The organism is Streptomyces sp. Tu6071 (assembly GCF_000213055.1).
Classification (GTDB): Bacteria; Actinomycetota; Actinomycetes; order Streptomycetales; family Streptomycetaceae; genus Streptomyces; species Streptomyces evansiae.
This window is the reverse complement of sequence record NZ_CM001165.1, coordinates 3,672,288-3,727,673: the sequence shown is the minus strand read 5'-3', so window position 1 is coordinate 3,727,673 and position 55,386 is coordinate 3,672,288. Positions and strand designations below refer to the sequence as shown.

Genomic DNA, 55,386 nt, shown 5'->3' with positions numbered 1-55,386 from the left:
CAGCGGCACGGCGCAGATCCCGCAGCAGCCGATGCTGCGTCCGCTCGGGGAGGACGACGGCGGGTACGAGGGCGGGGGCCCCGCCCGGCGTGGCGGGAGCCGGGCCCGGCTCTACGTCATCGCCGCACTCGCGGTTGTCGCGATCATCGCCGGCGCCGCCTTCGCCGTGCAGAACCTGGGCGGCGACAGCTCCGGCGACACGGACAAGAAGCCGCAGCCCACCGTCTCGCAATCGGAGAAGAAGGAGAAGAAGTCCACCGAGCCGACCAAGTCCACCGAGGAGGACCAGGGCGGCGGGACGGAGACCGGCAGCGGTACGGGCAGCGGCAACGGCTGGGGCCAGGACCGGCCGAGCCAGGGCGGCAACCAGCAGTCCCCGCCGACGCCGAGCACCACCGACGAGGCTCCCCCGGGCGGCGGCGACCCGCAGCCCAGCAACAGCCAGGGCGAGGGCGGCACCGACCCCGGCAACGGCCAGAACACGAAGGACCCGGGCGACGGGCAGCAGTCCCAGCCCACCGACCCCGGCGACGACGGCGGTCAGGGCGGCGAGGACCCGGGCGACGGCACGTCCACGGGCGGCGGTGAGCCCGGCGGGGGAGAGTCGGCGGGCGGCGGCGTCTGAGCCGCACCCCCGAGATCCGCGAGGGCCGGGCCGATCGAGACGATCGGCCCGGCCCTCCCGCATGTTTCACGTGAAACATCGCCCCGGCCCCCTGCCGTGGGCGTGGTCCCCCTGCACGCAGCCCGGTCCCCCGCCACCGGTCCCCCTGCGGCTCCGGGCTCTCCGGCTACGGGCCCCCGGCCACCGGTCCACCCCCCTGCCATCGCCCTAGCCCCCCGGTCACCGGCCCCACCCCCTCGCCCCTCGCCGAGCAGGCGCCACACCCCGCCACGCCCCCGGCCCCCCGCGGAGCGGCCCCCCGTCGCCCGTATCCCCCGCCCCAACCGCACCCCCTCAAGATCACCCCCCACAAAAGCACCCGTTCGCCGCATCCCCCGCCCACGGGCACCTCCCCGCACCCCCTCCCCCCGCGCCCCCCGGCGTACCGGCTCCCCCGGCCCCCGCCCCACCGCTCCCCCGCCCCTCACCGCACCGCCTCCCCCGCCCGCGATGCGTCGGTCACATTGGCTCTTCCCGCGCCCGGGGTGCGCGGGTTAACGTGCCGGTGTTCCGGCCCCCTGCGAGGCTGTGACCAGGAGTTGCGGACGAAGCCCTCCCCGGCCATCTCGATTTACTTGGAAATCCAAGCAAAATTGCAGGTCAACGGGGCTTCGCGGAGTATTGCCGCACTGGGTAACGTGCATGTTGCAGGGGCTCACCGGGGCACTTGTCACGCCTGTTCCCGGCCGAGCCGCACCCACCCCGTGCGCGGGAGGGGAGCAGGCGCCTTCCCTCTCCGTCCCAGGAGACGGAGGGATACCCAGCTTCCGGCAGATCCCGGGAGCCGGACCGACGGAGGAACACACGTGACTGCCAAGAAGGCGCCGGCGCGAGCCGCGGCGCCCGCCACGGCGAAGAGCGCCGCCAAGGCCCCCGCCCGCCGCGGTTCAGCGGCCAAGACGCCCGCCACCGCCCGCAAGGCCAAGGCGGCGCCGGCGAAGAAGGCCCCCGCCGCGCCCGTCCCCGCCGCCCCTGCCGACGAGCCCGAGCTCGTCCAGCTCCTCACCCCGGAGGGCGTCCGCGTCCCCCATCCGGAGTACGACCGCTGGGTCGAGGACATCACGGCCGACGAGCTGCGCGGTTTCTACCGCGACATGGTCCTCACGCGCCGCTTCGACGCGGAGGCCACGAGCCTCCAGCGCCAGGGCGAGCTGGGCCTGTGGCCCTCGCTGCTCGGCCAGGAGGCCGCGCAGATCGGCTCCGGCCGCGCGCTGCGGCCCGACGACTACGTCTTCCCGACCTACCGCGAGCACGGCGTCGCGTGGTGCAGGGGCGTGGACCCGACCCTCCTCCTCGGCATGTTCCGCGGCGTGAACAACGGCGGCTGGGACCCCACGAGCAACAACTTCCACCTGTACACGATCGTGATCGGCTCCCAGGCCCTGCACGCGACCGGCTACGCGATGGGCATCGGCCTCGACGGCGCCGACTCGGCCGTCGTCGCCTACTTCGGCGACGGCGCCTCCAGCCAGGGCGACGTGGCCGAGGCGTTCACCTTCTCGGCCGTCTACAACGCGCCGACGCTGTTCTTCTGCCAGAACAACCAGTGGGCCATCTCCGAGCCCACCGAGCGCCAGACCCGCGTCCCGCTCTACCAGCGCGCCCGCGGCTACGGCTTCCCCGGTGTCCGCGTCGACGGCAACGACGTGCTGGCCGTCCTCGCCGTGACCCGCGCCGCGCTCGCGCACATCCGCTCGGGCCAGGGCCCGATGCTCGTCGAGGCGTTCACGTACCGCATGGGCGCCCACACGACCTCCGACGACCCCACCCGCTACCGCGCGGACGACGAGCGGCAGGCGTGGGAGGCGAAGGACCCCATCGAGCGGCTGCGCGCCCACCTGCTCGCCGAGGGCCTTGCCGACGAGGCGTTCTTCGCCTCGCTGGAGGAGGAGAGCGAGGCGATGGGGCGGAGCGTGCGCGAGGCGATCCGCGCCATGCCGGACCCCGACCGCCTGGCGATCTTCGAGAACGCCTACGCGGACGGGAGCTCCCTCGTGGACGAGGAGCGCGCGCAGTTCGAGGAGTACCAGGCGTCCTTCGCGGACGTCTCGGCCGGAGAGGGCGAGTGACCATGGCTGCGGAGAAACTGGCGCTGGCGAAGGCGATCACCGAATCGCTGCGCACCGCCATGGAGAACGACCCCAAGGTCATCGTGATGGGGGAGGACGTCGGCAAGCTCGGCGGCGTCTTCCGCGTCACGGACGGGCTCCAGAAGGACTTCGGCGAGCGCCGCGTCATCGACACCCCGCTCGCCGAGTCCGGCATCGTCGGCACCGCGATCGGCCTCGCGCTGCGCGGCTACCGGCCCGTCGTGGAGATCCAGTTCGACGGCTTCGTCTTCCCCGCGTACGACCAGATCGTCACGCAGCTCGCGAAGATGCACGCCCGCGCGCTCGGCAAGATCAAGCTGCCCGTCGTCGTGCGCATCCCCTACGGCGGCGGCATCGGCGCCGTCGAGCACCACAGCGAGTCGCCCGAGGCGCTGTTCGCGCACGTCGCGGGCCTCAAGGTCGTCTCGCCGTCGAACGCGTCGGACGCGTACTGGATGATGCAGCAGGCCATCCAGAGCGACGACCCGGTGATCTTCTTCGAGCCCAAGCGCCGCTACTGGGACCGCGCCGAGGTCGAGCGCGAGTCGATCCCGGGCCCGCTCCACAAGGCGCGCGTCGTCCGCGAGGGCACCGATGTCTCGCTCGTCGCGTACGGGCCGATGGTGAAGACGTGCCTGGAGGCCGCCGAGGCCGCCGCCGCCGAGGGCAAGTCCGTCGAGGTCGTCGACCTGCGCTCGATGTCCCCGATCGACTTCGACACCGTGCAGGCCACGACGGAGAAGACCGGGCGGCTCGTCGTCGTGCACGAGGCCCCCGTCTTCCTCGGTACGGGCGCGGAGATCGCCGCGCGCATCACCGAGCGCTCCTTCTACCACCTGGAGGCCCCCGTCCTGCGGGTCGGCGGCTACCACGTCCCGTACCCGCCCGCGCGCCTGGAGGACGAGTACCTCCCGGGCCTGGACCGGGTGCTCGACGCCGTCGACCGCTCGCTCGCGTACTGAGACGGGGGGAAGGAGCCATGACGACGATGACACGACAGACCACTGGGCTGCGCGAGTTCAAGATGCCCGACGTGGGCGAGGGGCTCACCGAGGCCGAGATCCTCGGCTGGTACGTCCAGCCCGGCGACACCGTGACCGACGGCCAGGTCGTGTGCGAGGTCGAGACGGCGAAGGCGGCCGTCGAACTGCCCATCCCGTTCGACGGCGTGGTCCGCGAACTGCGCTTCCCCGAGGGCACCACGGTCGACGTCGGCCAGGTGATCATCGTGGTGGACACGGGTGGCGGCGAGGGCGACGAGGGTACGGCGTCGGGCGAGGCCGGTGCGGTACAGGCCGCGCCCGCGCCCGTCGCCCCCGAGGAGAAGGCCGCGGCCCGCCAGCCCGTCCTGGTCGGCTACGGCGTCGCCGAGTCCTCCACGAAGCGGCGCCCGCGCAAGGCGGCACAGCCCGCGGAGGCGGTACGGGTCAACGGCAGCGCCCGCGCCGAGGAGCCGCCCGCCGCGCCCGAGCCGGCCCCGGCCCCCGCTCCGGCGGCCCCCGAGCCCGCGAGCCCCGTGCTCGCGAGCGCCGCCGTGCCCGGGTCGCGCCCGCTCGCCAAGCCCCCCGTCCGCAAGCTCGCGAAGGACCTCGGCGTCGACCTCGCCGCGGTCGTCCCGAGCGGCCCGGACGGCGTCATCACGCGCGAGGACGTGCACGCGGCGGCCACGTCCGTGCAGGAGCCCGCGCGACAGGCGCCCGGACAGCAGCCGCGGGAGTCCGCTTCCCCGGCTCCCGCCGAGGCAGCGGGACCCGAGGCCGCCCAGGCCGACCCGTCCGCCCGTGAGACCCGCATCCCCATCAAGGGTGTCCGCAAGGCGACCGCGCAGGCCATGGTCGGCTCGGCCTTCACCGCGCCGCACGTCACCGAGTTCGTCACCGTCGACGTGACGCGCACGATGAAGCTCGTCGAGAAGCTCAAGGCCGACCCGGACATGGCCGGTCTGCGGGTCAACCCGCTGCTCCTCGTCGCGCGCGCCCTGCTCCTCGCGATCCGCCGCAACCCGGAGATCAACGCGGCGTGGGACGAGGAGAACCAGGAGATCGTGGTCAAGCACTACGTGAACCTCGGCATCGCGGCGGCGACTCCGCGCGGCCTGATCGTCCCGAACATCAAGGACGCGGACAGCCTCTCGCTCGCGGGGCTCTCGACCGCGCTCTCGGACCTCGTGGGGACCGCCCGTGAGGGCCGGACGAGCCCGGCGGCGATGCGCGGCGGCACGGTGACGATCACCAACGTCGGCGTCTTCGGCGTCGACACCGGCACGCCGATCCTCAACCCCGGCGAGTCCGCGATCCTCGCCGTCGGCGCGATCAAGCCGCAGCCGTGGGTCCACAAGGGCAAGGTGAAGCCCCGCCAGGTCACCACGCTCGCGCTCTCCTTCGACCACCGGCACGTCGACGGCGAACTCGGCTCGAAGGTCCTCGCGGACATCGCGGCGGTCCTGGAGCAGCCCAAGCGGCTGCTGACCTGGGGCTGAGCACCCCCGCCGCAAAGGAAGCAGGGGCCCGGTCCGCACAAGGAGTGCGGGCCGGGCCCCTGCGCCGTTCCCGATGTTCCACGTGAAACATCAACAGGCCATCTGAGAGCGGATGTTTCACGTGGAACATGAACAGGCCCGCCGGGAGCGGATGTTTCACGTGAAACATCCGCTCCCTGACGCGCCCGGACGTCAGTCCTTCTGCGCGCCCTTCGGCAGCGTCTGCAGCTTCATCGTCTTCGCGCTGTTCGACTTGAACGCGTAGTCCATGATCTTCGCGGCATCCTCAAAACGCTTGCTGTCGTTGAGGATCACGCCCGCGACGGTCTTCCCGTTGCGCGTCGCGGCGAAGACGAGGCAGGGCCCCGAGCCGCTCGCCGTGCCGGTCTTGATGCCGATCGCTCCCTTGTAGGAGCCGAGCAGCTTGTTCGTGTTGTACCAGGTGTACGTACGCGACTTGCCGTTGCTCGCGGTCGCCTTCTGCTTCGTGCTCTTCGACTTGACCACCGTGCGGAAGGTCGAGCTCTTGAGCGCGTGCCGGGCGAGGAGCGAGGCGTCGCGCGGCGTCGTGTAGTTCTTGCTCTTCGTCGGGATGCCGTCGAAGGAGTCGTAGGAAGTGTTCTTCATCTTCAGCGACTTGGCCTTGGCGTTCATCTTCGAGATGAAGTTGGCGGTACGCGCCGAGGCGGTCTTGCCGGTGCCGAAGGTGTCGGCGAGGGCGTACGCGGCATCGCAGCCGGAGGGCAGCAGCGTCGCGTAGAGGAGCTGACGCACCGTGACCTTGTCACCGGTGCGCAGGTCGGACGTGCTCGCGCCCTTCTTGACGACGTAATCGCGGTACGCCTGCTTGATCGTGACCTTCTTGTCGAGATTGAGGCCCTTGGTGTCGAGCACGACGGTGGCCGTCATGACCTTCGTGGTGCTCGCCATCTGCCGCTTGGTGTCGGCGGCCTTGCTGTAGAGCGTCTTGCCCGAGGAAGTGTCGAGCAGGAAGGCGCCCTTGGCGCTCACCGAGGGTGCCGAGGCGGCCTGCGCCGTGCCGACGAGCGGCGCGACGAGGACGGCACCGGCGGTGAGGGCGACGGTGACGGTGCGGCGTGGACTGAGACCGAGGTTCACACGATGCTCCCTAAGTTGCGGGTCCGTACGAGACGGGAGAGAAGTATTCGAGGGTGGCGCACAGCACACGCCTACCCCCTTCAGACAACGAGGCGACGTGTGGAGTTGCACGTGCGGAGAGGGGAGTTGCGCGAGTCGCCCGTGCGACGGAGCGGTACCCGCCCCCCTGTTCGGCATCACGCCCCACCGCGCCGCGCCGCCCCACGCCCCACGGCGCCGCCCGCGTATCCCCCGCCCCGCCCCCTCGCGGTGCCGTCGCGCCCGCCCTCTACTGTCGTGGGCATGATGTGGTGGGAGGGACTGCTGATCGGGATCGCCGGGGTCTGGGCCGGGGCGATCAACACCGTGGTGGGCTCGGGGACGCTCGTGACGTTCCCGGTCCTCGTCGCGCTCGGCTATCCGCCGGTGACGGCGACGACGTCGAACGCGGTCGGCCTCATCACGGGGACGATCACGGGCGCGTACGGCTACCGTCGCGAACTCGCGGGCCAGGGCCGCCGCGTGGCCCGCCTCGCCGTCGCCTCCTTCTTCGGCGCGATCGGCGGTACGGCGCTGCTGCTCTCGCTCCCGAAGGACGCCTTCGAGGTCATCGTCCCGGTCCTCGTCGGCATGTCGGTCCTCCTCGTCGCCCTCCAGCCGCTCGCGACGAAGAGGTTGAGGGCCCGCAAGGCGGCGAAGGCACAGGCGGCCGGTACGGGCGCGGAGCCGACGACCGCGGACACCGCCACCACCCCGGCCGGGCCCGGAGCTGCCCCCTTCACTCCGCTCCTCTACGTCCTGATCTTCCTCATCGGCGTCTACGGCGGCTACTTCACGGCGGCCCAGGGCATCATGCTCGTCGGCGTGATGGGTCTGCTCCTCGCGGACCCGCTCCAGCGGATCAACGCCTTCAAGAACGTCCTGTCGGCGGTGGTGAACCTCGTCGCCGGGATCATCTACGCGGTCGTGGCCCCCGTCGACTGGGCGGTCATCGCGATCCTCGCCGTCAGCTCGATCCTCGGCGGCTTCCTCGGCGCCCGCATCGGCCGCCGTCTCTCCCCGACCGTGCTGCGTGCCACGGTCATCGTGATCGGCGTGGCGGCGGTCGTCCGGCTCGTCGTGTGACCGGGGGCGCGGGAGCGCGTCCGTATCCGGGTACGGGGAAGGCCGGGCGCCCACGGGGGAGAGAGACACCCGGCCTTCCGTACCGGAGGGGTGCGGCGGGGGCTAGGGGGATCGGTGGCCTTTCGGCCGTACCGCCCCTGCCCGGCGCTTGTGCACCCGTTTGTCCACCTTAACGCGTCGGCTCACATGCCGTGCACGGCGGGGACGGTCCCGAGCCGCCCGGCCTGGAAGTCCTCGAACGCCTGCTGGAGCTCTCGGCGGGTGTTCATGACGAACGGCCCGTACTGCACCATCGGTTCGCGGATCGGCTGCCCGCCGAGGAGCAGCACCTCCAGGTCCGGCGTGTGGCTGTCCTGCGACTCGTCGGCCCGTACAGTCAGGGAGCCGCCCTCGCCGAAGACGGCCGCCTGCCCGGTGTGCACGGGGCGGCGGTCCGTACCCACGGTGCCGCGTCCGGCGAGCACGTACGCGAGGCCGTTGAAGTCCTCGCGCCACGGCAGCGTCGCCTCGGCGCCGGGCCGTACGGTCGCGTGCACGAGGCTGATCGGCGTGTGCGTGATGCCGGGGCCCTCGTGGCCGTCCAGCTCACCGGCGATGACGCGGAGCAGCGCGCCGCCGTCCGGGGTGGTGAGGAGCTTGACCTGGCCGCCGCGGATGTCCTGGTAGCCGGGGTCCTTCATCTTGTCCTTCGCGGGCAGGTTCACCCACAGCTGGATGCCGTGGAAGACGCCGCCGCTCATGACGAGCTGCTCCGGCGGGGCCTCGATGTGCAGAAGGCCCGAACCGGCGGTCATCCACTGCGTGTCGCCGTTGGTGATCGTCCCGCCGCCACCGTTGGAGTCCTGGTGGATGAAGGTCCCGTCGATGATGTACGTGACGGTCTCGAAGCCCCGGTGCGGGTGCCAGGGGGTTCCCTTGGCCTCGCCGACTCCGTACTCCACCTCGCCCATCTGGTCCATCATGATGAACGGGTCGAGGTGGCGGTAGTCGATCCCGGCGAAGGCCCGGCGCACCGGGAAGCCCTCCCCCTCGAAGCCGCTCGGCGCGGTCGACACCCCGAGCACGGGCCGGGCCTGCGCCCCGGCGGGCACGGCCACCCTCGGCAGGGTCAGCGGATTCTCCACGGTCACGGCGGGCATGGCGCGCTCCTTCTCGTCCTCGTCTGCACGGCTCGACTGGTCCGAGCCGTTGAAACTCGAACTTTCTGAGCCCGAGATTAGTTGAATCTCGAACTTCTCGCCAGAGGGAACGGTCCGGTGCGACGTGACATTCCCCGCACGCGCCCAGCCGCCTTCCGGCACGCGCCCCAGCCGCCTTCCGGCACGTGCCCCGGCCGCCTCCCCGCACGCGCGCGCCGGGAGCCGCGCCCGCCGCCCGCTCACACCTGGGCGAACCCCCCGTCGGCGAACAGCTCCGCGCCGTTGACGTAGCCCGACGCGTCCGAGGCGAGGAACGTCGTCACGGCGGCGATCTCCTCGGGCTCGCCGAGCCGGCCGAGGGGGATCTCGCCCTCCGACTGCTCCAGCACCTCGGGCGGGACCAGTTCGAGCAGGCCGGGGGTGCGCGTGGCGCCCGGTGACACGACGTTGACCCGGAAGCCGTGCGTGCGGGAGCTGAGTGCCCAGCCGCGGGCGAGGTTGCGGACCGCCGCCTTCGTCGCGGCGTAGATCTCAAGTCCCGGGCTGGGGCGCGTCGTCGCCGTCGATCCCGTGAGGATCACCGAGGCGTTCGCGCTGAGCAGCGGCAGTGCTTTCTGCACGGTGAAGACCACCCCCTTGACGTTGGTGGCGAACAGCGTGTCGATCAGCTCCTCCGTCACCTCTCCGAACGGGGCCGCGCTGCCGATGCCGGCGTTGGCGACGAGCACGTCGATGCGTCCGGCCTGCTCGCGCACCACCTCGTAGAACGCGTCGAGCTGTGCGGGCACGGCCGCATCGCAGACCACACCCGTCACCTCGGGGCCGAGTTCCGCGACGGCGGCGTCGAGCGCCTCCGCGCGGCGGCCGGTGATGAAGACCCTGGCGCCCTCGTCGCGGAACGCGCGTGCGGTCGCGAAACCGATGCCCGTGCTGCCCCCGGTGACGACGGCGACCTTGTCGGTCAAGACGGCCATGCCGCCCTCCTTCGATTTCTGGACTGGTACGTCCATAACCCTGACCCATCTGGACCGCTCAGTCAAGAATGTGGGGAGGCGAGGGCCGGCGGCGCGACCTCACGGTCGTACCGGACACCGCGGAACGCTGGATCGAGGGCGCCGCTCAGGACGCGGGGCCTTCGGTGGGCCGTGGTGGCGACGCGGAGCGGCCGGAGGTGCGGTCGCTACCGCCGCGGGGCGGGCAGGAGCCGCGCCAGCGCGGAATCGCCCATCGCGGCGAGCATGGCGACGTCCGTACCGGTGCGCCCGAGGGCTATGAGGCCGAGTTGCGCCACGAGGACCGCGCGGGCGGTCTCGGCGGGATCGGCGTCGGGGGCGAGGTCCCCCTCCCGTCGGGCGCGCTCCAGCGCCTCCGTCAGGGTGGCGGCGATCAGGCCGTAGCTGCGGCGGGCCTCGGCGGCGACTTCCGGGGTGCTGGTGGCCAGTTCGGCGTTGCTGTTGGCCAGCAGGCAGCCGCGCCGCGCGACCGCGCCGCTCGGGTCCCCGGCCGGGCCGAGAGCGAACTCGCGCACGAAATCGATCGCGCGCGCCGAGGCCGCCAGCCGCTCGCGCAGCGCCCGCAGGTTCGCGTCGTCGTACTCGCGCAGCACGCGCAGGAACAGGCTGCGCTTGTCCCCGAACGCCCCGTAGAGGCTGCCCTTGCCCAGCCCGCTCGCCCGCAGCAGGTCGTCCATCGACGTCCCCGCGTAGCCCTTGTCCCAGAACGCGTCGCGGACAGCGAGCATCACGCGGTGCTCGTCGAACTCACGGGGCCGGGCCATGCCCACCACCGTACTGGTTCTGGACCGATCGGGCCACAACGGGGCGTCCTCGGTACGGCCTCCGCCGGAGGCGCGCCGTCGCCTTCCGGCGCGCCCCGGCGCACGGCTACGCGGTCTCGCTCGTCCGCGCGGGCACGCACGCCCCGGGGTGGTCGTCGTAGAGCCCGCACGGTGCGGCGCCCGCCCAGTGCGGGCAGGGCGGCGCGACGCGCACGCGCCAGACGGGCACGGCCGCCCCGAACGTCCCCCACACGTGCCCGCCGCCCCCGCTCAGCTCACGGACGATCCCCTGGTGCTCGTACGTGAGGTGCGGGGCGAGCGCGCAGCGGATACGGGAGCGGGGCGGAGCCCCCGCCGACCGTGTCACGTCCATGGCCAACTCCGCCACGATCTGCGTCACTTGCCCGGTCGCCTCACAGCGCGGCACGTCCGGGGAGGGCTGGTTCATGGGATCACCTGCGTTCTCTGCGGGGGCGGCGGTCAGTTCGTACCAGGAGCCGCCCGGGTCCTGGAAGCGGCGCGTGTACGGGTGTCCCTGAGCCAGCAACGCCCGTACGTCCCGCACCTGTTCGGGGCACTCGGCCCACGCCCTCATCGCCGTCGGCGCGTCGGGCCCCGGCCCGCGCACGGGGTGTACGAGGCCGGGCGCCGCCCACCGCGTACGGGGCCCCGGGTCGAGCCGCACCGCGAGCCGCAACGCCTCCCCGCGCAGCCATGCGGCGGCGTCCTCCGGCGTCCCGACCCGCGCCCGCCCGAGCAGTACGGCGCGGTGGGCGTCGCCACCGAGCGACACGACGATCACCGGGAACCGTCCCCGTGCGGGTGACGCGCCCTCAGCACGCGGCAGTCAACGGCGCGGGAAAGATCCCCCCGCGCCTCGGCCTCTCGCTCCTCACGGGCGAGTTGAGTGCAGACGACGCAGTGAGTGACCGTCGGGTCAGGCGTTTCCTGAGGCATGGCAATAGCTTGCGCCCGAGGTAGGACTGCAAGTAGATATCTACCGATTCCACCTTCGCGATTGCGATTCCAGATGGCAGGGAACTGATTCAACTCACAGGTCAGAAAGGGGTGTTAGAACGCGTGACCGACATCGGGGAACGCCCCGCCGAACCCACGCAAGGCATCTGGGCGTTCAGGTTCGACGTTCAGAAGCTGCGCAAACGCCTGGGGCTTACGCAGCGGGCATTTGCCAAACTGCTCCACTACTCGCAGGCCCAGGTGGCGAAGGTGGAAGCGGGCAAAGCGCCCCCGACGCTGGCCTTCGCCGCGGCGATGGACGAGGTGGCCAATACGGGCGAGGTCTACCAGGACATCTTGAAGAGGATGCTGAGGGATGCGGCGCTGCCGGAGTGGTTCGGGCCGTACTTCGAACTGGAGCAGCGGGCAAAGGTGATAACCGACTACTCCGCGATTTTCTGTAAGGGGATTCTTCAGACACCGGAGTATGCCGAAGCAGTTGTTCGAGCGGCCCAGCCACGTGAGACGAACGAGCAAATCCGAGAGCTTGTGGCCATGCGGATGAGGCGCGCTGAAGTGCTCTACCGCGCCAATCCGCCGGAACTGTGGTCGGTGATTCATGAGGGCGTGCTGCGGACCCAGGTTGGTGGCGAAGCGGTGATGCGCGGGCAAATCGAGAACCTGCTGGCCCTCGGCAGGCTCCCGCACGTGACCTTGCAGGTGCTGCCTTTCTCAGCAGGTGCATCCCCCAGCCATGTGTCTTTTACGATGCTTGCGGTAGAGGGGGCGTCCCCGAACGCGGTCTACTCCGAAACTGCCTTGGGCGGACAGGTGGACTACAGCCCCGCAGCCGTAGCGTTCGGGTCCACGACCTGTGACCGTCTGCGCATGGCCGCTGCCAACGAGCAGGAATCGGCGGAAATCCTCCGCTCGATCGCAAAGGGAGCATGACTCATGACACCGGTACGGCGTCGCCAGTGGACCAAATCCAGTTACAGCGGCGGCAATGGCGGGGACTGCGTGGAGGTTGCTATGGGCGAGCGAGCCGTGCCGGTCCGCGACAGCAAGCGCTCCAGCGACGGCCCGGTGATCGAGTTCGGCCGCTCCGCCTTCACGGCGTTCCTCACAGGGGTTCGCGAGGGCTGAGCCTTCCCGGACCGCACGCGGGCCCGTCACTCCGAGGATCGGGGCGGCGGGCTTCGTCGTGGCAGGCGGTGGGAAGCCTCCTGGCGAACTCACCCAGGAGGACGACGGGTATGGGCCGGACGTGGATCAAGTCGAGCCGCGGCGGCGGCAACAGCGGGAACTGCGTGGAGGTGGCCATGGGGGAGGCCGTCGTGCCTGTCCGCGACAGCAAGCGCGCCGACAACGGCCCGGTCATCGAGTTCACCCGCGCCGCCTTCGCCGGTTTCCTGGCCGGCGTTCGCGCGGGGCGGGGCGTCCGGGTTCTGCCCGGGTGACCGCAGAACGTGCTTCGAAACCCCCGAGACGGCTCGGTCGAACGCCCCTCCGTGTCCTGATCTCATGCTGAACACCCCCGTTCTCGTCTCGGTCTGATCGGCCGTCGGCTCGTCGGTCACGGCTGGGTGGCCCGCTCGGCGGCGTCGAAGGCGGGCGCGAGCGGAGCCAGTGCCGCGCGGAGCCGGTCGGGCAGCGAGCCGGAGGGCACGACGAGCCCAGCGGCGCCGCTTTCGGCGGCCTCCCCGTCCCCGGACGGTGCGAGCCAGTCCTCCAGCGCGATGCGCACCGCCGCCGCCACGCTCGCCGAGAGAACGCGGGCCGTGGGCGCGCCGGAGTCCCCCAGGCGTGCGGCGAGCACCGTCGTGAGCGGGGGTTCGATGCCGGTGGTGCTGTCGAGGAACGCCTCGCGCAAGGGGGTGCGGGTGGTGATCAGGAGCAGCGCCCGCTCTCCCCGCTCGCCGGTGTGCGCGTACTGCTCGGCCACCGCCTCGGTGACGGCGTCGGCCAGGCGCACGCCCGCGGGCCGGGCCGCGAGCGCCGCCGCGATCCGCGCCTCCCGGTCGGCGGTGACGGCGGAGACGATCGCCTGCTCGCGACTGGTGAAGTAGTTGTTGTAGGTGCGTGGCGAGACCCCGGCGGCCTCGGCGATGTCCTCGACCCGCACCCCGTCCGGTCCGCGCTCCATGGCCAGCCGCAGGGCCGCGTCCCGCAGCGCCTCGCGTGTGGCCTGCTTCTTCCGTTCCCGGAGCCCTGGCGGTGGTGTCGTCACGGTGCGCAGCATCCCACGAGAGTCTGCGTGCGCGCAAATTTGCGTGCACGCACTTTTCCTGTGAGTCTCGTGCCGACCGGGACAGGCAGAGGGGACATCGCCATGCGGGCAAGAGGAATGACCTACGACACCGGACTCGTCGTGCACGGCCGGACATCTCGCGAGCACTTCGACCCGGCGGTGGTCCGGCGCGAACTCGCCGTCATCCGCGACGATTTGCACTGCGACGCGGTCCAGATCATCGGAGGTGACCCGGAGCGGCTGGAGCTGGCCGCCGGTGCCGCCGCCGCGCTCGGCCTGGAGGTCTGGTTCTCGCCCTATCCGCTGGAGCTGGACCCGGAGCGGATCCTCGCGCTCTTCCGCGACTGCGCCGAGCGGGCGGAACGGCTCCGGCGGCAGGGGGCGGAGGTCGTGTTCGTCGCGGGGGTCGAACTGAGCGTGATGAACCGCGGATTCCTGCCCGGAGAGGACTCCGGGGAGCGGGTCGAACGACTGATGGACCCCCCGGAGCGGCGGGGCGAGGCGATGCGCGCACTGGGCGCGCGCGTCAACGCGTTCCTGCGCGAGGCCGCCACCGCGGTCCGCGCGCGCTTCCGGGGGAGGCTCACGTACGCGGCCATCCAGTTCGAGCAGGTCGACTGGGAGCCCTTCGACCTCGTGACGTACGAGCTGATCCGCTCCGCCGAGGTCGCCGACCGGTTCCGGGAGGCGGTCCGCGAACTGGCCCGGGGGCCGAAGCCGCTCGCCGTCACCGGCTTCGGCACCGCGGCCTACCGGGGCGCGGGAGACCGGGGCGGGCGGGTGCTCGGCGTGGTCGAGCACGATCCGCACACGCGGGCGCCGCTGCGGCTGAACGGCGTGTACGAGCGGGACGAGGCGGGCCAGGCCGCGTATCTGGGCGAACTCCTGGAGATCTTCGACAGCGAGGGCGTGGACAGCGCGTTCGTCTTCCTCTTCGCTCTGGCCGGCTACCCGCACCGTCCGGACGGCGATCCCCGGGACGACCTCGACCGGGCCGGGCTGGGGATCGTGAAACTCCTCGAAGAGGGCCGGGGGCGGGCTTATCCCGACATGGAGTGGGAGCCCAAGGCCGCCTTCGGGGAGGTGGCGCGGCGCTATCGGAGGTGAGGTGTGCCCACCGGGGCGGGCGTCGGCGGGCGGAGGCCGGGCCGGGGGATCAGAGAACGCCCCGCAGATCGACCAGTGTGCCGTTCTCCGTCAGGTGGTCGCGGTGGCGGCCTTCGGCGAACAGTTCGCGGAGGTACATGCCGGGGTAGTCCAGGACCTCGTCCCGGGCGGCCAGGGCGAGGCGGGCCCGGTACGGGGTGTCGCCGTCGCGGACCAGGACGTCGCACCCGTCCGGTTCGGGGGACTCGACGCCCGCCAGTACGACGTGGTCCTCCGCCATCTGCCCGACCCAGGCCGCGAGGTCGTCCAGGAGCCAGGCCACGTTCATCCAGGACGGCGCCGCCGCGGCCGGCTGCCAGTCGTACGTACGCCGCGCCTCGCGGCCGGTGCCGGGAGGCGGGCCCTCGCGGTGGACGGGCGGCAGCGCGGGGCCGTCGACCTCCGTGAACTCGACGCGGCGGGGCCGAATCCGCAGCGTGGTGAGCCGGAAGCGGTCCTCGCCGAGGTCGAAGGCGACCTCCGAGGCATGGGTGAGGAACGCGCTGTCCGCGTCACCGGTCATGCGCGGCACTCACGGTGCGGACCGGGCCGGGGCGTTCAGTCGCTGCGCCAAGGAGGCGTACGAGCTGACGTACGCGTCCTCGGCCGGGGCCGCCGATCGCTTGTTCTCCTTGGCCAGGTCGTGCTGACCCAGTTGGGGCAGCGGACGACGCCCTCGCAGTACATGGTGATCACGCCCTTGTCCCGCGCGCGGTCGTCGTACCCGGCGCGCAGCGAAGCCTTTCCCGGTCCCGAGTAGTCGAGGTGCTTGAGGATCTTGTACGCGGGATCGGCGCCGTGCGGACGTCCGCGGCGCCGGCCGACGCCGTCGCCGGGGTGGCGGTCAGCGCGCCGCACACGGCGGTGGCGGCGCACGCGCACGCCACTTGGGGGGCGCGGTGGTGCGAAGGGGTGGCGGGCGAGGGCGGGCGCGGGCAGGCTGGGCGCATGACCTCTTCCTCGCAGGCGGCGCCCGCCCGGTTCAAGGATCTCTGTCTGGACGCGCGGGACCATCAGGCGCTCGCCGATTGGTGGTGTGCCGCGATGGGGTATGAGCGGCGGGAGGGTGAGGGGCCTGTCGGGGAGCCGGTGGCCATCGTCGACGCGGCGGGGGGCGGGCCCTTGATCTGGGTGTGCCCCGTGCCCGAGGGCAAGGCGGTCAAGAACCGGATGCACCACGACGTGTACGGGGACGTCGAGCGGCTGCGGGGGCTCGGGGCCCGGGTCGTCGCGGAGCCCGACGCCGCGAAGGGCATCGCGTGGCACGTCATGCGGGACCCCGAGGGGAACGAGTTCTGCGTGTTCGCTCCGGCGGGATGACACGAGCGCGCTCCGGTCCCGCGCGGGCCCGCCGCGCGGCCGGGGGCGCGGGCGTCAGCCGTACATCCTTCGCATCGCGTACTCGACCATCTCCTCGACCGCCTTCGCGTCGAAGACGATGCGGTGCTCGCCCTCCATGTCGAGGACGAAGCCGTAGCCCGTGGGGAGGAGGTCCAGGACCTCGGCGCCCGTGATCACGAAGTACTTCGAGTCCTTGCCGGCGTAGCGGCGCAGCTCCTTCAGCGAGGTGAACATCGGGATCACCGGCTGCTGCGTGTTGTGCAGGGCCAGGAAGCCGGGGGTGTCGCCGCGCGGGCAGTAGACCTTCGACGCGGCGAAGATCTGCTGGAAGTCGTCCGAGGTGAACTGGCCCGTCGTGAACGCGCGGACCGCCTCCGCGAGCGACGGGGGGGACGGCTCGGGGTAGAGCGGGGGCTGCTGCTGGCCGTACGCGTCCGGCTGCTGCTGGCCGTACCCGCCGGGCTGGGGCTGCTGCGGGGCCTGCGGGGGCGGGGCGTACTGCTGCTGGGCGCCCGCGTTCGGGTCGTAGCCGTACATGGGGGAAAGAGTACCGAGGTGGTACGGGGGCCGGGAGGGCCGCGAGGGGAGCGGTGCGCGGGCCCCGGAGTGACGACTTCCTCATTCGCTCGGCCCGTCAGGGCTTGCGTCTTATTACTCGCGGGTAGCATCATCGTGGCTACCAGCCGGTACAGGTACGCGTGCGCGTGGGCATCCCGTACTGATATCGGCTTGTATGTCTGATACGTCCGGGTGGAGGGCAGCCTCCCCGTACCGCGTAAGGGAGCCGTCGCCGTGGGGCACTACAAGTCGAATCTCCGAGACATCGAGTTCAACCTCTTCGAGGTCCTGGGCCGCGACAAGGTCTACGGTTCCGGTCCCTTCGCCGAGATGGACGCCGACACCGCCAAGTCGATCCTCGCCGAGCTGGCACGGCTCTCCGAGAACGAGCTGGCCGAGTCCTTCGCCGACGCGGACCGCAACCCGCCCGTCTTCGACCCGGAGACGAACACCGCGCCCGTCCCCGAGACGTTCAAGAAGTCCTACCAGGCGTTCATGGACTCCGAGTACTGGCGCCTCGGCCTCCCCGAGGAGATCGGCGGCACCACCGCGCCGCGCTCCCTCATCTGGGCGTACGCGGAGCTGATCCTCGGTGCCAACCCGGCCGTCTGGATGTACTCCTCCGGGCCCGCCTTCGCCGGCATCCTCTTCGACGAGGGCAACGAGGCGCAGAAGAAGGTCGCCGGGATCGCCGTCGAGCGGCAGTGGGGCTCGACCATGGTCCTCACCGAGCCGGACGCCGGTTCGGACGTCGGCGCCGGTCGCACCAAGGCGATCGAGCAGGCCGACGGCACCTGGCACATCGAGGGCGTGAAGCGCTTCATCACGTCCGGCGAGCACGACATGTCGGAGAACATCCTCCACTACGTCCTCGCGCGCCCCGAGGGCGGCAAGCCCGGCACCAAGGGCCTCTCGCTCTTCCTCGTGCCGAAGTACGAGTTCGACTGGGAGACCGGCGAGCTGGGCGAGCGCAACGGCGTCTACGCGACGAACGTCGAGCACAAGATGGGCCTCAAGGCGTCCAACACGTGCGAGATGACCTTCGGCGACCGCCACCCCGCCAAGGGCTGGCTCATCGGCGACAAGCACGACGGCATCCGCCAGATGTTCCGCATCATCGAGTTCGCCCGCATGATGGTCGGCACGAAGGCCATCGCGACCCTCTCCACCGGCTACCTCAACGCCCTGGAGTACGCCAAGGAGCGCGTGCAGGGTCCCGACCTCGCGAACTTCACCGACAAGACCGCGCCCAAGGTCACCATCACGCACCACCCCGACGTGCGCCGCTCGCTCATGACGCAGAAGGCGTACGCGGAGGGCATGCGCGCGCTCGTCATGCACACCGCCGCCGTCCAGGACTCGATCGCGGTCAAGGAGGCCGCGGGCGAGGACGCCGCCGAGCTGCACGCCCTCAACGACCTGCTCCTCCCGATCGTCAAGGGCTACGGCTCCGAGAAGTCCTACGAGCAGCTCGCGCAGTCGCTCCAGACCTTCGGCGGCTCCGGCTACCTCCAGGAGTACCCGGTCGAGCAGTACATCCGGGACGCCAAGATCGACACCCTCTACGAGGGCACGACGGCGATCCAGGGCCAGGACTTCTTCTTCCGCAAGATCGTCCGCAACCAGGGCGCCGCGCTGAACTCCGTCGCCGAGGACATCAAGAAGTTCCTCGCGGTCGGGCCGGGCGGCGAGACGCTGGCCGCCGCGCGCGGGGAGCTGGCGAAGGCCGCCGGTGAGCTGGAAGCCCTCGTCGGCGCGATGCTCACGCAGCTCGCCGCCACCCAGGAGAACGCCCGCGAGATCTACAAGGTCGGCCTCAACACCTCGCGCCTGCTGCTCGCGGCCGGTGACGTCGTCGTCGGCTACCTGCTCCTGCGCGGCGCGGCCGTCGCCGAGGAGAAGCTCGCCTCGGCCTCCTCGAAGGACAAGCACTTCTACGAGGGCAAGATCGCCGCGGCCAAGTTCTTCGCGGCCAACATCCTGCCGCGCGTCGCGGTCGAGCGCGCGCTCGCCGAGTCGACGGACCTGGAGCTGATGGACCTGGCGGAGGAGGCGTTCTGAGCCCTCTGCGCGCAGAGCGCTGAGCCCCGGCCGACGGCCCGTCCCGCAGCAGCGGGGCGGGCCGTCGGCGTGCGGGGCTTTCCGTAGAGGGGCGGAGGCGTCCGTACGGGGCGGAGGTGCCCGTGCGGCCCCTCGTTAGGCTCTCCCCATGACGACCAGCACCGCCGCCCCTGCCTCCGCGTCCTTCGATCGCGCCCACACCGACGACCTCCTGACCTTCCTCGCGGCGTCCCCGACGCCGTACCACGCCGTCGCCGAGGCGGCGCGGCGCCTGGACGGGGCCGGGTTCCGGCAGCTCGCGGAGGAGGCGGCGTGGGAGGGCACGCCGGGCGGGAAGTACGTGCTGCGCGGCGGCGCGCTCGTGGCCTGGTACGTCCCCGAGGGCGTCGAGGCGCACACGCCGTTCCGCATCGTCGGCGCGCACACCGACTCCCCCGGCCTGCGCGTCAAGCCGCAGCCCGACTTCTCCGCGCACGGCTTCCGGCAGGTCGCCGTCGAGCTGTACGGCGGCCCGCTGCTCAACTCCTGGCTCGACCGCGACCTCGGCCTCGCCGGCCGGCTCAGCCTGCGCGACGGCTCGACGAAGCTCCTCACCGTCGACCGCCCCCTCCTGCGCGTGCCCCAGCTCGCCGTCCACCTCGACCGGGGCGTCAACGACGGCCTCAAGCTCGACCGGCAGCGCCACCTCCAGCCCGTGTGGGGCCTCGGCGAGGCGCACGAGGGCGAACTGATCGCCTTCGCCGAGCGCGAGGCAGGGCTCGAAGAGGGCAGCGTCACGGGCTGGGACCTGCTCGCGTATCCCGTCGAGGCGCCCGCGTACCTCGGGCGCGAGAACGAGTTCGTCGCGGGCCCCCGCATGGACAACCTCTTCTCCGTGCACTCCGGCGTCGCCGCGCTCATCGCCGCCTCGCGCTCCGGCGAGCTGTCCTCCATCCCCGTGCTCGCCGCCTTCGACCACGAGGAGACCGGCTCCCAGTCCGACACGGGCGCCGACGGGCCGCTCCTCGGCAACGTCGTCAAGCGCTCCGTCGCCTCGCGCGGCGGCTCCTACGAGGACCGCGCCCGCGCGCTCGCCTCCTCGGTCAGCCTCTCCTCGGACACCGGCCACGCCGTGCACCCCAACTACGCCGAGAAGCACGACCCGACGCACCACCCGCGGATCAACGGCGGCCCGATCCTCAAGGTCAACGTCAACAACCGCTACGCCACGGACGGCGCCGGGCGCTCCGTCTTCGTCGCCGCGGCCGAGCGCGCCGGGACCCCGTACCAGAGCTTCGTCTCGAACAACTCGATGCCGTGCGGCACGACGATCGGCCCCATCACGGCCGCGCGCCACGGCATCAAGACGGTCGACATCGGCGTCGCGATCCTCTCCATGCACAGCGTGCGCGAGCTGTGCGGCGACAAGGACCCGTACTACCTGGCCAACACCCTGGTCGCCTTCCTGGAGGGCTGAGTCCCCGGCCGTCCCGTGCCGGGACGGGACATCGTCGGGGGCGCACCGCTGTGTGCGGTGCGCCCCCGGGGGTACCCGTGCGGAACGGACGGCAACAAGGAGGCTCGTCATGGGACTTGGTGGCTGCATCATCCTGATCGCGGTCGGCGCGATTCTCGCGTTCGCGACCGACTGGCACGTCAGCGGGCTCGATCTGAGCCTGGTGGGCGTGATTCTGATGGTCGTCGGCATCATCGGCGTCGTGACCTTCACGAGCATCGCGCGCAAGCGTCGCATGATCACCACCACCGGTGGCGCGCCGATCATGACCTCGCAGCCGATGACCGAGGAGGAGCGCATCCGTCGTGAGCACGGCGGCTACTGACGGGGCCTTCGCCACGCAGCTTCCGCCGCTCCCCGACCGGCCGTCCCCGGCACCCGGTGGCGGCCGGTGACGTGCGGACACGACGAACCCGCCGCGTTCGGTGGCGTGTTCGCGCGGGATGAACGGGGGGCCCGCTGACGTCTCCGCGCGGGACGAACGGGTCGCGGGCGGTGGCGGCTTCGCGCGGGGATTAACCGGTGGCGGCCGGTGGCCTGTTCGCGCACGATCCGGGGCATGACCCTCGCTCTCACCGACACCGCGACCCCCGGTGCGCCCGCCGTCGTCCTGCTCCACTCCAGCATCTGCGACCGCCGCATGTGGGCGCCGCAGCTCGCGGCGCTGCCGCCCCTGTACCGGGGCCTCGCCCCCGACCTGCGCGGATTCGGCGACACCCCGCTCGGCGGCACCCCGCACGACGACGCCCGCGACGTCCTCGCGCTCCTCGACGGCCTCGGCATCGACCGCTTCGCCGTCGTCGGCTCCTCGTACGGGGGCCGGGTCGCGCTCCGCCTCGCGGGGCTCGTGCCCGAGCGCGTCCAGGCCCTCGCGCTGCTGTGCCCGGCGGCTCCCGGCCTCGCCGGGACGGAGGCGCTGGAGGCTCTGGACGCGCGCGAGGAGGAGCTGGTCGCGGCGGGCGACCTCGACGGCGCCTGCGCGCTGATGGTGGAGACGTGGCTCGGGCCCGGGGCCGACGCCTCCGTACGGGACGGCGTCGTACGGATGCAGCGCCGCGCCTACGAGGTCCAGCTCGCCGCCCCCGAGGGCGCGGGCCGCACCGAGGAGGGCGGCCCTGTCCCGCTCTCCGCCGTCACGGCGCCCACCCTCGTCGCCACGGCCGCCCACGACCTCCCCGAGTTCCGCGCGCTGGCGGCGGGCCTCCCGGCCCGCCTGACGGGCGCACGCGACACGGAGTACGTGGACATCCCGGCCTCGGGACACCTGCCGAGCATGGAACGGCCGGAGGAGACGACACGGCTCGTACGGGACTTCTTGGGACGGCACGTGAAGTAGGGGGCTTGGGCCGGGCGGAGCCGAGGCAGGGGTGCGCCGGGCGGGGGCGTGCGCGGGCGGGTGGCGCGGCCGGTCGCGTCCGGTGGGTCCGGGCCATGCGGGGCGACTTCCGCGCGGGCCCCGGGGCAGAGACCGCGGCCCCGGGGCCGGAAGCGGTGGGCGGGCCCCGCACGTGTCCGCCCCGGTCTCCGTCGCCCGCCCGGACGCCCCGGGCTCCGGCCCGTCCGGCATCACGGATTCCCGTACGCCCCTGCCCCCGCCACCACCCTCGGCCGCCTCGGCCGCCTCAGCCGCCTCAGCCGCCTCAGCCGCCTCAGCCGCCTCAGCCGTCCAGCCCCGCCAGCACCAGTGCCAGCCGGGTCTCGCCGTCCTCGGTGACGAGCTTCACCGGGACGCCCCAGTCCTGCTGGTGCACGTGGCACGCGGGGTACTCGTTCTCCGGGTCGTCGTCGCACGAGGCCGCCATCGCGGAGACGTGCAGGACGCCTTCCGGGATCTCCGGGTTCAGCTCCAGGCCGCGCGCCAGGTCCGTACCCGCGCCCTCGCCCGCGAGCAGCAGTTCGGGGGGCGTCGCGGAGACCAGGAGGCGCGTCGAGGGGCCGTAGCGGGTGTCGAGCTTCTGGCCCGTCGGGGCCTGGAAGACGACGTCCAGGGCGAGCTTCCCGGCGGCCACCTCGGTCGCCGCGCGCTGCGTGCGGTGGGCGACCGCCTCGACCCGTACTGCCTCCTCGGGCAGCCGCAGCCGGGTCAGGCGGTGGCGCGCCGACTCGACCACGACGATCTCCTCGCCGTTCACGACGGCCGCGCTCGGCTCGCGCAGGTCGGTCGCGAGCGTCGTCACCTCCTCGCTCGCCGGGTCGTAGCGGCGCAGCGCGTGGTTGTACGTGTCCGCGACGGCCACCGAGCCGTCCGGGAGCGCCGTGACGCCCAGCGGGTGCTGGAGGAGCGCCTGCCCGGCGGCGCCGTCGCGGTGCCCGAAGTCGAAGAGGCCCGTGCCGACCGCCGTGCGGACCGTGCCCTCGCGGTCGATCCAGCGCACCGCGCTCGTCTCCGCGTCCGCGATCCACAGCCGCTCGCCGTCGAGGCTCACCGCGAGCCCCGAGGGCTGCGCGAACCACGCCTGCTCCGCCGGGCCGTCGACGAGGCCCTCGTTCGTCGTGCCCGCCGCCGCGCGCACCGTCCCGGCCTCCGGCGCGTACGTCCAGAGCTGGTGCACGCCCGCCATCGCGATCCACACCTTGCCGTCGAACCACGCCACGTCCCACGGCGACGACAGCGAGACCTCGCGCGCCGGGCCCGCGACCGGCTCGCCCTGCCACCACTGCCGCCCCGTCCCCGCGAGCGTCGAGACCTCGCCGCTCGCGAGATCGACGCGGCGCAGCGCGTGGTTCACCGTGTCCGCGACGACGACCGCGCCGTCCGGGAGCAGCGCGAGGCCCTGCGGCTCGTTGAAGCGCGCTCCTGTCGCGTCCCCGTCGAGGAGCCCGCGCTCCCCGCTGCCGATCCGCCGCCGCACCGTCTCGCCGTCCGCCTCCAGCTCGACGAGCGCGTGCCGCGTCGTGTCGCTGACCAGGAACGTCCCGCCCGGCAGCCGCAGCGCCTTCGCGGGGAAGCGGAGGTCGGTCGCGACCGGCTCGGGCGCCACGTACGGGCCCTCGCCGCGCCGCAGCGTGCCCTTCGCCCCGTGCTCCGCCTCCAGCTCGTCCACGAGCGTCGCGAGGGCGTGCGCGTGGCCCTCGCCCGCGTGCTGAGCGACGACGTAGCCCTCGGGGTCGATCACGACGAGCGTCGGCCAGGCCCGTACCGCGTACTGCTTCCAGGTGGCCAGCTCCGGATCGTCGAGCACCGGGTGCTCGACCCCGTACCGCTCCACGGCGTCCACGACGGCCGCGTGCTCCGCCTCGTGCACGAACTTCGGCGAGTGCACGCCGATGATCACGACCGTGTCCCGGTGCTTCTCCTCCAGCTCACGCAGCTCGTCGAGCACGTGGAGGCAGTTGATGCAGCAGAACGTCCAGAAGTCGAGGATCACGATCCGCCCGCGCAGATCGGCGAGCGAGTACGAGGTGCCGCCGGTGTTGAGCCAGCCGCCCTTGCCGACCAGTTCGGGGGCGCGGACACGGGCACGGCGGGGGGCGGGAGCTGCGTCGTTCATGCTCTCCAGGGTGCCACTTCACCTGCGGCGATCCCCCGTCCGGATGTTTCACGTGGAACAACTCTCGGCGGGCCGCGGGCCGGGGCACCGCGAGGGGATGTTTCCCGTGGAACATCGCCCCTTCCCGTCGCGGATGTTTCACGTGAAACATGGCCCGGCGCCTCCGCTTTCCGGCGGGAAAACGGGTAGCCGTAGGCGCATGAGATATCTCGTGCGTGAGCGGCTGTTCTCCATCGGTGACGACTACTGGATCGAGGACGAGTCCGGTCGCAAGGTCTTCCTGGTCGACGGGAAGGCGATGCGGGTCCGGCAGACCTTCGAGCTGAAGGACGAGCAGGGGCGGGTGCTCGTCGACATCCACCAGAAGCTCCTGAGCCTCATGGGGGAGATGATCATCGAGCGCGAGGGTGAGCACCTCGCCAAGGTGAAGCGCAAGCGGCTCTCGCTCCTCCGCAACCACTTCCGGGTGGAGATGGCGGACGGGACCGAGCTGGACGTGAGCGGCAAGATCCTCGACCGCGAGTTCGCGATCGAGTACGACGGCGAACTGCTCGCGCAGATCTCGCGGCGCTGGTTCACCGTGCGCGACACGTACGGGGTCCAGGTCGTACGGGAGGACGTGGACCCCGCGCTCCTCATCGCCGTGACCGTGTGCGTGATCGCGCTCGCCGAGGGCAACGACGGCTGAGGACGGTCACGGGCGCCAGCGCAGAGGGTGCCTCTCCGGCACCTCGATGACCGCGATCCGGACCCCGTCCGGATCGCGGACCCACATCTCGATGAGTCCCCACGGCTCCTCGCGGGGCTCGCGCGCGATCTCCACCCCGGCGCGGCGCAACTCCTCGTGCGCCGCCGCCGCGTCGGGGACCTGGAGCCAGATGCCGAGCGCGGACGACGGGGGTTCGGCGGAACGGCCCGAGACCTCCAGGAAGCCGTTGCCCAGGAAGTAGACGACGCCGCGCTCCTCGCCCGTGCCGAACTCCCTGTGCACGGCGAGGCCGAGCTTGCGGCCGTAGAAATCGCGGGAGCGGTCGGGGTCCGTGGGGCGCAGCAGAATCCTGCTGCTCAGTACCTGCACCATGTCCACCGAGGGTAGGGGACCGGGGCGTTGCCGGGCCGCGCGTACGGGCCCCGCGTGACGGTGCGTCCGGGGGCACGCGTGCCGGGCATATGCGTGCTCGCGAGGTGTCCCCGCGGGCGCCCGTACCGGGCATACGCGGCGCGGGGCCGTCGTGCGGCGGCGAACCGTACCACCGCGGTGTGGGGCGAGACGTCAACTCCGGCCTACCATCGTCACTCGAAAGCACTGCCAGGGCGACACCCGGCGGCGTACTGTGCTCTTCCGGGGACTCTCTCCCCCCGGCCCCCGAGCACCCGCGCACCGACCGGCGCCGCACTGCCGCCGCCGCCCTGACCGCCCGCCAGCCGTCCCTGACGACCTGATGTCCTGCCGCGGCCACCGCCGCGCCGTACCGACCGCACGAGGGGTCCCGTGAGCCTCCATCCCAGCCTTCAGACCTATGCCGACGCCTGGTCCCACTCCGTGGAAGCGATATCCGCGCTGGTGCAGCCACTCGCGGACGCGGACTGGAACCGGGCGACCCCGTGCCCCGGCTGGTCGGTGCGGGACCTGATCTCCCACGTCATCGGCATGGACTGCGAGATCCTCGGCGACCCGCGCCCGATCCACACCCTGCCGCGCGACCTCTACCACGTCCGTACCGAGCACCAGCGGTACATGGAGATGCAGGTCGACGTCCGCCGCCACCACACGGCGCCCGAGATGCTCGGCGAGCTGGAGTACACGATCATCCGCCGCAACCGCCAGCTCCGGAACGAGAACCGGGGCCCGGAGGCGACGCTGCGCGGACCGCTCGGCACCGAGCAGACCCTCGAAGTCGCCATGCGGCGGCGCGCCTTCGACGTGTGGGTGCACGAGCAGGACCTGCGCGTCGCGCTCGGGCAGCCGGGAAACCTCGACTCGCCCGGCGCCTACGTCGCGCGGGACGAGCTGCTCCAGGGGCTGCCGAAGGTCGTCGCGAAGCGGGCGGGGGCCCCGGCGAACAGCGCCGTCGTCTTCGACGTGAGCGGGCCCGTCGAGTTCCTGCGGACGGTGCGGGTCGACGCGGAGGGGCGCGGGAGCGTGGACGGGGCGCCCTCGCTCGGCCCCCTCGCCACGCTGGGTATGGAGTGGGAGACGTACTTCCGGCTGGCGTGCGGGCGGATCTCCGCGGAGCGGGCGGCGGGTGACGTCAAGTCCGAGGGGGACGAGGAACTGGTCGCGGCGATCCTGGCCCACTTCGCCGTCACCCCCTGAGCGGGGCGGGCCCTTTGGCGGGGCCCCGCCCGCACCCGGACCCGCACCCCGCCCCGCCGGGGCCGGAGGGGCCGCGTCGGGCGGGGCGGTGCCGGAAGGGCTACGCCGGTACGTGGACCGTTTCGACCCTGCTCGCCACCAGTCGCTCGCGCTCCCTGCGCAGCGCGCGGGCCCGCAGGCGGAGGATCTGGGAGATGCCCAGGGCTTCCACCGCGAAGATCGCGCAGAACGCGACGCGGTAGTTGTCGCCGGTCGCGTCGAGCAGGACGCCGATGGCCAGGAGCAGGATCATGCAGGCGCTGAAGCCGCCGATGTTGACGATCCCCGAGGCCGTGCCCTGGCGTTCGGGCGGATTGGCCGGGCGGGCGAAGTCGAAGCCGATCATCGAGGCCGGGCCGCAGGCGCCGAGCACCAGGGTCAGGACGACGAGGAGCCACATCGGGGCGTGGGGGCCCCAGCCCAGGACCAGCGCCCACATCAGGCCCGTCGCGCCCACGGTGCCGAGCACGAGCGGGATGCGGGCGCCGTGGTGGCGGGCGATGAGCTGCCCGTAGACGAGCCCCACGACGATGTTCGACAGGATGACGACCGTGAGCAGGTTTCCCGCCGTGCCGCGCGAGAGGCCCTGCTGCTCCACGAGGAACGGCATGCCCCACAGGAGCAGGAAGACCATCGCGGGGAACTGCGTCGTGAAGTGCGTCCACATCCCGAGCCTGCTGCCCGGCTCGCGCCACGTCGCGGCGATCTGCGCGCGGACGTAGGCGGCGCCGCGGTGCGCGGCGGGCAGGGGCGGCGGCTCGTGGCCCTCGGGGTGGTCCTTGAGGAAGAGCAGCGTGACGACGAGGACGACGACGCCGAGTCCCGCGCTGCCCGCGAAGGCCGCCGTCCAGCCGATGCCGTGCAGGAGCCGGGCGATGACGAGCGTCGAGACGAGGTTGCCCGCCATGCCGACGAGGCCGGCGAGCTGGCCGACGAAGGGGCCGCGCCGGGCCGGGAACCAGCGGTTGCCGAGGCGCAGCACGCTGATGAACGTCATCGCGTCGCCGCAGCCGAGCAGCGCGCGCGAGAGCAGGCCCGTCGTGTAGTCCGGCGAGAAGGCGAAGCCGAGCTGGCCGAGGGTGAAGAGGACCGCGCCGAGGCACAGCACCTTCTTCGTGCCCATGCGGTCGACCATGAGGCCGACGGGTATCTGCATCCCCGCGTAGACGAGGAGCTGGAGTATGGAGAAGGTCGAGAGCGCCGAGGCGCCGACGTGGAAGCGGTCGACCGCGTCGAGCCCGGCGACGCCGAGCGACGTGCGGAAGATGATCGCGACGAAGTAGACGGAGACGCCGACGCTCCACATCGTGACGGCCGCCCGGCCGCCGGGCGGATCGCCGGGGAGCGTGGCGCGCGCGGGCACGGACTGCGCGGTCATCGCACCTCCCCGCGGGCGAGCGTGTGGAACCAGCCGACGTGCCGGTCGACGACGGCGACGGCGGCCCCGGCGTCGCCCGCGCGCAGCGCCGCGAGGATCTCGCGGTGCTCGTGCAGGGTCTTCTGGATGCGGTCCGGGTGCGAGTACATGACCGCGACGCCCATGCGGAGCTGACGGTCGCGGAGCTGGTCGTACAGGCGCGAGAGGATGTCGTTGCCGCCGCTGCGCACGATCTCGGCGTGGAAGCAGCGGTCGCTCGCCGCGGCGCCCTCGTAGTCCCCCGCGTCGGCGAGCCGCTGGTGCTCGTCGATCAGCTCCTCCAGGCGTGTGAGGAGTACGGGCGAGGCGGGCACGGCCTTGCGCGCCGCGTGCTGCTCGACGAGGAGCCGCGTCTCGACGACGTCCTCGATCTCCTGCGCCGAGACGGGCAGGACGAGGACGCCCTTCTTCGGGTAGAGCTTGAGCAGCCCCTCGACCTCCAGGCGCAGCATCGCCTCCCGTACGGGGGTGCGCGAGACGCCGACCTCGTCGGCGACCTCGCCCTCGGTGAGGAGGGTGCCGCCGGCGTAGCTGCGGTCGAGGATGCGGTGCTTGACGTGCGTGTAGACGCGGTCCGCGGCGGGGGGCTGCTTGGGGGGCCTGGGCTCGGCGGAGGGTGCGGCCGTGGGGACGGAGGACATGCGCACAGCATAGATACAAGATGCGTACGTCCCGGGACGTGTCCGCGAAATGGACACCGGGCGGGAGGTGTGAGGCGCGAGGGGCGGGGCACGCGGTCGGTGTCAGCGATACGGCTCGCAGCCCGAAGCGAAGGAGCACGATCATGGCCGCCAAGCACGGCAAGCACGCACACCGTACGGACCAGAAGGCGACCGCCCGCGCGGAGCGCGTGAAGGGTGCCGTGAAGGAGAAGGCGGGCAAGCTCGTCGGCAACGAGCGGCTCCAGGCCGAAGGCGGCGTCGAACGCTCCCGGGGCGACATGCGGCAGGCGAAGGAGAAGGTCAAGGACGCCTTCCGCCACTGACCCCTCAGAACCTGGACCGGGGCAATCCCTGACCCGAGCGGCCCCGCGTCCACCCCAAGGACCGGGTGCCACCGGAGCCACGCCCCCCACGGGCTCCGGTGCGCACCCGCCTCCGCGACGAGACCCCTGCCCCTTCCGGGGGGCGGGGGTCTCGGTGCGTGGGGGGCGAGGAGAAGGCCGTACGGGTACGGGCCGCCGAGCCCCCGGCCCCCAGCGCCGGACTTCCCTCAGCCCCTACGCCCCCCAGCCCCCGTCCACGGCGATCTCCGCACCCGTCACGTAGGTCGCGTCCGGGCCGCAGAGGAAGGCGACCGTCGCCGCGATCTCGTGCGGGGCGGCGTAGCGGTCGAGGGCGGTGAGGGCGGCGACCGTGGGGGCCTGGGCCGAGGAGGCCGGGTTGGCGTCGGTGTCGGTGGGGCCCGGGTGGACGAGGGTCGCGGTGATGCCGCGCGGGCCCAGCTCGCGGGCGAGCCCCTTCGTCAGCCCGACGAGGGCCGTCTTGCTCATCGCGTAGAGGGCGAAGCCGGGGAAGGGGAGGCGGACGGCCGTGTTGCTGCCGATCGTGATGATCCGGCCGCCCTCCGGGAGGTGCGGGGCCGCCGCACGGGCCGCCTCGTAGGGGGCGCGGACGTTGACCGCGAGGGTCTGCTCGATCTCCGCGTCCCCGAGGTCCGCGAGCGCCCCCACGTGGAAGGCGCCCGCGTTGTTGACCAGGACGTCGAGGCCGCCGAAGGCCCGTACCGTCTCGGCCACCGCGCCCCGCACCGCCGCCGGGTCCGCGCTGTCGGCCCGCAGCGCGAGCGCGGGACCGTCGAGATCCTTCACGAGCGCGGCGGCGCGCGCCTCGTCCCGTACGTACGTGAACGCCACGCGCGCGCCCTCGGCGGACAGGCGCCGCACGACCGCCTCCCCGATGCCCCGCGAGCCGCCGGTCACCAGGGCTGCCTTTCCCTCAAGTCCGTTCATGGGAGCAATGGTTGAGGAAGCGCGCCGACCGCGCTGGCGGGAATCCGCCCTCGCGTTCGGAGCACCGCGCCGGGCCCGCTCGGACCGCTCCGGCCGACGTCCCGCACCTCTACCGGGCGACGGCCGCCGACGCGGAAGCGATCCTCCTCGTCCGTTACCCGGCCTGACCGCCCCCCTTCCGGGGCCCCGCCCGGCATGGCACCACCCGGCGCGGCCCCGCTCCGTGGTCCGCTGGGCCCATGCCCGTACCGTCGTCGTCCGCCAAGTCCCTCGCAGAGCTGCTGCCCGAGCCCATGCGCAGGCTCGGGGCCTGGTGCGTACTGCTGCTGCTCGTCACCGGCGTCGCCGCGGTCGGGATCTGGCTGTGCGTCGAGCTGAAGACCGCGGTCACGCCGATCCTGCTCGCCGTGCTCGGGACCGCGCTGCTGCGCCCGCTCTACTCGCTGCTCGTGCACCGCGCGCACGTGCAGCGCTCGCTCGCGGCCGGGATCACGTGCGCGGCCGTCGTCGCGGCGGTCGGCGGGGCCGGGTACATCGTCACGAGCGCGATCGTCGACAACGGGCAGCAGATCCTCGACTCGATCCGCAGCGGCATCGAGGACGCGGCCTCGTGGGTCGGCGCGGAGGACACCTCGCTCGACGACATCACGCACAACGCCCGGCAGTTGCTGAACAAGTTCGGCGGGACGGCGGCGACCGGCGTCATCAACGGGCTGAGCGTCGTGGGCAGTTTCGTGGCGACGGCCGTGCTCGCGCTGCTGCTGATGTTCTTCTTCCTGCGCGACGCGGGCCGCGCGCTGCGCGGGCTGCGCGAGCTCTCGCCCGGCGACAGCTCCGACCTCGTGGAGGCGATGGCGCGGCGCGCGTACCAGGCCGTCGCGGGCTTCATGCACGGCACGACGATCATCGCGCTCATCGACGCCACGTTCATCACGATCGGGCTGCTCGTGCTGGGGGTGCCGGGGGCGCTCGGGCTCGGCGCGCTCGTCTTCCTCGGCGCGTACATCCCCTACCTCGGCGCCTTCCTCTCCGGCGCCGTCGCGATCCTCGTGGCGCTCGCGGACCGGGGCTTCGTCATCGCGCTGTGGGTGCTCGGCGTCGTGCTCGCGGTGCAGGTCCTGGAGGGGCACCTGCTCCAGCCGGTCGTGCAGAGCCGCACGGTGCAGATGCACCCGGCCGTCGTCATGGTGACGATCACGGCGGGCGCCTCGCTCGCGGGCATCCTCGGGATGCTCCTCGCGGTCCCGCTCACGGCCGCCGCGTTCGGGATCTTCAGGGAGCTGCGGGAGCGGTACGGGGACGGGGGCGGGGCGAGCGCGGAGGCGTCGGGCGACACTCCGTGAACGGTTCACCGTTAAATCACATAAAACCGTCCGTAACGCTCTACGGTAGGGCCAGGGGGTCCGGGACCGCACGGGGGTCCCGGACCCCCGCCCTCAAGGCGCCCCGCCGCCCGCAACGCGCCCCCCCGCCTTCACCGCGCCCCGCCGCCCTCGTCCCCGCCCGCCCCGTCGTCCTCGTTCTCCTCCTCGCCCTCGTCCTCTTCCTCCTCTTCCTCCTCTTCCTCCCGCAGCTCGAACCAGATCGACTTCCCCTCGCCCCGGGGCGACACCCCCCAGTCGTCCGCGAGGAGTTCCATCAGCACCAGGCCCCGCCCCGAGGAGGCCAGTTCGCCCGGGTCGCGGCGGTGCGGCAGCGTGTCGTCCTCGTCCATGACCTCGACGCGCATCCGCCGGGCCCCCGGCGGGCCCGTCACGGAGGCGATGAGGAGGGCGTCGCCCTCGGTGTGCACGAGGACGTTCGTCAGCATCTCGGAGCACATCAGCACCGCCGAGTCGACCTGCTCCCGCTCCGGCCAGTCGTGCAGCAGGTCGCGCAGTTGCCGTCGCGCCCCCGCGACCCGCTCCGGCTCCGCCTGCGCGACGGAGAGGATCGCGCGGCGCCCGCGCGGGTGGCGCAGCCGGCTCGACGAGCCGATGAGCGCGCGGCGCAGGAGGACGACGGCGATGTCGTCCTCGTGGAGCGGTCGCAGCGGGCCCGTGTCCTCCTCGGCGCCCGGCCCGTGGACGGCCCCGAGCAGCGCGTCCGCGAGGCCCTCGACGTCGTCGCCTTCGTACGACTCGACCGCGCGCCGCAGCCGCTTCCAGCCGGTGTCGAGGTCGTGGCCGCCGGTCTCGATGAGGCCGTCCGTGCACATCATGATCGTCTCGCCGGGTTCGAGGACGAGCCGCGTCGTCGGGTAGTCCGCGTCCGGGTCGATGCCGAGCGGGAGGCCGCCCGCGACGGAGCGGCGCAGCATCGTGCCGTCCGCCATCCGGACCGCCGGCTCGGGGTGGCCCGCGCGGGCGATCTCCAGCGTCCCGTTCGCCGGGTCGACCTCGACGTAGAGGCACGTGGCGAAGCGCGGGTCGTCGTCCAGCTCGTCCAGGGCGTCCGCGCCCTCCACCGCCGTCGAGTCCATGCCCCGCGTCTCGCTGATGCCGTGCAGGAAGCGGGCGGCGCGGGTGAGGACCGCGTCGGCGCGGTGCCCCTCGGCCGCGTAGGCCCGTACCGCGATCCGCAGCTGTCCCATGAGCCCGGCCGCGCGCACGTCGTGGCCCTGCACGTCGCCGATGACGAGCGCGGTGCGGCCCGAGGGCAGCGGGATCATGTCGTACCAGTCGCCGCCGACCCGCAGGCCCCCGCCGGTCGGCACGTAGCGGGCCGCGAGGCTCATGCCGGGCATCGCGGGGCCGAGGCGCGGCAGCATCGAGCGCTGGAGGTCCTCGGACAGCTCGCGCTGCGAGTCGGCGATCCCGGCGCGGCTCAGCGCCTGCGCGAGCATCCGCGCGACGGTCGCGAGCACGGAGCGCTCGTCGACGGTGAAGGCGACGGGGTACGTGAACGCGGCGAGCCAGGCGCCCATCGTGCGCCCGGCGGCGACGAGCGGCAGGAAGGCCCAGGACTTGCGGTTGAACGCGGCGACGAGCGGCCACGTCGCGGGGTAGCGCTCGCGGTACTCCTTCGGCGAGGAGAGGTAGACGGCGCGTCCGGTGCGGATGACCTCGGCGGCCGGGTAGTCGGCGTCGAGGGGGATCTCGGCGAAGGGCGCGGCGGCGTCCCTGCGGTGGCCGTGGTGGCCTATGACGGTGAGGTGGTCGTTCTCCACGCCGAAGACGGCGAGGCCGTCGGGCGAGAAGCCCGGCATGGAGAGCCCGGCGGCGACGCGCAGGACCTCCGTCGTGGAGCGGGCCTCGGCGAGCGCCCGGCCCGCGTCGAGCAGGAACGCCTCGCGCGAGCGCCGCCAGTCGCCCGTGACGGGCGCCCGCGTGACGGTGCCCGGCGAGGGCTCGGTGATCTCCTGCAGGGTCCCGACGAGGATGAACCCGGGGCTGGTACGGGGCGAGCGGCCCGCGGCCGGGGCGGTCACGTCGCTGCCGAGCCACGTCGCCGAGGTGTCGGCCACGTCGTGCTCGGCCGCCGACCCGTCCTCCTCCTCCGGCGGGGCGACGGGGCGGGTGGGCCGCGAGCGGGTGCGGACGACCCGGACGACGTTGCCCTGCTCGTCCATGACCCGCAGCCGGGCCTCGCCGAGGGTCTCCTCGGCGGCGGCGAGGGTGATGACGCTCTGGATCTCGTTCCAGTCGGAGGGGTGGAACCGCGCGCGTACCGCCGCCTCCGAGAGCGTCACCGGGCGCGCGGGCAGCCCGAGCAGCCGGGCCGCCTCGGCGTCCACGGCGATGGTCCCGGCCGCGTCGTCCCACCGCCACAGGCCCGTGCGCAGCACGGAGAGAGCTTCGGAGGCGCTGGGGGCGACGTTTTCGCTACCCATTGTCTTATTTTACGAGGATTGCGGGGTGGCGGGCCACTCGGAAGCGGGCGCCGGGGGCGGCCCCGGGGCCTTGGGGCGGCGCCCCTCGGGCAGGCGGGTCGGCGGTAACCTTGACCCGAATGACGTGCCCCACCCACACCCCGAGCGACTGGATAGAGATGCACCGGTACCGGTCCCACACCTGCGGCGAGCTCCGCGCCTCCGACGTCGGCACCGACGTCCGGCTGAGCGGCTGGCTGCACAATCGGCGCGACCTCGGCGGCATCCTCTTTATCGATCTGCGCGACCACTACGGCATCACCCAGCTCGTCGCCCGCCCCGGCACCGCCGCCTTCGAGACGCTCGACAAGCTCTCCAAGGAGACCGTCCTGCGCGTCGACGGCAAGGTCGTCTCGCGCGGTGCGGAGAACGTCAACCCCGACCTGCCCACGGGCGCGGTCGAGGTCGAGGCGGGCGAGGTCGAGGTGCTCGGCGAGGCCGGGCCGCTGCCCTTCACGATCAACGCCGAGGACGGCGTCAACGAGGAGCGGCGGCTGGAGTACCGCTTCCTCGACCTGCGCCGCGAGCGCATGCACCGCAACATCATGCTGCGCACCGCCGTCATCGCGGCCGTGCGGCAGAAGATGGTCGCGCTCGGCTTCAACGAGATGGCGACGCCGATCCTCACCGCGACCTCGCCCGAGGGCGCCCGCGACTTCGTCGTCCCCTCGCGCCTGAACCCCGGCCGCTTCTACGCGCTGCCCCAGGCCCCGCAGCAGTTCAAGCAGCTCCTCATGGTCTCCGGCTTCGACCGCTACTTCCAGATCGCGCCGTGCTTCCGCGACGAGGACGCGCGCGCCGACCGCTCGCCCGGCGAGTTCTACCAGCTCGACGTGGAGATGAGCTTCGTCGAGCAGGAGGACGTCTTCCAGCCGGTCGAGAAGCTCATGACGGAGCTGTTCACCGAGTTCGGCGGGGGCCGCGAGGTCACCTCTCCGTTCCCGCGCATCCCGTTCCGCGAGTCGATGCTCAAGTACGGCAACGACAAGCCGGACCTGCGCGCCCAGCTCGAACTGCACGACATCTCGGACGTCTTCGCCTCGTCGGAGTTCAAGGCGTTCGCGGGCAAGCACGTGCGCGCGCTGCCCGTGCCCGACACCGCGAAGCAGTCCCGCAAGTTCTTCGACCAGCTCGGCGAGTACGCGGTCGAGCAGGGCGCGAAGGGCCTCGCGTGGGTCCGTGTGGGCGAGGACGGGCAGCTCGCGGGCCCGATCGCGAAGTTCCTCACGGCCGACGACGTCAAGGCGCTCACCGAGCGCCTTTCGCTGGCCCCCGGGCACGCCGTCTTCTTCGGCGCCGGTGAGTTCGACGAGGTCTCGAAGATCATGTCGGCGGTGCGCGTCGAGGCCGCGAAGCGGGCCGGGCACTTCGAGGAGGGCGTCTTCCGGTTCTGCTGGGTCGTCGACTTCCCGATGTTCGAGAAGGACGAGGAGACCGGGAAGATCGACTTCTCGCACAACCCGTTCTCGATGCCGCAGGGCGGCATGGACGCGCTGGAGCACAAGGACCCGCTGGACATCCTGGCCTGGCAGTACGACATCGTGTGCAACGGCATCGAGCTGTCCTCCGGCGCGATCCGCAACCACGAGCCCGCGATCATGCTGAAGGCGTTCGAGATCGCCGGCTACGACCGCGAGACCGTCGAGCACGAGTTCGCGGGCATGCTCCGCGCCTTCCGCCTCGGCGCCCCGCCCCACGGCGGCATCGCCCCCGGCATCGACCGCATCGTGATGCTCCTCGCCGACGAGCCGAACATCCGCGAGACGATCGCCTTCCCGCTCAACGGCAACGCCCAGGACCTGATGATGGGCGCGCCGACGGAGCTGGACGAGACGAGGCTGCGGGAGCTGAACATCCAGCTCAGGAAGCCGGTCCAGAAGTAGCGGGGGCCGGGCCCGGGGCTCCGCCCCGGGCTCCCGGCCGGGGGCTCCGCCCCCGCACCCCCCGATTCGGGGGCTCCGCCCCCGCACCCGCGCTCCTCAAACGCCGGAGGGGCTGGGTTCGGGACCTCGAGGCCGGATGTCCGAATGGACGTCCGGCCGCTTTGCGGCTGCTCCGGCGCTGATTCAGCGCTACTCTGCATGCATGGCGACTGTACAGATCCGCAACCTCGACGACGAGGCGTACGCGATACTGCGCCGGCGCGCTGCCGAGTCCGGGCGCTCGTTGCAGGAGTACCTGCGTATCGAGGTGGAAGAGCTGGCCCGGCGGCCCAGCATGGACGAGGTCCTGGACGACCTGAGCGACCACGCGGTCAGCGATGTGACCATGGACGAGATCGTCGCGATCCAGCGCGAGGGCCGGGACCGGTGATCGTTCTGGACAACTCGGTCCTGGTCTCCCTCTACTACGAGGAAGGCCCGCAGGGGAAGGCCGCCAGAGAACGTTTGCGCGGCGTGACCGAGGTCTACGCTCCCGCGCTGATCGACCTGGAGTTCGCCAATGTGACGCGCGGTCTTCTGCGCGCCGGGAAGATCACGGAGCACATGGCCGACAGGGCCGTCCGAAAGCTGCCGTCCTTTCCGATGCGCCGCGTGAAACACGAAGGGCTGCTCTTCCGCGTCTGGGAGCTGCGCCACAACTACTCGCCCTACGACGCCTCCTACGTTGCCCTCGCGGAGCAGCTCGGCGCGACGCTGCTCACCGGAGACGCGCGTCTGCAACGCGGAACGGGCAAGCGCTGTCCGGTCGAGCTGATCGGCTGACCCCGGACGCGACGCCCTCCACCCGAGCCGGTCCGCTACGCGGCCGGGGCCGCCACCCGTGACCGGGGTGGCGGCCCCGGCCGCGTCGGGGAGTCCTCGGCGTCGTCAGTCCTCCGCGCCGCCGAAGCGCTCCTTGAAGACCTCCAGGTCGTCGTCCGTCAGCTTCGCGAAGAGGACGGGCGGGACGATGAACGGCGTGCCGGCCGGGACCGCGTCCAGGGAGCGGGCCTCGGCCGCCGAGGTCCACGTGGCCTTGTCCGCGTCGAGCCGGAAGGCGGTCCGCATCGCCTTCGCCGTCGTCGGGACGAACGGCTCGGAGACGACCGCGTAGAGGTGGATCAGGTTCATCGCGGTCCGCAGGGTCAGCGCCGCCGCCTCCTGGTCCGTCTTGATCTCCAGCCAGGGGGCCTTCTCCTCCAGGTACGAGTTCCCCGCCGACCACAGCGCGCGCAGCGCCGCCGCCGCCTTGCGGAACTGGAGCGCCTCCATCTGCTCCTCGTACTCGGCGAGCAGCCGGGCGATCTCCTCGCCGAGCCGCGTCTCCGCCTCGCCCGCCGTCCCGCCCTCCGGCACCGCGTCGCCGAAGCGCTTGCGCGAGAAGGACAGGACGCGGTTGACGAAGTTGCCGAGCGTGTCCGCGAGGTCCTTGTTCACCGTGGCCTGGAAGTGCTCCCAGGTGAACGAGGTGTCGTCGGACTCCGGCGCGTTCGCCATCATGAAGTAGCGCCAGTAGTCGGCCGGGAGCAGTTCGAGCGCGTCGTGCGTGAAGACGCCCCGGCGCTGCGAGGTCGAGAACTTGCCGCCGTAGTAGTTGAGCCAGTTGAAGGACTTCAGGAAGTCCACGCGCTTCCACGGCTCGCGCGTCCCGATCTGCGTCGCCGGGAACATCACGGAGTGGAAGGGCACGTTGTCCTTGCCCATGAACTCCGTGTAGCGCACGTCGTCGGCCTCGTACCACCAGGACTTCCAGTCGCGGCCCTCCGGGGCGGTCTCGGCCCACTCGCGCGTCGCGCCGATGTACTCGATGGGCGCGTCGAACCACACGTAGAAGACCTTGCCCTCGGCGGCCAGTTCGGGCCACACGTCGGCCGGTACGGGCACGCCCCAGTCGAGGTCACGCGTGATCGCGCGGTCGTGCAGGCCCTCCGTGAGCCACTTGCGGGCGATCGACGAGGAGAGCTGCGGCCAGGAGTCGGCCGTCGCGTCGATCCACTTCTCGACCTCGCCCTGCAGCTTCGACTGGAGCAGGAAGAGGTGCTTGGTCTCGCGGACCTCCAGCTCCGTCGAGCCGCTGATCGCCGAGCGCGGGTTGATCAGGTCGGTCGGGTCCAGGACGCGCGTGCAGTTCTCGCACTGGTCGCCGCGCGCCTTGTCGTAACCGCAGTGCGGGCACGTGCCCTCGACGTAGCGGTCGGGCAGGAAGCGCCCGTCGACCGGCGAGTACACCTGCCGGATCGCGCGCTCCTCGATGAAGCCGTTCTCGTTGAGCTTGCGCGCGAAGTGCTGCGTGATCTCGCGGTTCTGCGCCGAGGAGGAGCGGCCGAAGTAGTCGAAGGCCAGCGAGAAGCCGTCGTAGACGGCCTTCTGCGCGTCGTGCGCGGTGGCGCAGAACTCCGCGACGGGCACGCCCTGCGCGGCGGCGGCCAGCTCGGCGGGGGTGCCGTGCTCGTCGGTCGCGCAGATGTAGAGCACCTCGTGGCCGCGCTGGCGCAGGTACCGCGCGTAGACGTCGGCCGGGAGCATGGACCCCACCATGTTGCCCAGGTGCTTGATCCCGTTGATGTACGGAAGGGCGCTGGTGATGAGGTGTCGAGCCATCGGGGGCTGCTCCCAAGTCGCTACGAGTCGCTACGGAAGGTGAGGGGCGGAGTATGTGCGGTGGGTGCGCCGGTCACCTGTTATCCCGGAAATCGTAGCCGAACGGGCGAGACGGGCTCCGGGGGTTTCTCTCCGTGGACAGGGCGGGGTGCCGCGGTGGTACGGGCGGGGGCGGCCCGGTCACGCACAGTGGCCGCGCCCCCGGGAGGAGGAGCGGCCACTGTGCGTCGTACCGGCGCGGTCAGCTCTGCGGGTGCCAGTCGGCGAGGAGCCCGCCGAGCACCTCGGCGTCGGTGAGTTCCTTCGGTACAGGGCCCGCGGGGAACCAGCCCGCGTTGGCCGCCCCGAGCCGCCGCAGGTAGTCGAAGTTCTTCGACTCCGTCTCGCCGAAGGAGACGAACTGCCAGCGCAGCTCGGGCTGTTCGGTCTCGGCCGCCTTGAGCGCCTGCGTCGCGGCGGTCCGTGCGTCCGGCGGTCCGTCCGTCTGGAAGACGACCAGGCCCGGCTCGCCCGCCGCCTCCTTCGCGTGCAGCGCGCGCACCTCCTCGATCGCCAGCGCGTAGTTGGTGCGGCCCATCCGCCCGGCACCCTCGTGGAGCCCGTCGACGACGCCCTCGTACGCGTCGAGTGTGAGCGTGCCCATGGCGTCGATCGCCGTCGAGAAGAAGACGAGCCGCACGACGGCCTCGGTGTCGAGGTGCGCCGCGAGCGCGAGCACCTGCTCGCCGAGCGCCTGCGCGCTGCCGTCCTTGTAGTACGGGCGCATCGAGCCCGAGCGGTCGAGCACGAGGTACACGCGGGCCCGCGTCCCGGTGAGCCCGGCCTTGCGCAGGGCGGCACCGGCGCTCTTGTGGGCGGGGGCCAGCTCGGGAGCGAGGCGCCTGACCCGGGCGGCGGGGACGGCGGGGGCGGCCTTGAGCGGCGCGGCCTCGGGGACGGGGACGGGCGCGGGGACGGCGTTCGGTGCGGGGACCGTCTCCGGCTCGGCGACGGCTGTCGGGCCCGGCAGGGTTTCCGGCTCGGCGACGGCTTCCGGCTGGGGGACGGCTTCCGGCTCGGGGATCGCGGTGGGTTCCGGCTCCGGGGTCGCTGCGGCAGGCTCGGGCCGCGGTGCGGGGGCGGGTTCCGGGACGGGCTCGACGGCCGGGGCGGGCGCGACGGGCTCGACGGCGGGGGCCGGCTCGACGGCCGCCTCGGGCTCGGCGTCGGCGGGGGCCTCCGGCTCGACGGCCTCCGGTACGGGCTCGGGCTCGACGGCCTGTGTGGCCTCCGGCTCCGGTACGGTCTCCGGCTTGGCCTCGGCGACCGGCTTGACCTCGGCCCCGGGCTCGCGCGCGGCGGGGTCCTCGGCCTCCGGCTCGGGCTCCGCGTCGCCCGTACCCCGTACCGCCTCCTTCTCCTCCGGCTCGCGCGTCCCCGCCCCCGCCTCCGGCGCCTCGGGCGCTTCCGCCTCCACCGGCTCCGCCGGGTGCGGGATCGTCGGGCGGTCCTGGGCGCGGTCGAAGGCCGCCGCCACGAGGTCGTCGGCGAGTGTGGCGTCGGTGGAGCGGCGTTGCTCGGGGAGCGGTTCGGGCTCGGGGCTCGGCGCGGTCCCGGTTTCACCCGTACGGGCGGCCGGGACGGTCGGGGCCGCGGGTTCCGCGTCCCGCGCGGGGGCCTCGTCGCGGGGCGCGGCCCCGGCGGTCTCCCCGTCTTCCGGCGCCCGCGGTGACTCCTGCGCCTGTGCCTCCGCCTCCGCCTCCGTCGGCTCCGCCTTCCGGCGTCCGAAAGCGTTCCGCAGCAGATCCAGAATGCCCATGCGCGCACCCCTTCGCGTCAGTTGGTTCACGGCTTGGTTCCCGGCGATCCGTGGCCAGGGCGGATACGTAAGGTTAGCCGCCCTCCGGGGCGGTCGGCGGAAGGGTCGCGGGCCTCGCGGAGGGCGTCACTCCGGTACCACCATGCCCGCATCTGTGTGATTTTCGGACGGTCCGTCGGTGTGCTTGCCGTACCGCTGTCCCCGCCTCCTGTCGCATACCGGCACGGCTGTGTCCGAGGAGACGACGTGAGGGTACGGATGACGAGGGACGTACGGGAGAGGCGCCTGCTCCGGCTGTGGGCCCTGTGGTGCGGGCTGCTGCTGGTGGCCGCCGGCGGGAGCGTTCCGGCGTACGGGGCGCAGCCGCGCGCGGCGCAGAACCCGCTGTCGGTCACGTACGTGGCACGGGACTGCCCGGCGTACAGCGACATCATGGCCAACAAGGCGCGCAACAACATCCAGGAGTCGTTGCGCGACCTCGGCCCGGACTCGAACTACACGAGCTCCGAGGCGGTCTCGGCGGCGAAGGAGGCGGCCGGTACCCCGCTCCCGCCCTGCGAGCCGCTCACCAACTGGACCTTCACCACCGGCAGGGGGATCACCGGTCCCACGGCGGCCACGCGGAACCTGAGCACGGTCACCGGCCCCGTCCGGCAGGACATCACGACCACCGCGAGCACCCCCGAGCTGGACGCGGCGGGCAACCCGACGGGCCGCACCCTTCAGGGCGCCGTCACCGTCCGGCTCACCGACGCCGAGAGCGCCGCGGTCGACGCCAACACCCTCTGGGCGCAGGGAGGTACGCCCGCCGAGCCGCTCAACGGCAAGCAGGAGCAGTACGGTTTCGGCGCGCTGCGCTGCGCGCAGGACTCCCTCAACGGCGACAACGTCGAGCACGTGTCCTTCCCGTCCGGCGCCCGGCACGTCTTCTGCTACTACTACGCGGTGACCCCACCGCCGGGCGCGGGCACGATCAAGGTCGTCAAGCACATCGACGGCGCGGGCCAGGGCGACTTCCGTGTGGACGGGAACCTCTCGTACGCCGACACCAACAACGACGGCGTCAACGACTTCGTCCTCTCCGCGTCGACCGGCAAGGACGCCTCGCAGACCTTCGTGCGCGGCGAGTCGGACATCGACAGCGATCCCTGGACCTTCCAGGAGCACCTGGCGCCCGGCAGCGGCTGGCAACTGGTCGGCAGCCCCGACTGCGCGGCCCGCGCGGCGGGCGGCGCTCCCGGTCGCAGCGAGATCAGGACCGATTCGGCGGGCAGGGTGGAGATCGGGCTCGTCGAGGGCGAGACGGTGACGTGCACGTACACCAACCGTCGCGGCGGCGGTGAGGGATTGCTCCAGAAGGAGACCCTCGGCGGGACGGGCACCTTCGACATCGACCTCGACGTCCCGCCGGGGGCGCCGCCCGTCGCGGTGAACCCGGTGACGACGACGCGGCCCGGCGTGCCCGAGACGGTGGCGCGGGCGCAGGAGGTCGTCACGGGCACGTACACGGCGGTCGAGCGCAAGCCCGCCCCGGACGGGCGCGGCACCTGGGAGCTGACGAGCGCGGTCTGCGACGGCGAGGAGATGCCGATCACGGACGCGGGCGACACCTGGCGGGTCGCGCACGAGGTCACGGCGGGCGAGAACCCGCACTGCCTGCTCACCAACACCTTCACCCCCGGTGGTGCCCTCGCGATCGAGAAGGTGACGCGGGGCGGTACGGGCACCTTCGGCTACGGCGTGACCCCGCACCCGGCCGTCACGGGGCCCGTGGACGGCGCCGCGCAGTACAAGGGTGAGGCGACGACGGAGGCGGCGGACACGGTCACCCCGGCGGTGCGCGAGGACGGCGGCCCCGGCCCCGTGGCGGACGGGCTGCGGGTGGACGACCGGCTGCGGTACACGGTGCAGGAGTACCTGCCCCCGGCGACGGACGCGGGCCGCTGGGTCCTGGAGTCGGTGGACTGCGGGGTGGCGCAGGACGGCGCGTTCCGGCCGGGCAGCTCCAGCGTGGAAGTGCGCCTGACGCCCGAACACCCCCGGCCGACCTGCCGTTTCGTCAACCGCTACGTGGCGGCGGGGACGGTCGACGTCATCAAGACGACGACCGACGACGAGGAGCTGCGCCCGGAGGCCGCGCGCCTCGTACTGAACTGTGCGGACGGTACGGAGGACGCCGTCGACGTCGCCCCGGGCGCGAGCGGCGGCAGCATCCCGCGGCACTCCTTCGACACGGCCACGACCTGCACGGTGACCGAGCCGCGCACGGGCGCGGCGGCGGACGCGAAGGTCGTGACGAGCGCGAGCGTGATGGTCGACGACGGGGAGCAGCGGCCGGTGGGCCTGGGGCAGCCCTTCGCGGTGCGGCCGGGGTCGCGGACGGTGTTCCGCGTGGCCAACGCCTTCACGGGCCCGTCGCCCTCGCCGTCCCCGTCCCCCTCGCCGTCCCCGAGCACCTCGCCGCCTCCGTCGCCGGGCCCCTCGGGAGAACTCCCGCACACGGGCGACGACGGGTCCTGGCTCGCCCCGACGGCCGGCCTCGCCTTCGCGTTGCTGCTCGGCGGCGGGGTGCTGCTGCGGTTGGCGTGGGTGCGGAGGCGGCGGTACGAGTGAGCGGTGAGGGCGGGGGAGGCGGACCGGTGCCCGGCCGGTGCGGAGGGTCCGTGACACCTCCGCGAGGTGAGTGAGCACTCACCCACCCTGCGGAGGTGTGGTCCGCGAGGTGAGTGAGCGCGTACCCACCTCGCGGAGGTGTGGTCGCGCGCACCTGTGGAGGCGTCCCCCCGCCCCCTCAGCGCGCCCCCGCCCCCGCACGCACCTCCGCGTCCAGCCAGTCCGAGACCAGCCCGCCGAAGCGTTCCGGGGCCTCCAGCGGGGGGAGGTGGGCCGTGCCCGGGACGATCTCCAGGCGGGCGTGCGGGAGGAGGCGGGCGAGGGCCCGCGCGGTGGGGACCGGGGTGTACGTGTCCTGTTCGCCCACCACGACCAGCGCGGGGCCGGTGAACCGGCTCAGTGCCTGGCGGTAGTCGGGACGCCGGGCCCGGCCGCGCAGGGCGGCGGCTGCTCCGGCGGGCGGTGTGCCGTGCATCATGCGGCGCACATGCGCCGTGACGGGGGACTCGGGCGGGGTCGCGGTCATCCTGGGGAGCGCCTCGGCCGTGTACGGGGCCATGCCCTCCCGTTCGAGCCGCGCCGCCAGCTCCACCCGGGCCCGTACGCCCTCCGGCGACTCCGCCTCCGGGGTCGTCCCCACGAGCAGCAACCCCCGCACCCGCGTCCCGAATCGCCGTACGCACTCCATCGCGATCTGACCCCCCATCGACAGCCCGCCGAGCACGAAGTCCCCGATCCCGCGCGCGTCGAGCAGCAGGGCGAGGTCGGCCGCGAAGGTCGCGAACTCGACCGTCCCCGGGGTGACGTCGCTCTCGCCGTAGCCGCGCAGGTCGGGTACGAGGACGCGGCGGCGCGGCGCGAGGCGTTCGCGCAGCGGGGTCCAGAGGGTGCGGTCGAAGGGGGTGCCGTGGAGGAGGACGAGGGGGAGCGGGCCGCCGGGGGCGGGGCCGTCGTCGTCGTGGGCGAGGGCGATGGGGGGCGGCGTGAGCTGCGGGGATGTCATGCCGGGGACGTTAGGGACGGTCCGGGGGGCGGTGCAATCATGGGGATTGTTCTCGGTGCGATCGCGCGCCCGCGAGACCCGGAAGGCCGCTCATGGACGAGTACCTGCGCCACGCCCACGTCCTCGCGAGCCGCATCCTCTCCGGCCGCCTCCGCCCCGGCGACCGCCTCCCGCCGCAGCGCGTCTACGCGCGGGAGCGGGGCATCGCCGCCTCCACCGCCGCCCGCGTGTACGGGGAGCTGCGGCGGCGCGGGCTCGTCGTGGGCGAGGTCGGGCGCGGGACGTACGTACGGGCCGCGCCGCCCGGTGCCGGAGCCGCCGCGCTCACCGCCGCGCCGCCCGGGGCCGCCCCCGCCGACCTCGAACTCACCTATCCCGCGACTCCCGGCCAGCCCGCGGCACTTGCCGCCTCGCTCGCCCCGCTCCTGCGCCCCGACGTACTCGCCCGCGCGACGGCGCCCGTCTCGCCGCGCGGGACGCGGGCCGCGCGCGAGGCGGCTGCCCGGCTCTTCGGCGCGGCAGGGGACCCGGAGCGCGTGCTGTTCGCGGGGAACGGGCGGCAGGCGCTCGCTGCCGCGTTCACGTGCGCCGTCCCGCGCGGCGGCAGGATCGGCGTCGAGGCGCTCACGTATCCGCTGCTCAAGGGGATGGCGGAGCGGCTCGGGCGGGTCCTCGTCCCGCTGCCGCTCGACGAGCACGGGATCGTGCCCGCCGCCCTCGCCGCCGAGCGGCCCGACGCGCTCTCTTTCCAGCCGACCCTGCACAACCCCACGGGCCGCACCACGCCACCGGAGCGGCGGGCCGAACTCGCGGACGTGGCGGCGCGGTTGCGTATCCCCGTCGTCGAGGACCGGGTGTGGTCCTTCCTCGCCGATCCGGATGCGGAGCGGGTGTTCGCCGCGCTCGCGCCGGAGCGCACGTACGTCGTCGAGAGCCTGTCCAAGCGGGTCGCTCCGGGGCTCACGGTGGGCGTGCTGCTCGTCCCCGAGGGCCGGGCCGAGTGGGCCGAGAACGCGCTGCGGGAGGGGAGCTGGGCGGCGGGCGGCTTCGCCGTGGAGGCGGCGGCGCGGGTCCTCGCGGACGGTACGGCGGCCCGGCTCGCGGCGGGCAAACGAGCGGACGCGGCCCGGCGCCAAGCCGTCGCCGCCGAGGAACTGCCCCGCACCGAGGCGCACACCAGCAGCTACTTCACCTGGTGGCACCTCCCCGCCCCCTGGCGCGCCGAGCCCTTCACCGCCGCCGCCCGCGCCTCCGGCATCGCCGTCACCACCGGCCCCACCTTCGCGATCCCCCCGTACACCTCCCCCCACACCCTCCGCCTCGGACTCGCGGCCCTCCCCCTCCCCGCCCTCCGCACCACCCTCCGCACCCTCGCGACCCTGGCCGCGGCGCCGCCCTGACCCCGGGCCCCGCCCCCCCCGTTTGCGCCGCCCCCTCGCCCCGCGCACGCTGGAAAAGGCCGTCCGCCCCAGTCACTCCGGGGGTCCCATGCCCACCATGCGCGCCTGGTCGCTCGTCGAGCCCGCTCCCGTCGAGTCCCGTCCGCTGCGGCTCGTCGAGAAGCCCGTTCCCAGCCCCGCCCCCGCCGAACTCCTCGTGCATGTCCGCACGTGCGGGGTCTGCCGCACCGATCTGCACGTCGCCGAGGGGGATCTTCCGCCGCACAAGGAGCACGTCACCCCTGGCCACGAGGTCGTCGGGGACGTCGCCGCGCTCGGGGCGGAGGTCTCGGGCTTCGAGGTCGGCGAGCGCGTCGGGGTCGCCTGGCTGCGCTCCACGGACGGTACGTGCCGCTACTGCCGTCGCCGGGCGGAGAACCTGTGCCCGGCCTCCCGGTACACCGGCTGGGACGCGGACGGCGGTTACGCCGAGTACACGACCGTGCCCGCCGACTTCGCGTACCGCCTGCCCACCGCCGTCGAGGACGCCGCGCTCTCGCCGCTCCTGTGCGCCGGCATCATCGGCTACCGCGCGCTGCTGCGCACGGACCTGCCCGAGGGCGGGCGCCTCGGGCTGTACGGGTACGGGGGCAGCGCCCACCTGTGCGCCCAGCTCGCCCGTGCCCAGGGCGCCCGCGTCCACGTCCTCACGCGCGGCGAGGCCGCGCAGGCGCTCGCGCGGGAACTCGGCGCCGTGTCGGTCGGCGGCGCCCACGACGCCCCCGCCGAACCGCTGGACGGCGCGATCCTCTTCGCCCCGGTCGGCGACCTCGTCCCCACGGCGCTCCGCGCCCTCGACCGCGGCGGCGTCCTCGCCGTCGCGGGCATCCACCTCAGCGACACGCCACCGCTCGACTACGAGCACGAGCTGTTCTACGAGAAGGAGTTGCGCAGCGTCACCTCCAACACCCGTGCCAACGGGCGGGAGTTCCTGCGCCTCGCCGAGCTGTACGACGTGCGCTCGACCGTCCACCCGTACCCCATGTCCCGCGCCCCCGAAGCCCTCGCCGACCTCAAGGCGGGCCGCTTCGACGGGGCGGCGGTGCTGGTCAACGACCTTAGTGAGTAGCGCACTTCACACCTGCCTCCTCACACCTGGTTCTCGCCCCCGTCCACGTACAGGTTCGCCCCGAGCACGAAGCTGCTCCGCGCCGAGGCGAGGAAGACGACCGCGTCCGCGACCTCCTCGGGCCGTCCGATCCGGCCGAGCGGCGTCGCCCCGGCGAACCGCGCCCGCACCGCGGCCGGATCGGCGTCCCCCGCGGCGACCGCGTCGAGGCCCGGCGTGTCGATCGTGCCGGGCGAGACGGCGTTGACGCGGACGCCGCGCCCCTTCAGCTCGTTGGCCCACGTCCGCGCGAAGGAGCGGAGAGCCGCCTTGGACGCCGCGTACGCGCCGAAGGCCGGGACGCCGTCGTCGGCCCGCACCGAGGAGTTGAGGATCACCGAGGCCCCGTCGTTGAGGAGCGGGAGCGCGCCCCGCACGGTGAGCACGGTGCCGCGCACGTTGGTGCCGAAGATCGCGTCGAGGTGTTCCCCGGTCGTCTCCTCCAGCGTCGCGAACGCCCCCGTGCCCGCGTTCGCGAAGACGACGTCGAGCCCCCGGCCCCGCGCGCGCACCGCCGCGTAGAGCCGGTCGACATCGGCGGCGCGGGACACGTCGCCGACCACCGCCGTGGCCCGCGCGGGCCCGATCGCCGCCACGGCCTCGTCGAGCGCGGCCTCGCGCCGCCCGGTGACGAAGACGTGCGCGCCCTCCTCCGCGAGCCGCTTGGCGCTCGCGAAGCCGATTCCCGTGCTGCCGCCCGTGACCAGGGCGGTCTTGCCCGCGAGCTGTCCCGCTTCCGTGCTCATCACCGATGACCTCCTCATTTTTCAGTACCGATCGGTACTGAATGCGTGCCGAGGGGGACCGTAACACATCTGTACCGACCGGTTCGCAATGCGCGGGGTCCGGGGCTAGGCTCGGGGACATGGAGAAGACGCGAGCGAAGGCCCCTCTCGGCCGCCCCCGGGGCTTCGACGCCGAGGAGGCGCTCGAACGCGCCATGCGGGTCTTCTGGGAGAAGGGCTACGAGGGCGCGGGCCTCAGCGACCTCACCGAGGCGATGGGTATCACCCGCACGAGCATGTACGCGGCCTTCGGCAACAAGGAGGCGCTGTTCCGCAAGGCCCTGGAGCGCTACACGCGGGGCCCGGCCTCGTACGCGGCGCGCGCCGTGGGTGAGACGACGGCGCGGGAGGTCGCCGAGGCGTTCCTCGCCGGGGCGGTGGGGGCCACGACGAGCCCCGGCCGCCCGGCGGGCTGCCTCGGCGTGCAGGGCGCCCTGGCCACGGGCGAGCCCGGCCGCCCGGCCCGCGAGGCCCTGGCCGCGTGGCGCGAGGACGGCGTGACTCTCCTCCGCGACCGCTTCCGGCAGGCGGCCGGGGCGGGCGACCTGCCGCCCACGGCCGACCCCGGGACTCTCGCCCGCTACCTCATGACCGTGGCGAACGGCATCGCGGTGCAGGCGGCGGGAGGCGCGGGCCGGGAGGCCCTGGAAGAGGTGGCGGAGCTGGCCATGAGGGCATGGCCGTCGTAGGGGCCGTTAGCCTTCGCCCATGAATCGCGTCCTGATCGTCGGAATCACGGGCGCGGGCAAGTCCACGCTGGCCCGCGCGCTCGGCGAGCGCCTGCGTCTCCCGTACCACGAGATGGACGCGCTCTACTTCGACGGCCCCGGCTGGTCCGTCAACCCCCGCCTCGCACAGGACCTGGCCCGCCTCACGGCGGAGCCGGGCTGGGTCGTCGACTCGCTCGGCTATCCGGAGGTGCGGGACCTGCTGTGGACGCGCGCGGACACGGTGGTCTGGCTCGACTACCCTCGCCGTACGGTGCTGCCCCGCGTCCTCCGCCGCTCCTTCGCCCGCAGCCTGCGCCGCACGCCGCTGTACGGGGGGAACCGCGAGCGCTGGCGCGACTGGCTCACCGCCGACCACCCGGCCTGGTCCTCCTGGCGCGGCCACCAGGCCCGTCACCGCGAGATAGCCCGCCGCACGGCGGACCCCGCCTTCGCGCCCCTCCGCGTGCACCACTTCACGCGCCCCGCCGCGACGGCGGCATGGCTCGCGGCTGCCTGATCCCCGGCGCGTCCCGACGGGGCTCCCCGCCGGGTTTCGACCGGGCTCCCCACCGGCTCCCGACCGGGCCCCCGCCTGACCCCCTGTATCCCCTGTCGGGCTACCGGGCCCCCTCGGGCGCCCGCCACCCCTCCCGCAGCATCCCGAACAGCGCGTCCACAGCCGCCCCTTGGTCCGCCCGCCCCCGCGCGAGGACCGGCACCTCCAGCACGAACCGCGCCAGCGCGTCGCACGCCAGGTCCCCCGCCGGTACGCCGAACTCCTCCGCGAGCGCGGCGCTCAGCGTGTCCGTGTGCCGGACCCACATCCGCTCGGAGTAGGCGCGCAACGCCGGTGTCGAGTCGATGAGTTCGTGGAACTCCGCGTGCTGCGGGTGGCTCGTGTGCGGGAGCCACCTCTCGCGGACGTAGCGGTGCAGCGCGTCGACCACGGCCTCGCCCTCGTCCCGCTCGCGCACGGCCGCGACGAGGGAGGCGTCCGTGTGCTCCTCCTGGTCGAAGACGAGCGCCTCCTTGCCGCCGGGGAAGTGCTTGAAGACGGTCGTCGGCGAGACGTCCGCCTCCTCGGCGACGTCGCGCACGCTCACGTGCTCGTACCCGCGCTCCAGGAAGAGCCGCAGCGCGGCATCGGCGATGGACTGCCGCGTCGCGGCCTTCTTCCGCTCACGGCGGCCGGGGGCGGGGCGGGCGGGCGCGGACCGGGCGGTCGGGGTGCCGCCGGTCGCGGGGCGGGCGGGGGTCTCGGTCATGCCACCAGGCTACCCGCCCGGTGGTACGAGGAAATAAGTGGAACGCAGTCAAAAGTTTGCGCGTACCACTTTTCGTGGCTACGGTGGTGGCACGGGCCGGGTCGAGCACGAAGCCGTGGCGAGAGCCGCGCGCAGCTCCCCGCCCTCCCCACCCACCACCTCCCCCAAGGAGCCCGCCATGTCCACACCCACACCCACACCCGACCCCACCGCCACCGCCCCCCGCATCGCCGTCATCGGCGCGGGCCCCGGCGGTCTCACCTGCGCCCGCGTCCTCCAGCGCCACGGCGTCCCCGTCACGGTGTACGACCGCGAGGCGGGCCGCGAGGCGCGTGACCAGGGCGGCACGCTCGACCTCCACGCCGACAACGGGCAGGTCGCGCTGAAGGCCGCCGGCCTGCTGGACGCGTTCTTCGCGAAGGCCCGCCCGGAGGGCCAGGAGATGCGCACGTACGAGGCGAGGAGCGGCGCGCTCACGGGGCGGCACGTGCCCGAGCCCGACGAGATGTTCAAGCCGGAGATCGACCGGGGCGTCCTGCGCGACCTGCTCCTCGACTCGCTCGCCCCCGGCACGGTCCGCTGGGGCCACGCGCTCGCGGCCGTCGAGGGCCCGGCCGAAGGGCCTCGTACGCTGCGCTTCGCGGACGGCACGACGGCCGTCGCCGACCTCGTGATCGGCGCGGACGGCGCGTGGTCGAAGGTGCGCCGCGCGCTGTCGGGAGCGCTGCCCGCGTACAGCGGGGTGACGTTCCTGGAGGCGTGGTTCGACGACGTCGACAACCGCCACCCGGAACTCGCCGCGCTCGTCGGGCAGGGCGGCGCGCACGCGGCGGACGGCGGGCGCGCGATGTTCGCGCAGCGCAACGGCGGCGACCACATCCGCGTCTACCTGATCCGCCGTGTACCGGCCGACTGGCTCGCGGCGCGCGGCCTCACCACGGCCGACACGGAGGCGATCCGGGCGCTGCTCCTGGCGGAGTACGCCGACTGGAGCCCCGCCCTGCGCCGCGTCCTCACGGACAACGACGGCCCCTACGTGGACCGCCCGATCCACGCGCTCCCGGTCCCCCACACCTGGACCACCCAGCCCACCGCGACCCTGCTGGGCGACGCGGCCCACCTGATGCCGCCCCTGGGAGTGGGCGTCAACCTGGCCATGCTGGACGCGGCCGATCTGGCCCTCGCCCTCGCGACCGCCCCGACCCCGGCGGAGGCGGTCACCGCCTACGAGTCGACGATGCGCCCCCGCTCCGAGGAGATCGCCGCCCAACTCCACGGAGCGGCAACGGGCCTCCTGGAGGCCGGGGAGGGCCTTGATGCCCACCAGCACCACGGCTGACCACCGCGAGGCGGCCCCGCACGGTGGCGCTTCGGGCCGCTGGACGCGCGGCTAGATGCGCGACTTGCGGACCGAGTTCCAGGCCGCTCCGGCGAGGGCGCGGGCCGACCTCGGGACCGAGAGGTGTTCGTGCTCGCGGTAGAGGGCCCAGTTGAAGGGGATCAGGGCGAGCTTGTTGGAGGAGAGCGAGCCGGCCTGGTGGGCGCGGTAGACGGCCAGGGGTTCGCGCAGGGCGCGGGCGTCGTGGCCGTCGCGCATGATCGAGAGCCACAGGCCGTAGTCCTGGCGCTTGGGCATGTCCGGCATCAGGCGGGTGCCGAGCGCGTCGCGGTCGTACATGGCGGTGAGGGCGCCGATGTGGTCCTGGACGAGCATGTCGCGGTAGTTCACGTGCTCCGGGGCCCACACCACGCGCCCGTTGGGCTCGAAGTCGGCCGCCTCGCCCGCGTGCTCGGCCTCCATCTTGTAGTACGACGTGAACGTCAGCGGCGTACCGGCCGTCGCGGCGAAGGCGACCTGCTTCTCCAGCTTCGTCGGCAGCCACATGTCGTCGCTGTCGAGGAACGCCACGTAGTCGCCCTTCGCCCGCGAGATCGCGAGGTTGCGCGCCTTCGCCGCGCCGCCCTGCTGGGCCGCCGCCTCCGGCAGGACCCGCTCGTCCTGCCGGGCCAGCTCCCGCAGCAGCTCCATGGAGCCGTCCGAGGACGCGTCGTCGGTGATCAGCAACTCGACATCGGCGTGCGTCTGCCCCAGCACCGACCGCACGGCGGGCCCGAGCGTGGCCGCCGCGTTGTGTACCGGCATGATCACAGAAACCAGGGGCACGGCCGTGCTCCTCACTCAGAGCGGAATCGACATCGACGTGGTCGTCTTCGAACAAGGCTACGTGGCCCCGCCGCCCGCCGTACGCGCGGCCTTCGCGAGCCCGGGCCGCTGGGCTGCCCGTAACTCCGGGATCGGCTCGCTGGACGCCGCCGAGCTCGGGCTTCGCCTCCTCGTGGGGTAGCGGGGGCGCGAGTGCGGCGGCCCCGATCCGGTCCTCACGGCCTCCGCGGTGGGGGGCCGTCGTGGGTCGCCGCTCGGTGGCGGGCCAGCAGGACGCGGTAGTCCGTCGCCGCGCTGTGGTCGAAGACCGCCCGCGCTCTCCGCTCCCGCTCCGCCAACTCCGCGCAGCGAACGCACACTTCGCCCTCCTCCGCCCTCACAGCCTGTCCCCCCTGCTCCTCGCGTTCGCGCGCGCCGTCCCGCCCCGCAACCTCTCCTCCGGACTCGCCGGCCGCACGTCCCCCGGCGCCACGCTCCACTCGCACCCGCCCCGCACCGGCCGCAGCCACCACTTCCCGCCCATCGCCCCCTGGAACTCAGCCACTTGGTCCCGCACCACGTCCACCACCAGCGCCCCCCGCTCCGGTGCCCCCACGTGCTGCGCCGCCACGTCCCGCTGCCGCGCCTGTGCGCCCCTGCTCACCACCGACGCGAGCCTCAGCGCCTCGTGCGCCTCCAATGCCTCAAGCCGCACTCCGGGCGTCTCCACCCGCGACCCGGCCCGCGTCACCTCCGTCTCCACCCCCGCCAGCCACAGCGCCCTGCGCAGCAGCCCCGCCGCCCGCTCCGCCTCCTCCCACGGGTCACCGAACGTCGTCGCCGGAGCGGGTGGCTCCAGCAGCAGCGCCAGATACGCCGCCACCTCCGGCCGCAACGGCCCGCAGAACACCACTTCCCGCCCCTCCTCTTCCGCCAGACTGACGGGCACGTCGAACCCTCGCGCCAGCAACGCGAGATGGAGCGAGGAGGCGCACTCCGTCGCGTCGGGCGGGGCGGGCGTTTCCGGTGTTGCCGTCATGACCGTGCATCCCTTGTGCGGTGGTACATCCTGATAAGAGAATTTCCTCAGCTACTGAGGGTGAGTACAGCGTCTCTGTGGGGTAGGTAGCAGCGCAATGGGTGACACGTGACACGGCGCGGCGTCACTGATCATCGGGGCAGCGAGAAAGGGCCCGCATGGCAAAGGTGAAGCGGCTCAGGAACGGCGAAGGAGCCGGTTCGGGGCGCTCGGGACCGGCGGTCTGGGGCCGCATGGAGGTCCACTTCCGCACGCAGGCCGGTGTCACACAGGCCGAGTTGGCGCGGGCGCTGAACGTGGAACGGTCCCTCGTCTCCAAGTTCGAGTCCGGCGACCGCGTCCCGGACTTGAAGCACGCGGAGGACGCGGACGCGTTTCTCGACGCGGGCGGGGCGCTGGTGGAACTGTGGAAGGAGACGGACTGGTATCCGGAGGTGGAGCACCCGGACTGGTTCAAGCGGCGAGCCGAGATGGACTCGGTGGCAACGGCGGTATACGAGTACGCGCGACTTACGCTCCCTGGCTTGCTCCAGATGCCTGAGTACGCGCTTGCGCTCTTCGGGCAGATCGAGATCGATGCCATAGCGGAGGAACGCATGAGGGCTCGCATGAGTCGGCAGTTGCGTTTCCAGCAGCAGGACGGCCCGACGCTCGTTGCGGTTCTAGACGAGAGTTGCCTGCGGAACACGGTGGGCAGTGCTGCTGTCATGCGTGACCAGTTGGCGTATCTCCTCACGGAGGGCGCTCGGCCTCATGTGCACATCTCCGTGGCACCAGCCACAGCAACTCACCTGGTTCCGCCGTCTACTTCGATGACGCTGCTGACCCTTCCCGACGGGGAGCGATGGGTCTATTCCGAGTCACTGGAACTTGGCCACTTCAACGGTGATCCGAAAGCTGTTGCCAAGCACTGCCAGACCTATGATGTGCTACGAGCCGACTGCCTGTCGGTTTCGGAGTCCGCAGCCCTGATCAGGGACGCGATGGAAAGGTACGACCGGGATGCCAAAGCAGAACCTCGGCCCGCTCGTGTGGGCCAAGAGCAGCTACAGCGAGAACAACGGCGGCAACTGCGTGGAAATCGCGTACGGGTTCCCCGGCCTCGTCCCCGTTCGTGACAGCAAGGTCGTGGACGGTCCTGTCGTGACCGTCGGCGCGGCGTCGTTTTCGGCCTTTCTTGAGGGTGTCGTCAAGTCCCGCTGACCTGACGGGCGTTGTTTGAGGGCCACTTCCTCGCGGGTACATCCGCGCCGAGGTGGCCTTCCGCGTACCCGAGGGGAGTTCCGGCGTGGCGATGTCCTGGAAGCGGAGCATTTACAGCGGCAACGACGGAGGAAACTGCGTCGAAGTCGGCTTCGACTGGCGCAAGTCGAGCTACAGCGAGAACAACGGCGGCGATTGCGCCGAGGTCGCCGCCCGGTGGCAGAAGTCCAGTCACAGCGGTACCAACGGCGGCGACTGCGTCGAGATCGGCTCCGTTCCCGCCTCCCCCCACATCCTCGTCCGCGACAGCAAGCGCGCCGCCGAGCCCGGCACCCCCGCCGTCGTCCACCTCGCCCCTGCCGCCTTCTCCGCGTTCCTGGCCGCTGTGTCGTCAACGTGAGGCCCGGTGCCGGGTCCCTCCTTCGGGCGGGAAAGCGGGGCGCCGACGTGGTCCCGCCGTCCCGCCCGGAGGGTCGGTCGCAGCAGCTCAGGCGGTCGGGCGCGGGGCCGTGTGGCGGGCCAGGGCCGTGATGAGCGTCGGCCAGAGTTCGCGCGGGCGGTCGTGGCCCATGTCGGGGACGAGGAGCAGGCGGGCGCCCGGGACGAGCTGGGCGGTGCGACGGCCGCCGCTCGGGTCGATCAGGGTGTCGTCGAGACCGTGGATCACCAGGGTGCGGACGGTGAGGGCGCGCAGGCCCGCCGCGCGGTCCCCGCTGAGGATCATCGCGCCGAGCTGCCGCGCCGTACCGGCCGGGCAGTGGCCGCGGTCGTACGCACGGGCCGCGAGCTCGCGCAGCGCCTTGACGTTCCCGTACCGCCGCGAGGCCCACACCAGCTCGCGGTCCGCCGAGGCGATGTAGCCCTCGCGGTCGCCCGGCCGCGGCGCGAAGAGCGCGGCCTGCGCCTCCGGCGTCGAGTCGCCGTAACCGGGCTCGCCCGTCGAGGACATCATCGAGGTGAGGCTCAGGACGCGGTCCGGGTGTTCGATCGCCATCGTCTGCGCGATCATGCCGCCCATCGAGGCGCCGACGACGTGCGCCCGCTCGACGCCGAGGTCGGTGAGGAGCCGCATCCCGTCCCCGGCCATGTCACCGAGCCGGTACGGGATCATCGCCTTCGCCGCCTCGATGTCCCGCGCGTTGACCGCCGCGACGAACTCCCCGAGGTCGACCGGGTACGCGTCGAACTTCGTCGAGAGGCCGCAGTCCCGGTTGTCGTACCTGATCACGTACCGGCCCTGAGCGGCCAGTTCGCGGCAGAGATCCTCATGCCAGGAGATCATCTGCGAACCGAAACCGGCGACGAGGAGGACAGCCGGATCGGCGGAGTCGCCGAAGGTGTCGTGGGCGAGGGAGACGGGGCGGGTGGTGGCGCTCATGGGGACAGCTTTTCAGGGGGGAGGGGGTGAGGGCATCCCGGTTCGGGTGGTTGGGGGGTGCGGAGGGGGCGGGCGTACGGGGACGAGGGCGGGCGTACGGGGGCGGGCGGCGGCCGAGCGCCTCCGAGCGGGGAGCCGAGGAACCCGCGCGGCGGGGGGCGGGGGGCTAGGCGTACGGCCGGGGGAACGGCTAGGCGTACGGCCGGGGGAACGGCTAGGCGTACGGCTGGGCGTACGGCCAGGCGCCACGGCCGGGCGAGCGCGGGCGGCGGCTCGTGGACGGGGCCGCCCACGCGTTCCCCGCTGCCGCGTTCCCCCGGCTCCGCGTTCCCCGCCGCCGCGTTCCCCGGCTCCGCTGCGGGGCGTCCGTCAGGTGATGTCGATGGCCGTGCCGGGGCGGGGTGTCTCCTCGCGGTCCTCGGTGGCGCTCAGGTTGCCCCGGACCGAGTCGAGGATGGTCAGGCCCTGGCTCACCAGACCGGCCGCGATCTCGCCGAGGCCGTCCGCGCCGTTGAGGACGTTGACGTTGGCGCCCGAGAGGCCGCCCGCCGCCTCCTTGACGATCATCGGGAGCTGGTCGATCAGCATCCGGTCCAGCGCCACCCGGTCGTTCGACGCCGCCGCCTCCGCCTGGACGCGCATCCGCTCCGCCTCGGCCTGCGCCACGAGCCTGATCCGCTCCGCCTCCGCCTGCGCGGGCTTGACCACCTCGGCCACGAGCTGTTCCTCGCGCAACTTCGCCTGCCGCTGCGCCAGTTCCGTCTGCGCGGCGAGCACCTCCTGCTGCGCGTGGGCCAGCGCGAGCGGCCCGGCCTGCTCCGCCTCGGCGCGGGCCTGGTCGACCTCCGCGTTGTACTTGGCCTGCACGATCGCCGTCTCGCGCGCGTACTCGGCCTGCTTGCGCGTCGCCTCCTGCTGCGCCTGGGCCGCCGCCTGCGTGGCCTGCGCCTGCGCGATCTGGGCTGCGCGCTGGATGTTCGCCTTGTGCGGCGCGGACATCGCCTCGATGTACCCCGTGTCGCCGTCGTCGATCGACTGGATCTGGAGGGAGTCGACGTGCAGCCCGATCGAGGCCATCTCCGACTTCGAGGTGTCCAGCACCTCGGTCGCGAGCTTCTGGCGCTCGGTGACGA

54 protein-coding genes (2 of these 54 running past the window's edge) are annotated in these 55,386 nt (G+C 72.9%); 31 read left to right on the top strand and 23 right to left on the bottom strand.

Features of this window, described 5'->3' with window-relative positions; genetic code table 11:
• The 4 genes from STTU_RS15385 to STTU_RS15370 form a co-directional block, all read left to right on the top strand.
• Positions 1-625: the 3' end of a protein kinase domain-containing protein gene (locus STTU_RS15385; RefSeq protein WP_007824403.1), read on the top strand. Its footprint begins 1,025 nt before the window's first position; 625 of the gene's 1,650 nt are visible here — the last part of the coding sequence; its start codon lies beyond the left edge, outside the window; it ends in the stop codon at positions 623-625.
• 845 nt (positions 626-1,470) lie between these two features.
• Positions 1,471-2,733 (top strand): pyruvate dehydrogenase (acetyl-transferring) E1 component subunit alpha, encoded by a 1,263-nt coding sequence (gene pdhA, locus STTU_RS15380; protein ID WP_007824402.1) that lies wholly within the window; start codon positions 1,471-1,473, stop codon positions 2,731-2,733.
• A 2-nt stretch (positions 2,734-2,735) separates the two neighbouring features.
• Complete coding sequence (locus STTU_RS15375) at positions 2,736-3,716, top strand: alpha-ketoacid dehydrogenase subunit beta (RefSeq protein WP_007824401.1); 981 nt, start codon at positions 2,736-2,738, stop codon at positions 3,714-3,716.
• Between the two features lie 17 nt (positions 3,717-3,733).
• Entirely contained in the window at positions 3,734-5,233 is a 1,500-nt protein-coding gene (locus tag STTU_RS15370) for a dihydrolipoamide acetyltransferase family protein (protein ID WP_007824400.1), read from the top strand.
• 192 nt (positions 5,234-5,425) lie between these two features.
• Here the strand turns inward: STTU_RS15370 and STTU_RS15365 are convergent, their stop codons facing one another.
• Complete coding sequence (locus STTU_RS15365; RefSeq protein ID WP_007824399.1) at positions 5,426-6,352, bottom strand: D-alanyl-D-alanine carboxypeptidase family protein; 927 nt, start codon at positions 6,350-6,352, stop codon at positions 5,426-5,428.
• Between the two features lie 282 nt (positions 6,353-6,634).
• Between STTU_RS15365 and STTU_RS15360 the strand changes: the two genes are divergently transcribed.
• Positions 6,635-7,456: a sulfite exporter TauE/SafE family protein gene (locus STTU_RS15360; RefSeq protein WP_043255296.1), complete on the top strand. Its 822-nt coding sequence runs from the start codon at positions 6,635-6,637 to the stop codon at positions 7,454-7,456.
• Positions 7,457-7,638: 182 nt separating this feature from the next.
• Here the strand turns inward: STTU_RS15360 and STTU_RS15355 are convergent, their stop codons facing one another.
• The 4 genes from STTU_RS15355 to STTU_RS15340 all read right to left on the bottom strand — a co-directional run bounded on the left by STTU_RS15355 (position 7,639) and on the right by STTU_RS15340 (position 11,174).
• Complete coding sequence (locus tag STTU_RS15355) at positions 7,639-8,595, bottom strand: pirin family protein (protein ID WP_010269446.1); 957 nt, start codon at positions 8,593-8,595, stop codon at positions 7,639-7,641.
• Between the two features lie 239 nt (positions 8,596-8,834).
• Positions 8,835-9,569 carry an SDR family NAD(P)-dependent oxidoreductase gene (locus tag STTU_RS15350; RefSeq protein WP_043255294.1) on the bottom strand — a complete coding sequence of 245 codons (735 nt, stop codon included), beginning with the start codon at positions 9,567-9,569 and terminating at the stop codon, positions 8,835-8,837.
• Between the two features lie 206 nt (positions 9,570-9,775).
• Positions 9,776-10,372 carry a TetR/AcrR family transcriptional regulator gene (locus tag STTU_RS15345; protein ID WP_007824393.1) on the bottom strand — a complete coding sequence of 199 codons (597 nt, stop codon included), beginning with the start codon at positions 10,370-10,372 and terminating at the stop codon, positions 9,776-9,778.
• 106 nt (positions 10,373-10,478) lie between these two features.
• Positions 10,479-11,174, bottom strand: coding sequence for a hypothetical protein (locus STTU_RS15340; RefSeq protein WP_007824392.1), 696 nt, complete (start codon positions 11,172-11,174; stop codon positions 10,479-10,481).
• A 278-nt stretch (positions 11,175-11,452) separates the two neighbouring features.
• On the opposite strand from STTU_RS15340, the gene STTU_RS15335 reads away from it, so the two are divergent.
• The 3 genes from STTU_RS15335 to STTU_RS15325 all read left to right on the top strand — a co-directional run bounded on the left by STTU_RS15335 (position 11,453) and on the right by STTU_RS15325 (position 12,789).
• Positions 11,453-12,280, top strand: coding sequence for a helix-turn-helix domain-containing protein (locus STTU_RS15335; protein ID WP_043257430.1), 828 nt, complete (start codon positions 11,453-11,455; stop codon positions 12,278-12,280).
• Between the two features lie 3 nt (positions 12,281-12,283).
• Positions 12,284-12,475 (top strand): DUF397 domain-containing protein, encoded by a 192-nt coding sequence (locus STTU_RS15330; protein ID WP_043255292.1) that lies wholly within the window; start codon positions 12,284-12,286, stop codon positions 12,473-12,475.
• 110 nt (positions 12,476-12,585) lie between these two features.
• Positions 12,586-12,789, top strand: coding sequence for a DUF397 domain-containing protein (locus STTU_RS15325; RefSeq protein WP_043255291.1), 204 nt, complete (start codon positions 12,586-12,588; stop codon positions 12,787-12,789).
• A 116-nt stretch (positions 12,790-12,905) separates the two neighbouring features.
• Here STTU_RS15325 and STTU_RS15320 read toward each other — a convergent pair whose 3' ends face one another.
• Positions 12,906-13,571 (bottom strand): TetR/AcrR family transcriptional regulator, encoded by a 666-nt coding sequence (locus tag STTU_RS15320; protein WP_086021143.1) that lies wholly within the window; start codon positions 13,569-13,571, stop codon positions 12,906-12,908.
• Between the two features lie 105 nt (positions 13,572-13,676).
• Between STTU_RS15320 and STTU_RS15315 the strand changes: the two genes are divergently transcribed.
• Positions 13,677-14,687, top strand: a complete 1,011-nt coding sequence (locus tag STTU_RS15315; protein ID WP_043255289.1) for a hypothetical protein — start codon at positions 13,677-13,679, stop codon at positions 14,685-14,687.
• A gap of 49 nt (positions 14,688-14,736) precedes the next feature.
• Here STTU_RS15315 and STTU_RS15310 read toward each other — a convergent pair whose 3' ends face one another.
• Entirely contained in the window at positions 14,737-15,249 is a 513-nt protein-coding gene (locus STTU_RS15310) for a hypothetical protein (protein ID WP_007824386.1), read from the bottom strand.
• Between the two features lie 425 nt (positions 15,250-15,674).
• On the opposite strand from STTU_RS15310, the gene STTU_RS15305 reads away from it, so the two are divergent.
• Positions 15,675-16,046: a VOC family protein gene (locus STTU_RS15305; RefSeq protein WP_043257426.1), complete on the top strand. Its 372-nt coding sequence runs from the start codon at positions 15,675-15,677 to the stop codon at positions 16,044-16,046.
• A 54-nt stretch (positions 16,047-16,100) separates the two neighbouring features.
• Here STTU_RS15305 and STTU_RS15300 read toward each other — a convergent pair whose 3' ends face one another.
• The gene (locus STTU_RS15300) at positions 16,101-16,604 is read right to left on the bottom strand and encodes an SseB family protein (protein WP_007824373.1); all 504 of its coding nucleotides are present in this window, start codon (positions 16,602-16,604) and stop codon (positions 16,101-16,103) included.
• A 255-nt stretch (positions 16,605-16,859) separates the two neighbouring features.
• Here STTU_RS15300 and STTU_RS15295 point away from each other — a divergent pair, with 255 nt between their 5' ends.
• The 4 genes from STTU_RS15295 to STTU_RS15280 all read left to right on the top strand — a co-directional run bounded on the left by STTU_RS15295 (position 16,860) and on the right by STTU_RS15280 (position 21,517).
• The gene (locus STTU_RS15295) at positions 16,860-18,686 is read left to right on the top strand and encodes an acyl-CoA dehydrogenase (protein ID WP_007824372.1); all 1,827 of its coding nucleotides are present in this window, start codon (positions 16,860-16,862) and stop codon (positions 18,684-18,686) included.
• Positions 18,687-18,834: 148 nt separating this feature from the next.
• Positions 18,835-20,142 (top strand): M18 family aminopeptidase, encoded by a 1,308-nt coding sequence (locus STTU_RS15290; RefSeq protein ID WP_007824371.1) that lies wholly within the window; start codon positions 18,835-18,837, stop codon positions 20,140-20,142.
• Positions 20,143-20,251: 109 nt separating this feature from the next.
• Positions 20,252-20,506, top strand: a complete 255-nt coding sequence (locus tag STTU_RS15285; protein ID WP_007824370.1) for a DUF6458 family protein — start codon at positions 20,252-20,254, stop codon at positions 20,504-20,506.
• 207 nt (positions 20,507-20,713) lie between these two features.
• Entirely contained in the window at positions 20,714-21,517 is an 804-nt protein-coding gene (locus tag STTU_RS15280) for an alpha/beta fold hydrolase (protein ID WP_007824369.1), read from the top strand.
• Positions 21,518-21,839: 322 nt separating this feature from the next.
• On the opposite strand, the gene STTU_RS15275 is transcribed toward STTU_RS15280, so the two are convergent.
• Entirely contained in the window at positions 21,840-23,672 is a 1,833-nt protein-coding gene (locus tag STTU_RS15275) for an NHL domain-containing thioredoxin family protein (protein ID WP_007824368.1), read from the bottom strand.
• A 199-nt stretch (positions 23,673-23,871) separates the two neighbouring features.
• Here STTU_RS15275 and STTU_RS15270 point away from each other — a divergent pair, with 199 nt between their 5' ends.
• The gene (locus STTU_RS15270; RefSeq protein WP_078518981.1) at positions 23,872-24,360 is read left to right on the top strand and encodes an LURP-one-related/scramblase family protein; all 489 of its coding nucleotides are present in this window, start codon (positions 23,872-23,874) and stop codon (positions 24,358-24,360) included.
• Positions 24,361-24,366: 6 nt separating this feature from the next.
• Here STTU_RS15270 and STTU_RS15265 read toward each other — a convergent pair whose 3' ends face one another.
• A complete protein-coding gene (locus STTU_RS15265) occupies positions 24,367-24,753 on the bottom strand; it encodes a VOC family protein (RefSeq protein WP_010269363.1) in 387 nt (128 codons plus the stop codon).
• Between the two features lie 411 nt (positions 24,754-25,164).
• On the opposite strand from STTU_RS15265, the gene STTU_RS15260 reads away from it, so the two are divergent.
• Entirely contained in the window at positions 25,165-25,989 is an 825-nt protein-coding gene (locus STTU_RS15260) for a maleylpyruvate isomerase family mycothiol-dependent enzyme (protein ID WP_009067416.1), read from the top strand.
• Positions 25,990-26,089: 100 nt separating this feature from the next.
• Here the strand turns inward: STTU_RS15260 and STTU_RS15255 are convergent, their stop codons facing one another.
• A complete protein-coding gene (locus tag STTU_RS15255) occupies positions 26,090-27,406 on the bottom strand; it encodes an MFS transporter (RefSeq protein WP_043255285.1) in 1,317 nt (438 codons plus the stop codon).
• A complete protein-coding gene (locus tag STTU_RS15250; RefSeq protein WP_007824363.1) occupies positions 27,403-28,086 on the bottom strand; it encodes a GntR family transcriptional regulator in 684 nt (227 codons plus the stop codon). Before STTU_RS15250 ends, STTU_RS15255 begins: the two co-directional genes overlap by 4 nt.
• 143 nt (positions 28,087-28,229) lie before the next feature.
• Here STTU_RS15250 and STTU_RS15245 point away from each other — a divergent pair, with 143 nt between their 5' ends.
• Positions 28,230-28,430, top strand: coding sequence for a CsbD family protein (locus tag STTU_RS15245; protein WP_043255283.1), 201 nt, complete (start codon positions 28,230-28,232; stop codon positions 28,428-28,430).
• 234 nt (positions 28,431-28,664) lie between these two features.
• Here the strand turns inward: STTU_RS15245 and STTU_RS15240 are convergent, their stop codons facing one another.
• Positions 28,665-29,396 (bottom strand): SDR family NAD(P)-dependent oxidoreductase, encoded by a 732-nt coding sequence (locus STTU_RS15240; RefSeq protein WP_007824361.1) that lies wholly within the window; start codon positions 29,394-29,396, stop codon positions 28,665-28,667.
• 239 nt (positions 29,397-29,635) lie between these two features.
• On the opposite strand from STTU_RS15240, the gene STTU_RS15235 reads away from it, so the two are divergent.
• Positions 29,636-30,739, top strand: coding sequence for an AI-2E family transporter (locus STTU_RS15235; protein ID WP_007824351.1), 1,104 nt, complete (start codon positions 29,636-29,638; stop codon positions 30,737-30,739).
• A 131-nt stretch (positions 30,740-30,870) separates the two neighbouring features.
• On the opposite strand, the gene STTU_RS15230 is transcribed toward STTU_RS15235, so the two are convergent.
• On the bottom strand, positions 30,871-33,207 hold the full coding sequence (locus STTU_RS15230; protein ID WP_043255281.1) for an ATP-binding SpoIIE family protein phosphatase: 2,337 nt from the start codon (positions 33,205-33,207) through the stop codon (positions 30,871-30,873).
• 158 nt (positions 33,208-33,365) lie between these two features.
• On the opposite strand from STTU_RS15230, the gene aspS reads away from it, so the two are divergent.
• The 3 genes from aspS (at position 33,366) to STTU_RS34660 (ending at position 35,951) form a co-directional block, all read left to right on the top strand.
• Complete coding sequence (gene aspS / locus STTU_RS15225) at positions 33,366-35,129, top strand: aspartate--tRNA ligase (RefSeq protein ID WP_007824346.1); 1,764 nt, start codon at positions 33,366-33,368, stop codon at positions 35,127-35,129.
• A gap of 202 nt (positions 35,130-35,331) precedes the next feature.
• Positions 35,332-35,559 carry a FitA-like ribbon-helix-helix domain-containing protein gene (locus tag STTU_RS34665; RefSeq protein WP_007824344.1) on the top strand — a complete coding sequence of 76 codons (228 nt, stop codon included), beginning with the start codon at positions 35,332-35,334 and terminating at the stop codon, positions 35,557-35,559.
• A complete protein-coding gene (locus tag STTU_RS34660) occupies positions 35,556-35,951 on the top strand; it encodes a type II toxin-antitoxin system VapC family toxin (RefSeq protein ID WP_043255279.1) in 396 nt (131 codons plus the stop codon). The genes STTU_RS34665 and STTU_RS34660 overlap by 4 nt, the downstream gene beginning before the upstream one ends.
• Positions 35,952-36,056: 105 nt before the next feature.
• On the opposite strand, the gene metG is transcribed toward STTU_RS34660, so the two are convergent.
• Both metG and STTU_RS32470 read right to left on the bottom strand, forming a co-directional pair.
• Entirely contained in the window at positions 36,057-37,769 is a 1,713-nt protein-coding gene (gene metG, locus STTU_RS15210; RefSeq protein ID WP_007824342.1) for a methionine--tRNA ligase, read from the bottom strand.
• Positions 37,770-38,010: 241 nt separating this feature from the next.
• A complete protein-coding gene (locus STTU_RS32470) occupies positions 38,011-39,567 on the bottom strand; it encodes a VWA domain-containing protein (RefSeq protein ID WP_007824340.1) in 1,557 nt (518 codons plus the stop codon).
• A gap of 258 nt (positions 39,568-39,825) precedes the next feature.
• On the opposite strand from STTU_RS32470, the gene STTU_RS15200 reads away from it, so the two are divergent.
• Positions 39,826-42,180: an LPXTG cell wall anchor domain-containing protein gene (locus tag STTU_RS15200; RefSeq protein ID WP_043255277.1), complete on the top strand. Its 2,355-nt coding sequence runs from the start codon at positions 39,826-39,828 to the stop codon at positions 42,178-42,180.
• 178 nt (positions 42,181-42,358) lie between these two features.
• On the opposite strand, the gene STTU_RS15195 is transcribed toward STTU_RS15200, so the two are convergent.
• Entirely contained in the window at positions 42,359-43,183 is an 825-nt protein-coding gene (locus tag STTU_RS15195; protein WP_007824336.1) for an alpha/beta fold hydrolase, read from the bottom strand.
• Between the two features lie 92 nt (positions 43,184-43,275).
• On the opposite strand from STTU_RS15195, the gene STTU_RS15190 reads away from it, so the two are divergent.
• Both STTU_RS15190 and STTU_RS15185 read left to right on the top strand, forming a co-directional pair.
• Entirely contained in the window at positions 43,276-44,583 is a 1,308-nt protein-coding gene (locus STTU_RS15190) for a PLP-dependent aminotransferase family protein (RefSeq protein WP_007824335.1), read from the top strand.
• Positions 44,584-44,680: 97 nt separating this feature from the next.
• Positions 44,681-45,691, top strand: a complete 1,011-nt coding sequence (locus STTU_RS15185) for a zinc-binding alcohol dehydrogenase family protein (protein ID WP_199785076.1) — start codon at positions 44,681-44,683, stop codon at positions 45,689-45,691.
• A gap of 20 nt (positions 45,692-45,711) precedes the next feature.
• Here the strand turns inward: STTU_RS15185 and STTU_RS15180 are convergent, their stop codons facing one another.
• Entirely contained in the window at positions 45,712-46,476 is a 765-nt protein-coding gene (locus tag STTU_RS15180; protein ID WP_043255275.1) for an SDR family NAD(P)-dependent oxidoreductase, read from the bottom strand.
• A gap of 119 nt (positions 46,477-46,595) precedes the next feature.
• Here STTU_RS15180 and STTU_RS15175 point away from each other — a divergent pair, with 119 nt between their 5' ends.
• Both STTU_RS15175 and STTU_RS15170 read left to right on the top strand, forming a co-directional pair.
• Complete coding sequence (locus STTU_RS15175) at positions 46,596-47,204, top strand: TetR/AcrR family transcriptional regulator (RefSeq protein WP_007824332.1); 609 nt, start codon at positions 46,596-46,598, stop codon at positions 47,202-47,204.
• A 19-nt stretch (positions 47,205-47,223) separates the two neighbouring features.
• On the top strand, positions 47,224-47,742 hold the full coding sequence (locus tag STTU_RS15170; protein ID WP_007824331.1) for a hypothetical protein: 519 nt from the start codon (positions 47,224-47,226) through the stop codon (positions 47,740-47,742).
• Positions 47,743-47,842: 100 nt separating this feature from the next.
• Here the strand turns inward: STTU_RS15170 and STTU_RS15165 are convergent, their stop codons facing one another.
• Entirely contained in the window at positions 47,843-48,490 is a 648-nt protein-coding gene (locus tag STTU_RS15165) for a TetR/AcrR family transcriptional regulator (protein WP_007824330.1), read from the bottom strand.
• A 178-nt stretch (positions 48,491-48,668) separates the two neighbouring features.
• Here STTU_RS15165 and STTU_RS15160 point away from each other — a divergent pair, with 178 nt between their 5' ends.
• The gene (locus tag STTU_RS15160; protein WP_007824328.1) at positions 48,669-49,829 is read left to right on the top strand and encodes an FAD-dependent oxidoreductase; all 1,161 of its coding nucleotides are present in this window, start codon (positions 48,669-48,671) and stop codon (positions 49,827-49,829) included.
• Between the two features lie 51 nt (positions 49,830-49,880).
• On the opposite strand, the gene STTU_RS15155 is transcribed toward STTU_RS15160, so the two are convergent.
• Positions 49,881-50,654 (bottom strand): glycosyltransferase family 2 protein, encoded by a 774-nt coding sequence (locus STTU_RS15155; protein ID WP_043255273.1) that lies wholly within the window; start codon positions 50,652-50,654, stop codon positions 49,881-49,883.
• On the opposite strand from STTU_RS15155, the gene STTU_RS34655 reads away from it, so the two are divergent.
• The gene (locus STTU_RS34655; protein WP_199785099.1) at positions 50,632-50,835 is read left to right on the top strand and encodes a hypothetical protein; all 204 of its coding nucleotides are present in this window, start codon (positions 50,632-50,634) and stop codon (positions 50,833-50,835) included. The two genes, STTU_RS15155 and STTU_RS34655, sit on opposite strands and share 23 nt — an antisense overlap.
• Before the next feature lie 195 nt (positions 50,836-51,030).
• Here the strand turns inward: STTU_RS34655 and STTU_RS36080 are convergent, their stop codons facing one another.
• The gene (locus tag STTU_RS36080; protein ID WP_007824320.1) at positions 51,031-51,672 is read right to left on the bottom strand and encodes a hypothetical protein; all 642 of its coding nucleotides are present in this window, start codon (positions 51,670-51,672) and stop codon (positions 51,031-51,033) included.
• Between the two features lie 158 nt (positions 51,673-51,830).
• Here STTU_RS36080 and STTU_RS15140 point away from each other — a divergent pair, with 158 nt between their 5' ends.
• The 3 genes from STTU_RS15140 to STTU_RS15135 all read left to right on the top strand — a co-directional run bounded on the left by STTU_RS15140 (position 51,831) and on the right by STTU_RS15135 (position 53,275).
• Positions 51,831-52,790: a helix-turn-helix domain-containing protein gene (locus tag STTU_RS15140; protein ID WP_007824318.1), complete on the top strand. Its 960-nt coding sequence runs from the start codon at positions 51,831-51,833 to the stop codon at positions 52,788-52,790.
• A complete protein-coding gene (locus STTU_RS35460) occupies positions 52,747-52,875 on the top strand; it encodes a DUF397 domain-containing protein (protein ID WP_234009508.1) in 129 nt (42 codons plus the stop codon). Before STTU_RS15140 ends, STTU_RS35460 begins: the two co-directional genes overlap by 44 nt.
• Before the next feature lie 85 nt (positions 52,876-52,960).
• The gene (locus STTU_RS15135; protein WP_043255268.1) at positions 52,961-53,275 is read left to right on the top strand and encodes a DUF397 domain-containing protein; all 315 of its coding nucleotides are present in this window, start codon (positions 52,961-52,963) and stop codon (positions 53,273-53,275) included.
• A gap of 87 nt (positions 53,276-53,362) precedes the next feature.
• Here STTU_RS15135 and STTU_RS15130 read toward each other — a convergent pair whose 3' ends face one another.
• Positions 53,363-54,253 (bottom strand): alpha/beta fold hydrolase, encoded by an 891-nt coding sequence (locus STTU_RS15130; protein WP_007824313.1) that lies wholly within the window; start codon positions 54,251-54,253, stop codon positions 53,363-53,365.
• A 369-nt stretch (positions 54,254-54,622) separates the two neighbouring features.
• Positions 54,623-55,386: the 3' portion of an SPFH domain-containing protein gene (locus tag STTU_RS15125; protein WP_007824309.1), read on the bottom strand. The gene runs 367 nt beyond the window's last position; only the last 764 of its 1,131 coding nucleotides appear in the window; the start codon falls outside the window, past its right edge — the gene reads right to left on this strand; it ends in the stop codon at positions 54,623-54,625.

Coding starts and splice junctions, on each gene's coding strand:
- STTU_RS15375 (WP_007824401.1), top strand. CDS start 2,736: ATGGCTGCGGAGAAACTGGCGCTGGCGAAGGCGATCACCGAATCGCTG.
- STTU_RS15370 (WP_007824400.1), top strand. CDS start 3,734: ATGACGACGATGACACGACAGACCACTGGGCTGCGCGAGTTCAAGATG.
- STTU_RS15360 (WP_043255296.1), top strand. CDS start 6,635: ATGATGTGGTGGGAGGGACTGCTGATCGGGATCGCCGGGGTCTGGGCC.
- STTU_RS15355 (WP_010269446.1), bottom strand. CDS start 8,595: ATGCCCGCCGTGACCGTGGAGAATCCGCTGACCCTGCCGAGGGTGGCC.
- STTU_RS15350 (WP_043255294.1), bottom strand. CDS start 9,569: ATGGCCGTCTTGACCGACAAGGTCGCCGTCGTCACCGGGGGCAGCACG.
- STTU_RS15345 (WP_007824393.1), bottom strand. CDS start 10,372: ATGGCCCGGCCCCGTGAGTTCGACGAGCACCGCGTGATGCTCGCTGTC.
- STTU_RS15330 (WP_043255292.1), top strand. CDS start 12,284: ATGACACCGGTACGGCGTCGCCAGTGGACCAAATCCAGTTACAGCGGC.
- STTU_RS15325 (WP_043255291.1), top strand. CDS start 12,586: ATGGGCCGGACGTGGATCAAGTCGAGCCGCGGCGGCGGCAACAGCGGG.
- STTU_RS15320 (WP_086021143.1), bottom strand. CDS start 13,571: ATGCTGCGCACCGTGACGACACCACCGCCAGGGCTCCGGGAACGGAAG.
- STTU_RS15315 (WP_043255289.1), top strand. CDS start 13,677: ATGACCTACGACACCGGACTCGTCGTGCACGGCCGGACATCTCGCGAG.
- STTU_RS15310 (WP_007824386.1), bottom strand. CDS start 15,249: ATGACCGGTGACGCGGACAGCGCGTTCCTCACCCATGCCTCGGAGGTC.
- STTU_RS15305 (WP_043257426.1), top strand. CDS start 15,675: ATGACCTCTTCCTCGCAGGCGGCGCCCGCCCGGTTCAAGGATCTCTGT.
- STTU_RS15300 (WP_007824373.1), bottom strand. CDS start 16,604: ATGTACGGCTACGACCCGAACGCGGGCGCCCAGCAGCAGTACGCCCCG.
- STTU_RS15290 (WP_007824371.1), top strand. CDS start 18,835: ATGACGACCAGCACCGCCGCCCCTGCCTCCGCGTCCTTCGATCGCGCC.
- STTU_RS15285 (WP_007824370.1), top strand. CDS start 20,252: ATGGGACTTGGTGGCTGCATCATCCTGATCGCGGTCGGCGCGATTCTC.
- STTU_RS15275 (WP_007824368.1), bottom strand. CDS start 23,672: ATGAACGACGCAGCTCCCGCCCCCCGCCGTGCCCGTGTCCGCGCCCCC.
- STTU_RS15270 (WP_078518981.1), top strand. CDS start 23,872: ATGAGATATCTCGTGCGTGAGCGGCTGTTCTCCATCGGTGACGACTAC.
- STTU_RS15265 (WP_010269363.1), bottom strand. CDS start 24,753: ATGGTGCAGGTACTGAGCAGCAGGATTCTGCTGCGCCCCACGGACCCC.
- STTU_RS15255 (WP_043255285.1), bottom strand. CDS start 27,406: ATGACCGCGCAGTCCGTGCCCGCGCGCGCCACGCTCCCCGGCGATCCG.
- STTU_RS15250 (WP_007824363.1), bottom strand. CDS start 28,086: ATGTCCTCCGTCCCCACGGCCGCACCCTCCGCCGAGCCCAGGCCCCCC.
- STTU_RS15245 (WP_043255283.1), top strand. CDS start 28,230: ATGGCCGCCAAGCACGGCAAGCACGCACACCGTACGGACCAGAAGGCG.
- STTU_RS15240 (WP_007824361.1), bottom strand. CDS start 29,396: ATGAACGGACTTGAGGGAAAGGCAGCCCTGGTGACCGGCGGCTCGCGG.
- STTU_RS15235 (WP_007824351.1), top strand. CDS start 29,636: ATGCCCGTACCGTCGTCGTCCGCCAAGTCCCTCGCAGAGCTGCTGCCC.
- STTU_RS15230 (WP_043255281.1), bottom strand. CDS start 33,207: ATGGGTAGCGAAAACGTCGCCCCCAGCGCCTCCGAAGCTCTCTCCGTG.
- aspS (WP_007824346.1), top strand. CDS start 33,366: ATGCACCGGTACCGGTCCCACACCTGCGGCGAGCTCCGCGCCTCCGAC.
- STTU_RS34665 (WP_007824344.1), top strand. CDS start 35,332: ATGGCGACTGTACAGATCCGCAACCTCGACGACGAGGCGTACGCGATA.
- metG (WP_007824342.1), bottom strand. CDS start 37,769: ATGGCTCGACACCTCATCACCAGCGCCCTTCCGTACATCAACGGGATC.
- STTU_RS32470 (WP_007824340.1), bottom strand. CDS start 39,567: ATGGGCATTCTGGATCTGCTGCGGAACGCTTTCGGACGCCGGAAGGCG.
- STTU_RS15200 (WP_043255277.1), top strand. CDS start 39,826: ATGACGAGGGACGTACGGGAGAGGCGCCTGCTCCGGCTGTGGGCCCTG.
- STTU_RS15195 (WP_007824336.1), bottom strand. CDS start 43,183: ATGACATCCCCGCAGCTCACGCCGCCCCCCATCGCCCTCGCCCACGAC.
- STTU_RS15190 (WP_007824335.1), top strand. CDS start 43,276: ATGGACGAGTACCTGCGCCACGCCCACGTCCTCGCGAGCCGCATCCTC.
- STTU_RS15185 (WP_199785076.1), top strand. CDS start 44,681: ATGCGCGCCTGGTCGCTCGTCGAGCCCGCTCCCGTCGAGTCCCGTCCG.
- STTU_RS15180 (WP_043255275.1), bottom strand. CDS start 46,476: ATGAGCACGGAAGCGGGACAGCTCGCGGGCAAGACCGCCCTGGTCACG.
- STTU_RS15175 (WP_007824332.1), top strand. CDS start 46,596: ATGGAGAAGACGCGAGCGAAGGCCCCTCTCGGCCGCCCCCGGGGCTTC.
- STTU_RS15170 (WP_007824331.1), top strand. CDS start 47,224: ATGAATCGCGTCCTGATCGTCGGAATCACGGGCGCGGGCAAGTCCACG.
- STTU_RS15165 (WP_007824330.1), bottom strand. CDS start 48,490: ATGACCGAGACCCCCGCCCGCCCCGCGACCGGCGGCACCCCGACCGCC.
- STTU_RS15160 (WP_007824328.1), top strand. CDS start 48,669: ATGTCCACACCCACACCCACACCCGACCCCACCGCCACCGCCCCCCGC.
- STTU_RS34655 (WP_199785099.1), top strand. CDS start 50,632: ATGATCACAGAAACCAGGGGCACGGCCGTGCTCCTCACTCAGAGCGGA.
- STTU_RS36080 (WP_007824320.1), bottom strand. CDS start 51,672: ATGACGGCAACACCGGAAACGCCCGCCCCGCCCGACGCGACGGAGTGC.
- STTU_RS15140 (WP_007824318.1), top strand. CDS start 51,831: ATGGCAAAGGTGAAGCGGCTCAGGAACGGCGAAGGAGCCGGTTCGGGG.
- STTU_RS15130 (WP_007824313.1), bottom strand. CDS start 54,253: ATGAGCGCCACCACCCGCCCCGTCTCCCTCGCCCACGACACCTTCGGC.